Raw genomic sequence first — 42197 nt, forward strand, 5'->3', positions numbered from 1 at the left:
TTCCGGCCCGGCACGGCCCAGCAGCGGGCGGTTGGTCTTCCGGCACGGCAGCGGGGAGCCGCCAGGCTGAGAGCCGCAGGTCCGGTAATGGACGAGGCCGGCGGGACGCACGGGCGGCCCGGCGGGCGGCGACCGTCCGAAGGCCCCCGGCGATGTTCCGCAGCGGGCGGGCCGTCTTCCGGCACGGCAGCGGGGAGCCGCCAGGCTGAGAGCCGCAGGTCCGGTAATGGACGAGGCCAGCGGCACGACAGCGGCGGACCGAAGGCCCCGGCTGCGTTCCGGCGCCGCAGCGTGCAGCCCGGGCCACAGCGCCCCGGGCCGACGGGACGCGCACACGGCACTGCCCCGCGCCGGGGAACCGGGGCGGGGCAGTGACGCTGTCGGAGTGCGCGGGACCGGCCGGTGGCCGGGCCGTCGTCAGCCGGGGATCAGGCCGTCGTCGCGGAGCAGCTTCCGTACGTCATCGAGGGTCGCGTCGGGCGCCGGGAGAATCAGCTCGGACGGCTCCAGGGAGTCGTCCGGCAGAGGCTCGCCGAGCTCGCGGATTCTCTCCAGGAGCGCGTGGAGCGTGCGCCGGAAGCCGGGGCCGTCGCCGCTCTGTATCTCGGCGAGCAGTTCGTCGTCCAGCCTGTTGAGCTCGGCGAGGTGGCTCTCCGCCACGTTCACCTGGCCCTCCCCCATGATCCGTACGATCATGACGAGTCCCTACTGCTTGTCGAACTTCGGGGTGTTCTGCTGCGGAGCGGCGTCCTGCCGGCCGTCGCCGCCCTCGATGGCCTGCTGCGACGCGGAGGAGCCGCCGGCGAGCTCGGCCTTCATGCGCTGCAGCTCCAGCTCCACATCCGTACCACCGGAGATGCGGTCCAGCTCGGCGGCGATGTCGTCCTTCGCCATGCCGGTCGGGTCGTCGAGCGCGCCGGAGGCGAGGAGTTCGTCGATCGCGCCGGCCCGGGCCTGGAGCTGCGCGGTCTTGTCCTCGGCCCGCTGGATCGCCTGGCCGACGTCGCCCATCTCCTCGGAGATGCCGGAGAAGGCCTCGCCGATCCGGGTCTGTGCCTGGGCGGCCGTGTAGGTGGCCTTGATGGTCTCCTTCTTCGTACGGAAGGCGTCGACCTTGGCCTGCAGACGCTGGGCAGCGAGGGTGAGCTTCTCCTCCTCGCCCTGCAGCGTCTGGTGCTGCGTCTCCAGGTCCGTGACCTGCTGCTGGAGCGCGGCACGGCGGGAGAGCGCCTCGCGCGCCAGGTCCTCCCGGCCGAGCGCCAGCGCCTTGCGGCCCTGGTCCTCCAGCTTGGTGGACTGTCCCTGGAGCTGGTTCAGCTGCAGTTCCAGGCGCTTGCGGGAGGTCGCCACATCGGCGACTCCGCGGCGCACCTTCTGCAACAGCTCCAGTTGCTTCTGGTAGGAGTAATCGAGGGTCTCGCGCGGATCCTCGGCCCTGTCGAGGGCCTTGTTTGCCTTCGCGCGGAAGATCATCCCCATACGCTTCATGACACCGCTCATGGGCTTCGCGCGCCCCCTTCTGACGGACTAAAGCTCCAGCACTCCAACAGAACCCACAGTACGGGCCCTGCATCCATTACCGCACTGTTCAAGCGCGGATGCGCTCATCCCCAAGGACGACTGCTTCCCGGTCCGATCCGGCGCAAGGAGTAGGTGGCCATCAGGGAAACCTCGGGCAACGTCCGCTCTGTCCGGCTTGTCACCGGCTTCTGTCCCCTACAGACGCACGGCGTTGCGGGATCGTTCCCCACCGGCGTTGGGTCCATGCCCCGCACCCCGTACCCTTGGGCTTTGTGTTCCGTAGCCGTGCCAAGGAAGAGAAGGCCCCCACCGACAAGGTGACGGCGGACCTCTCCAAGCAGCCCCGCAGCCCCGAGGCCCCGAAGGGCCGCCCCACGCCCAAGCGCAGTGAGGCCCAGTCCCAGCGCCGCCGTGCCTCCACGGCGCCGGCCGACCGCAAGGAGGCCATGAAGCGCCAGCGGGAAGCCCGCCGCGCCGATATGGCCAAGCAACGCGAGGCCCTCGCGAGTGGTGACGAGCGGTATCTGCCTGTCCGTGACAAGGGGCCGGTGCGCCGCTTCGTCCGCGACTTCGTCGACTCCCGCTTCTGCATCGCCGAGTTCTTCCTGCCGCTCGCGGTGGTCATCCTGGTGCTCAGCATGGTCCGCGTGGGCCAGCTCCAGAACATCTCGCTGCTGCTCTGGCTCGGCGTGATCGTGCTGATCATCATCGACTCGATCGGCCTGGTGTTCCGACTCCGCAAGCAGCTCGCCGAGCGCTTCCCGGACGAGCCCAGGCGCGGCGCCGTCGCGTACGGCCTGATGCGGACGCTCCAGATGCGCCGGCTGCGTCTGCCCAAGCCTCAGGTCAAGCGCGGAGAGCGGCCCTGAGCACGGTCGGTTTCGAGGGAGGGGCGACCGCCTGGCTGAACGGCCTCGGCGGTCTGCGGAACATCGTGCGGCAGGAACTGGTCGCACGGCAGCTGGACGAGCAGATAGCCGGCCGTTTCCCGGTGGGACAGCGGCTGCGGATCCTCGACGTCGGCATGGGCCAGGGCACCCAGGCCCTGCGTCTCGCGCGGGCCGGGCACTCGGTGACCGGTCTGGAGTCCGACGCCGAGATGATCGCCATCGCACGGCAGTCGCTCGCTACCGAGCCCGAGGGCATCCGTGAGCGGTTCCGTCTGATCGAGGGCGACGGCCGCGAGACCGGGGCGCATTTCCTGCCCGGCGCCTTCGACGTGGTGCTCTGCCACGGGGTGCTGATGTACGTGCAGGAGCCCGACGCGATGCTCGCGGGGCTCGCCCGGGTGCTGGCACCCGGCGGACTGCTCTCCCTGCTGGTGCGCAACGCCGACGCGCTGGCCATGCGCCCGGGGCTGGCGGGAGACTTTCCGGCCGCGCTGGCCGCCTTCGGCTCGGACACCTACACCAACCGGCTGGGGCTGCCCGGACGGGCCGACCGGCTCGACGCGCTTACCGCGACGCTGGCCGGGATCGCGGCGCCGCTGCACGCCTGGTACGGCGTGCGGGTCTTCACCGACGGCGCGGACAACGACGCGGAACTGCCGGCCGCCGAGGACCTGGAGCGGCTGCTGGCCGCGGAGGACCGGGCCGGGCGGACCGAACCGTACAAGCGGGTCGCGGCGCTGCTGCACCTGTGCGGCGTACGCGGCTGAGCGGCTGACCGGCTGAGGGACGGCGGCGGTGCGGTCAAGCGACCGCGCCGTGCGGCCGGGAGACCGCGAGGCCTCGCCCCGCCCCACCCGCGGCCCGACACCGCCGAGCCGCACACCCCCGCGCCCCGGCCCGACACCGCCGAGCCGCACGCGCACACCCACGCCGCCCCGCCCCACCCGCGGCCCGACACCGCCGCCCGGTCCCGCGACGCGCGTCAGCCGGTGTCAGGCGCGGGCCACAGCTCAGGTCCGGAGGCCGTTTTCGCGTCCCCCCTCCCGTGACCACCGCAGAGACCACCGGCCCCATGACCGGTAAGCCCGCCCGGAGTTCGGCCGGAACGTCCGGCGACAAGCCCCCCGTGAAGCTTCCCGCCCGCCAGACCTGGCGGGCGCTGTACACCCACTTCCGCCCGCACCGCTGGACCGTCGCGCTCGGGGCGTCGTTCGCGCTCGTCGGCACGGTCAGCGGGCTGGCCCAGCCGCTCGCGGCCAAGACACTGGTCGACCGGCTCGGCGAGGACGAGTCCATCACCGCGATCCTGTTGCTGCTCACCGCCCTGGTGGTCGTCGGCACCGCGATCGAGGCGGTCGGCGCGTACATCCTGGAACGCACCGCCGAGTCCGTGGTGCTGGCCGCCCGCCGCACCCTGATCTGGCGGCTGCTGCGGCTGAGGCTCCCGGAGGTGGAGCGCACGCAGCCCGGCGATCTGATGTCCCGGGTCACCTCGGACACCACCCTGCTGCGCGCCGTGACCACGCAGTCGATCGTCTCGGCGGCGACCGGCGGACTCGCCTTCGTCGCCACGATCGTGATGATGGGCGTGATGGACGCGGTGCTGCTCGGCGTCACCCTCGGGGTCATCGTGCTGATCGGCGGCTGCGTGGCCCTGGTGATGCCGAAGATCGCGCAGGCGACACGGCGTTCGCAGGAAGCGGTCGGCGAGATCTCGACCGTGCTGGAGCGAGCCTTCGGGGCCTTTCGCACACTGAAGGCCTCCGGCGCCGAGGAGCGCGAGACGGAGATCGTGGCGAAGGCGGCGCGAGAGGCGTGGCGGCACGGCATCCGGTCCGCGAAGTGGCAGTCGGTGGCGTGGTCGTCGGTGGGTCTCGCGGTGCAGGTGTCGTTCCTCGCGGTGCTCGGCATCGGCGGGGCGCGGGTCGCCTCGGGCGCGATCTCGGTGTCGACGCTGGTGGCGTTCCTGCTGTTCCTCTTCTATCTGATCGACCCGGTGTCCCGGCTGGTGGAGGCGGCCTCCCAGTACCAGGTGGGATCGGCGGCCATCGCGAGGATCGTGGAGGCGGAGCGGCTGGAGACGGAGGAGCTGGGGAAGGCGCCGGGGGCCTCGGCCCCCGCTCCCACGGGCCCGGCGACCGTCGTCTTCGAGGATGTGACCTTCCGGTACCGCGACGAGCTCCCCCACGTCCATCACGGCGTCTCCTTCGCCGTGCCGGGCGCGGGCATGACCGCGTTCGTCGGCCCGTCGGGCGCCGGGAAGACGACCGTCTTCGGCCTGATCGAGCGGTTCTACGAGCCGACCGGCGGCCGCGTCCTCCTCGACGGACGGGATGTACGGGACTGGCCGCTGACGGAGCTGCGCGCCTCGATCGGCTATGTCGAGCAGGACGCCCCGGTGCTGGCCGGGACACTGCGGGAGAACCTGGTCTTCGCGGCGCCCGACGCCACCGAGGAGCAGATCCAGGAGGTGCTCGTACGGGCCCGGCTGGACACGCTCGTACGGCGGCTTCCCGACGGGCTGGAGACGCTCGTCGGCCACCGCGGCTCCCAGCTGTCGGGCGGCGAGCGGCAGCGGGTGGCGATCGCGCGTGCCCTGCTGCGCCGGCCGCGGCTGCTTCTCCTCGACGAGGCGACCTCGCAACTGGACGCGGTCAACGAGATGGCGCTGCGGGACGTGGTCACCGAGGTGTCCCGCGAGGTCACGGTGCTGGTGGTGGCCCACCGGCTGTCCACCGTGACGCTGGCGGACCGGATCGTGGTGATGGACGCCGGCAGAGTACGGGCGGTGGGCACGCACGCTGAGCTCGTGGCGGGCGATCCGCTGTACGGCGAACTGGCCGCGACCCAGTTCCTGGCGTCGGCTCCCGGAGCCCCCTGATCGGCGGCGTACAGCGAGCCGCCCGTAGCGGCAAAAGGGATACTCCGGACATGGATGTCTCTCCTCGCCGTCCCCGGCCCGCGCGCCGGCTGATGTTCCTGCTGACCGTCGTCGTGTGTGCGGCGGCGGCCGGCGGCTGTATGGCCGCGTCGTCCTCGGAGCCGGAGACCACCACGCGTGCGATCAAGCAACGGGACGGGAGCGACCTGCAGAGCGACTACCAGTCGGTGATCAAGGATTCACTGCCGTCGGTCGTTCAGATCCAGGCGGGAGACAGCCTGGGCTCCGGCATCGTGTACGACACCAAGGGCCATGTGGTCACCAACGCCCATGTGGTGGGCGACGCGAAGTCGCTTCGGGTCACCATCGCGACGGGCGAGCAGGCGCTGGCGGCGAAGCTCGTCTCGTCCTATCCGCAGCAGGACCTGGCCGTGATCAAGCTGGACCCGGTGCCGGAGGGCCTGAAGCCGGCCACGTTCGGCGACTCGTCCAAGGTGGAGGTCGGTCACATCGTGCTGGCCATGGGCTCGCCGCTCGGTCTGTCGAGCAGTGTCACCCAGGGCATCGTCTCGGCGGTCGGGCGCACGGTCAGCGAGAGCGGTGCGGACGGGGGCACGGTCGCGACGCTCGCCAACATGGTGCAGACGTCGGCGGCGATCAACCCGGGCAACAGTGGGGGCGCGCTGGTAAACCTGGACAGCGAGGTGATCGGCATCCCGACGCTGGCGGCCGTCGACCCGCAGCTGGGCGAGGGGGCGGCCCCGGGCATCGGTTTCGCGATCCCCGCCTCCATGGTGAAGACGGTCGCGGACCAGATCATCGCCGGCGGCAGGGTGACCGACTCCGGCCGCGCGGCGCTGGGCATCACGGCCCGGACGGTGCTCGACGACAACTACGAGCCCTCGGGCGCGGCGGTGGTGGAGCTCACGAAAGGCGGAGCCGCGCAGCAGGCGGGCCTGCGCGTCGGGGACATCATCACCAAGGTGGGCTCGACCGAGATCACGACGGTGACATCCCTGGCCGAGGCGCTGGCCCCGATGAAGCCGGGCGACAAGGTGGTGGTGGGGTACCTGCGGGACGGTGACTCCCGCACGGCACCGGTCACGCTGGGGGAGGTCTAGGTCCCACCACGGGCGCCCCCCGCGGTGCGGGAGGCGCCCTCGGCGGCATCAGGGCCGCCGGCGGTCAGTCGTTCGCGTGGAGGCTCATCGGCCCGTAGATCTTGGTGGTGTCCTCCGAGAGCACCACTTGGTCCGCGCCGCCGTCCCGGAGTTCCTTCCAGTACTCACCGATCCACGACTCCGCGTCCCCCTGCGTCGTGAACTCCTCCGGCTGCACCGCCGGCTGGACCTCCGTCCCGTCGGACTTCTCGAACCGCCACGTCCACGCCATGTCCGCCTCCCAGGGCACATCAGTGATCTCTATCCTGCCCGCAGCGTAGCCGGGCGCGCACGCCCCGCGGTGACGCGGGAGGATCGGATGCGTGGAACTGACTCTGCTCGGCACCGGCGCGCCCGCCGGACTCCCCCGGCCCGACTGCCCGTGCGCCGCGTGCGCCACCGCGCGCGGGTCTCGCGCGCGGGCCGCCACCGCGCTGCTCGTGGACGGGGCCCTGCTGCTCGACCTCACCCCGGGCGCCGCGCTCGCCGCCGCGCGGGCGGGGCATTCGCTCGTCGGCGTACGGCAGGTGCTGCTCACGCACCCCCACGACGGGCCGGCCGTCGACCTGCCCGCCGGGCTGCCCACGGCCGGGCGGGTTCCCGACGGCCGGGAGCTGACGTTGATCAGCGGGCACCGGGTGCGTGCCGTGCCGATGGACCACCCCGGCACGGGGTACGAGGTGACCTCGCCCGAGGGCGAACGCCTGCTGTATCTGCCGCCCTCCGGCGGGCCCGCCGGACTCGCCGAGGGACTCGCCGCGTACGAGATGGTCGTCGCCGATGTCGTCGGGCGCCCCGACGCCATCGCCCGGCTGCGCGCCTCCGGGGCGATCGGCGCGACGACCGACGTCATCGCGGTCCACATCGACCACGACGTGCCCGGCGGTCCCGAACTGGACCGCCGGCTCGCCGCCGCGGGCACCCGTACCGTGCCCGACGGGACGACGCTGATCGTCGGCGAGTACCACGCGGTGCCGGACCTGCCCCGCCGCACGCTGGTGACCGGCGGTGCGCGCTCGGGGAAGTCGGTCGAGGCCGAGCGCAGGCTGGAGACGTTCCCGGACGTGGTGTACGTGGCGACGGGCGGGACCCGCGAGGGGGACACGGAGTGGGCGTCGAGAGTCGCCCTGCACCGGGACCGCCGCCCGGGAGCCTGGCGTACGGCGGAGACCTGCGAACTGGCGCCCCTGCTGAGGGAGGAGGGTCCGCCGCTGCTGATCGACTGTCTGTCGCTCTGGCTGACCGACGCGATGGACCGGGTCGGCGCGTGGGACGACGAGACCTGGCGGGACGGCGGTGAGCGGGCGCTCGGCGAACGGGTCGCCGAACTCATCGCCGCCGTACGGGAAACGCCCCGGACCGTCGTGGCGGTGACGAACGAGGTGGGCTCCGGTGTCGTCCCCGCCACCCCGGCCGGCCGCCGGTTCCGCGACGAACTGGGTCGTCTCAACGCCGCCTTCGCCGCCGAGTGCGAACATCTGCTGCTCGTCGTCGCAGGCCAGGCCCTGGTGCTCCGCAGCTGACGCCCGCGCACGGGAGACCTGCCGGACCGGAACCGGCGGGGGCCCCGGAACCGAACCGGTGGGGGCCCCGGCCCGCCGCCGACGCGGCGCCGGGGGTCTGTACTGTTCGGCGAATGAGCAGGCTGAATCTCGATGACTTCTCCGACCTGGTCGAGCGACCCGACAGCGGCATGCGGCGCGAGGCCGAGGAACGCAGGGAGCGGCTGATCGTCCCGCCCGGCGCTCTGGGCCGGCTCGACGAGCTGGGCGAGTGGCTCTCCGCGGCGCAGGGCTCCGTCCCGGTCAAGGCCGTCGCGCAGCCGCGCGTGGTGCTGTTCGCGGGTGATCACGGGGTCGCCGAACTGGGCGTCTCCGGACGGGAGTCCGGGTCGGCGCACCGGCTGGTGCGTGCCGTGCTGGACGGCGCGAGCCCGGTCGCGGTGCTGGCACGCGGGGCCGGGGTCCCGGTGCGGATCGTGGACGCGGGCCTGGACTGCGACCCGGAGCTGCTGCCCGAGGACGTCGTACGCCACCGGGTGCGGCGCGGCAGCGGGCGTATCGACGTCGAGGACGCGCTGACGGCGGAGGAGGCCGAGCAGGCCGTCCGGCTGGGCATGGCGATCGCCGACGAGGAGGCCGACTCCGGCACCGATCTGGTGGTGCTGGGCGATCTGAGCGTCGGCGGCACCACACCCGCCGCGACGCTGATCGCCGCGCTGTGCGGCACGGACGCCTCCGTGGTCACCGGCCGGGGCGGCGCGGGGATCGACGATCTGGCCTGGATGCGCAAGTGTGCGGCGGTCCGTGACGCGCTGCGGCGCGCCCGGCCGGTGCTCGGCGACCAGGTGGAGCTGCTGGCGGCGGTGGGCGGTGCGGATCTGGCCGCGACCACCGGGTTCCTGCTGCAGAGCGCGGTGCGCCGGATGCCGGTGATCCTCGACGGCGTCGTGTCGGCGGCCTGTGCGCTGGTGGGTCAGCGCGCGGCGTTCCGCGCCCCGGACTGGTGGCTCGCCGGCCAGGTGAGCGGTGAACCGGCACAGAGCAAGGCGCTGGACCGGATGGCTCTCACCCCGCTGCTCGACCAGGGCGTCACGGTGGGGGAAGGAACCGGGGCACTGCTCGCACTCCCCCTCGTCCGGGCCGCTGCCGCGCTCGCGGCCGAACTGCCCGAGCGTACGGAGCCGGTGGGGAGCGACACGGACTGACGCGTCGGTACGGCTGCCCCGGCCGGGCGGCCGCACCTCGCCCACCATGACCCGCGATGCCCCATATCATCGCGTTTCATGGGAGAGGTCCGTTTGTCCGAGGTTCGTTTGTCCGGCGACGAGGCGAACCGCAGTACGAGCCGGGGCACCGACCGCTCCCGGCGGAGCGCGTCGTTCGCGGTCTGGTACCTGCGGGCGGTGGCCTTCGTCAATGTGCTGGGCGCCGTCTGGGTCTCGCTCGGGCAGGACGTCCGCCGGCACAACGTCGACGACTACTTCACGCCCTATCTGCTGACCGCGGGCTTCGCGTCCGGCGCGTTCACGCTGTTCCTGGCGGTCACCATGCGCCGCCGCAAGCGGGCCTCGTGGATTCTCAACCTCGCCCTGGCGGGCTCCTTCCTGCTGCTCCTCGCGATGGCCGTCGCCGTCGACGCGGGCATCCGGCAACATGCGCAGAACTGGGTCTCGCTCGCCCTCACGGCCGGCTTCGTCCTCGCGCTGCTGCTCGGCCGCAGGGAGTTCTACGCGAAGGGCGACCGCACCAACCCGCGTCTCGCCGCGGCCGTCGCGGCCGGCGGGCTCCTCGCCACCTCGCTGCTGGCGGCCGCCCTCGTCACCGTCACCAACACCGCGGGCGGCGGGTCCACCTTCCCGGAGCGCTGGCGCTACGGCACCATGCGGCTGGTCTCGCTGGCCGCCGACGACGCCCGGTTCCCGGAGATCGCCACGCCCGGCTGGGTCGACGTCACCGTCAACGTACTGTCCACGCTGCTGCTGCTCGCCGTGCTGTACGCGGCGTTCCGCTCCCGCCGTGCCGTCGACCCGCTGACCGCAGAGGACGAGGAACGGCTGCGCGCCCTGCTGGAGCGCCACGGCGACCGGGACTCGCTGGGCTACTTCTCCCTGCGCCGCGAGAAGAGCGTGGTCTGGTCCCCCACCGGGAAGGCGGCCGTCGCCTACCGGGTCGTCGGCGGGGTCTCCCTCGCGTCCGGCGACCCGATCGGGGACCCGGAGGCCTGGCCGGGCGCGATCGCCCCCTGGCTCGCCGAGGCACGTGAACACGGCTGGATCCCGGCCGTGATGGGGGCGAGCGAGGAGGCCGGGACCATCTACGCCCGGCATGGCCTGGACGCCCTGGAGCTCGGCGACGAGGCGATCGTGGAGACCGCCGACTTTACCCTCGACGGCCGCGCGATGCGGACGGTCCGCCAGGCGTACAACCGGGTCGGGCGCGCCGGGTACTCCGTGCGGATCCGCCGCCACGAGGAGATCCCCGCCGAGGAGATGGACATCCTGCTCGCCCGCGCGGACGACTGGCGCGACGGCGCCACCGAACGGGGCTTCTCGATGGCGCTCGGCCGGCTCGGCGACGCGGGGGACGGGCGGTGCGTGATGCTCGAATGCACCGACGGCCGGGGCGAGTTGCGCGCGGTCCTCAGCTTCGTGCCGTGGGGCCCGAAGGGACTCTCCCTCGATCTGATGCGGCGCGACCGGGACTGCGAGAACGGCCTGATGGAGTTCATGGTCATCGAACTCCTCCGATGTGCGGGCGACATCGGGATCACCCAGGTCTCGCTGAACTTCGCGATGTTCCGGTCCGTCTTCGAGCGCGGCGCGAAGCTCGGCGCGGGACCGGTGCTGCGCCTGTGGCGCTCGCTGCTGAGTTTCTTCTCCCGCTGGTGGCAGATCGAGTCGCTGTACCGGGCGAACGCCAAGTACCGGCCCATCTGGGAACCGCGCTTCCTGCTCTTCGAGAAGAGCGCCGACCTCCTGCGCATCGGCATCGCCGCGGCCCGCGCCGAAGGCTTTCTGGAGGTACCCGGGCTGCCCCGGTGGATGCCCCGCAGCCATCTCGGAACCGGGCGTTGAGGGCGGTCCGGGCGTTCGCACGCCGCGAGTGGGGGCCGCTGTACGCGACGGTCCGGGCTGCGCTCGTCACCCGGAAGTGGCGGGCGGTCGCGCTGACCCTGGGGGCGGCGTGCCTCACGGCGGTCCTCCATCTGGCGCAGCAGCACTCCTGGGGCTACGGCCCGGTCCGCACGATCGGTTTCGTCCGGGCGGAGGACCCTCTGTGGGTGGCGCTGCTGCGAACTCCCCTGTCGTTGTTCGTGCCCGCGCCGGACCTTCCGGTGTGGGGCGCGCTCGGCCAGATCCTCCTGGTCTTCGGGGCGGCGGAGATCTGTCTGGGCCGGCGGCGGACGCTGGTCGTCGCATACGTCTCCACCCTGGCCGGTACCACGTACGCGCGCATCGGCACCGCGCTCGGACCCGATCACATCCTCGGGCTGCCCGCCTCCGACGCCGAGGTCGTCGACACCGGCCCCTCGGCCGCGGTCGTCGGGCTCGCGGTCGTCGTCTGTCTACGTTACGGGGCCCGGTTCACAGCGGCTCTGGTGGTCCTCGTGATGGTCGCCGAGGTGCTGGTCGAGAACAATCTCGCGGGCAAGGAGCATCTGGCCGCGATCGCCGTCGTCCTGGTGCTGTGCGCGCTCTCGGCACTGCGCCGGCGGCGGGCCCGTCAGCGCTCGGTGATGGCGGGCCGGTCGGGAGCGCCGCCGATGAGGTCCTGAAACTTCCGGCGGGGCCGGTCCCAGCGGCGGTCGTGGCGGAACGAGCGCAGTGTGGCCTTGGCGCGCGCCTTCGGCCGCTTACGGTAGAAGCGGCGGGCCCACGGCGAGGCGGGTCTCGCCAGACGGATCGCGCCGAAGAGGGCCACGAACGGCACCAGGACACTGATGACGGCCATCCGCGCCTTGCCCTTGAACAGGGTGATGAGGACCAGCCCGAAGTTGATCACCAGCGTGGTGATCAGCGACAGCCGGTCCTGGCGTTCGTCGGCGCTCACGTCGTTGACGCCGAGCGGTGAGAAACCGCTGAGGATCAGTACGGCCAGGGACGCGACGAGGACGACCACTTCCACGCTCTGGCGGCCCTGCTCGCTCCAGTACACGTCGTCGAGGTGGAGGATCAGCGCGAACTCGTCGAGCACCAGCCCCGCGCCCATGCCGAAGACGACCGCCCAGATGTAGGCGCCCGGACCGTACCGGCTGCTGCCGACGGCGCCGAAGCCGCCGATCACCATGAGGACGACGCCGGGCACCACATGGTGGATGTGCATGCCGCCCGGCCGGACGTTGCGGAACGGCCCCTTCCCCGCCCTGATCATCCGCGTGACCATCCGGGTGATCAGAAAGGTCAGGATGAAGGAGGCCAGGGCGAGGAACATGGGCAGCTTCCCCGGCTCGACGATGTTGCGGTAAAACCAGTGACCCATGCCACCCGCTCCCGATTTGTGCGATATGCGCAATTTACCGTCTGTCGGGCCGGGCTACCCTTCGCCGGTGAACGATCTGGCCGGCCCGCGCTTCGCCCTCGGCACCCTGACCGTGTTCCCGGTGCGCGTCACCCGCTGGGACCGGGAAGCCGCCCGCGCCGGGATGCTCTGGGCACCGGGGGCGGGCCTCGCCGTGGGCCTGTCCGCCGCTGCGGCCGGCGGGCTGCTGTCCCTGCTCGGCTCGGGGCCGCTGCTCGCCGCGGTCGCCACCGTCGCCGTCCCCGCGGTCCTCACCCGCGGACTGCATCTGGACGGGCTGGCCGACACCGCGGACGGCCTCGGCAGCGGCAAACCGGCGGACGACGCGCTGCGCATCATGAAGCAGTCCGACATCGGGCCGTTCGGGGTCATCACGCTGCTGTTCGTCCTGCTGGCACAGGTCGCCGCCGTGTCCGCGCTGTACGGCGAGGGCTGGGCGTACGGCGCGCTCGGCGCGGCCGTGTCCGCCGTCACCGCCCGTCTCGCCCTCACCCTCGCCGCCCGCACCGGCGTACCGGCGGCCCGCCCCGGGGGCCTGGGCGCGGCGGTCGCCGGGGTGGTGCCCGTACGCGGCGCGCTGGCTCTGGCGGCGGTGGTCACCGCGGTGTGCGCGGCGGTGGGTGCGGTGTTCGGCGCGACGGGAGCGCTGCGTCACGCGCTCGGCGTCCTGGCCGGGCTCGCGGGCGCCGAGCTGCTGCTGCGTCACTGCGTGCGCCGGTTCGGCGGGGTGACGGGTGATGTGTTCGGGGCGCTCGCGGAGACGGCGGCGACGGTGACGCTGGTCGTGCTGGTGCTCGGCTGACGCGGCCGGGCACCACGGTCTCACCGGATTCGGCGGGGGCGGGCCGGGCACCACGGCTCAGCGGGCGCGGGTCTCAGCAGGCGCGGCGCCAGACGCCCAGTTCGTACTTCTTCAGCATGGAGCTGAGCCTCAGCCGTCGTGCGTCCGGGCAGAAGTCACGGGTCGGCAGTTCGTACTCGACGTGGAAGACCGCCTTGCCCGCCCGTACGAACGGGGTCAGCAGGTCGCACTCGTCGTGCTCCGCGCACTGTTCGTTGACCGCGAAGTCGAAGTCCCCCACCAGTTCGGGGATCTGGTCGAGGTCGTTCTTCAGGCCGACGGCGAGTCCGCGGTCGTGGGCGAGACGGGCGATCAGACGGTTGTAGCGCAGCTGGTCGGTTGCGGTGAGGGGGAAGCCGGTGGCGTTGGCGTACGCGTCCATGTTGTCCGGCTCGACCGCGTCGAAGCCCTTCTCCCTGCACATGTCGATGCGTTCGGCCATCAGGGGTCCGAGGACGTCCGTACGGCGGATGTCGAGCCAGCGCTCACCCTCCCAGCCGTTGCCGCGGCCGAGTACGGACTTCGGGAATCGGCCGGCGTCGGGGCGGAAGTCCTCCCAGGCGCCGGTCGAGAGGTAGCAGATGACCTTCCGGCCGCGGCGGTGCAGGTCGGCGACCGTGGAGCGAGGGTGGTCGAAGCCGTCGATGTCGTACACCGGTACGTCCACGGCCGGGTCGAGCCGTCCGCTGAGCTGCCACTGCCAGGCGAGTCCCGGCTCCGGCCGCCAGTGCCCGCCGGAGGGGCGGTCGTCCGGGGTGTCCGGGGAGCTGGTGCAGCCGGCCAGGACGAGCAGCAGCATCAGGACGACCAGGGGAGCGCGTCTCACCGGGCCGGCTCCAGCGCGTACGGAAGGGTCCCCCAGGGGTGGGCGCCCGTGCCGGGGACGACGCAGTGCACCGCCGCGCCCGCGCGGGCCCCTGGCGGCGCGCCGTACACCAGATGGCAGAAGCGCTCGGGCGGGTGGCCCTCCGTCCAGGCCGGGACGTCGAGGGCGCGGTAGGCGTCCCACGGGCCTTCGAAGGTGACGAGGAGATCGGCGAGCGCGGCGTAGCCCGGGTCGGGGTGCACGCCGTGGTTGAGGGCGAGGGAGGCCGAGCCCGCCGCGCGGGCGGCCACGGCCAGGCGACGGTAGTGGGGCAACGCGCCCGGGTCCGCGGACACCTGGTCGAGGAACGCGCCGTCGGCGCCGTACCAGTCACGGTGGCGCAGCAGGTCCCGGACGACCTCGGCGTGCGGGCGGCGGGCGTAGTCGGTGTCGGCGTAACCGAGGACCCGCACCCCTGCCTCCCGCAGCCGCAGCGCGGCGGAGGCGAAGGCCGCGTCGGGCGCGTCGCCGGGCCCGCACGCCGGGTTGAGCACCACGCCGTACAGCCGCGGCGCCGCGGCGACCAAGGCGTCCCAGGCGCCGGGCTGTTCGGCGGGATGCTCGTAGTACGGCACCAGCAGCGTCTTCACAGCACCTCGTCCCTCATACGCGGTGGGCGGTCGCCCGCCCCAGCAGAACACAGACCAGCCCGGCCAGGAGCGCCGCCGTGCCACCGGCGACACCGAGGCCCACGACCTGCGGGCTGCCGAGGCCGGCGAGGAGCGCGACCGTCTGGGCCGCGGCGGCAGCGCAGCACACCGCGGCCGCCGCGACGACGGCCCCGAACGACTGCATCAGCAGCCCCGTCCACAGCACGGTGCCGATGAGCAGCAGGGTGCTGAGGCGGGCGCCGGACAGCGCCGGTGCGTCGGGCCACAGCAGGGTCACGACGAGGGCGAGGACGAACAGCACGGCCAGGAACGCGGCGAGGCACTCGGCGAGGACGGCCGCTGCGCGCCGCCGGAAGGCGTGCGCCGTGGTGCTGGCGCGCAGTCCGGCGACGGCCCGGCCGCGGAAGCGGTGCAGAAGCCATTCGGCCGGCCCCATGCTGAGGGTCAGCGCGACGGCGGAGGGTGCGGCGACGACGGCGCCGGGGCCCTCGGCGAGGACGTCCCCGAGCGCGGTGTACAGGACGAGCACTCCGGTTCCGAGCCCGAAGAGTCCGTACGGCACGGACGCGCCGAGGCGCGGTCCGACGGGCCGCGCGGGCCGCTCGACGGCCCGTCGCACGGGCGCGGGCAAGGCCGCTCCGGCGCCGGGCATGACGAGGACGTCGGCACCCGGACCGGTGTTCCCGGCCACCGGCCCGGCGGCACCAACGGTGGTCCGGGCGCGCGCCGCCCGCCACCACGGCCCGGGGTCGCCGCCACGGGCCCCCGGTCGCGGGCGGCGCAGCCGCGGCACGCCGGTCCACGTACGCGGGCCGCCCCCGCGGGAAGCCGGTGTACGCGGTGTGCGGGCCACGGCGACGGCCGCCAGACAGATCGCCGCCGCCAGGGAACACAGCAGCAGCGCGGTACGCAGTACGACCGGCAGGTCCGCACGCATCGCCCACACCGCACCCGCGGTCATCGGCGACAGCGCGTACAGCAGGGCCCGTTCACGGCCGAGGACCAGCAGCACCGTCGCCGCCGACAGATACAGCGCCTGCGCGGCGGCGAAGGCCGCCGCCTGCCACTGGCCCGGCGACGCCGTCGCCACCGCCGCGCCCAGCAGCGCTCCCGCCGGGGCACCGAGCATCAGGGACCGTGCGGCCGCGCCCCGGTCCCCGAGACCGAGCCAGGAGTAGGCCCGGTGCGAGAGCGCCTGGTTCCACACCCAGCCGGTCAGCGCACCGGCCAGCAGCGGTGCCAGGCTCGCTCCCCGCAGCAGCGGCGCGCCCAGGACGTAGGCAAGGCCCGGCAGCGCGAAGACCAGACCGCGCAGCAGACAGCCGAGCAGGCCCGCGTACCAGACGCCGGCCGCTTCCCGGGGAGGTTCGGGGAAGCTGCGCGGCACCCGGTCGTAGAGCTCCTCGGCGATCGCGAAGGAGTCCGGACGGCCGTAGGTGAGGCGGATGTGATCATCCGTCATGCCGTCGGACTCGAGGACGGCGGCGATCTCGTCCGGGTGCACGGCCCCGGCGATGACCTCCGCGAACCGTTCGGCCAGGTCGTCGAGCGGGTCCGCCGCGCGCGGGCCCTGCCTGCGGGGCAGCGGCAGCGGCAGTGTGTCGGTGTGCCGGCCGGGCCCCTGCCACAGCGGCCCGCTCATCCGAGGGCCCGCCGGGCGCCGACCGGTTCGGGGACAGCCGACTGTTCGCCCGCTCCTGCCAGCTCGCGGTAGATACGGCGGAAGCCGTCCACCGAGCGGCGCAGCGTGAACCGGTCGACGACCCGCTGGCGCGCCTGCCGTCCGAGCTCGGCGCGCCGTGCCGCGTCGCGCAGCAGCCCGAGCGTCGCGTCCGCCATCACCGCGGGCTCGCGCGGCGGTACGACGATCCCGGTGTCCCCGACGGCCTCCCGCACCCCGCCGACGTCCGTCGACACCGTGGCGCGCCCGCACGACATCGCCTCGATGAGCGAGAAGGGGAACCCTTCACTGATGCTGGAAAGCAAAACGACGCTGCCGGCCGCGTAGGCGCGGGCCACATCGGTGACCCGGCCCTCCCAGGAGATGCCGTCCACGACGCCCAGTTCGGCGGCGAGCTTCTCCAGCCGGGTGCGGTACGCCTCACCGCCCGCGGGCACGCCGCCGAACAACCGCAGCCGTACGTCCGGGAGTTCTGCGCGCACCATGGCGTAGGCCCGGATGAGCGTCTCCAGGTCCTTGATGGGGTCGATCCGCCCGGCCCAGGAGATGGTGGGCACCTCGGGCTCGGGGCCGCCCTGCGGAAAGGCGTGCGGGTCGACGCCGTTGTAGACGGTGCGGATGCGGTCCGCGGGCGCACCGCCCCGCTCCTCCCACCGCCGGTTGTACTGGTTGCACGGGGTGATCAGGTCCGCCCGCCGGTACCCGAGGGTGTTGAGCTCCCGGTAGAAGCCGAGCATCAGGGCCTTCACGGGGGCGCGTTGGGCCTGGACGCGGTAGCCGAGGTAGCGCTCGCGCAGATAGATGCCGTGCTCGGTGAGCAGGAACGGCACCCCCTCGTACCGCTGGGCGGCCAGCGCCGGCAGGGTGGCCAGGCCCGCGCTGACCGCGTGCGCGACACAGTCGCCGGGTATCCGGACCGAGAGCGGCCGCAGCGCGTGTTCCAGCAGGTCGGTGGCGGTCAGGGCGTCGTGCACGGTCGGCCGGGCCGCGGATATCTCCAGATGCGGCATGGTCCAGATCCACATCAGCGAGCGCAGGGCGGACTCCGAACGCAGGGCGGCCGAGAGCCGGCCCGCCCGGGCGTACGCGGTCAGCTCGTCGAGGCTCTCGCCGAGGTCGCAGCCCGCGGAGGGGTCGAGCACCGAGAGCAGAAAGCGTTCGTGGACATCGGTGAAACGGCGGCGGTCGCGGCCGATGAGCCGCCGTCCGCGGGGCAGCGGCCCCCACAGCGGGAAGGCCGAGTGCCGGTAGACATTGGGCGGCAGTTCCCAGGTGACCGGCTCACGGCCGGTGCCGGTGAGGGCGACGACCCGGAAGTCGACCTCGGGCATGCCGCGCACGAGCTGGTCGCACCAGGTGGACACACCCCCGTGCACGTGCGGATAGGTTCCTTCGGTGAGCATGGTGACATGTCGGCCGCGGCTCGGCATGCGTGTGTCCCCCCAGTACTGCGGTCGTTCGGGTGTGGCCGTGGTCCTGCGTCGGGCGGCCGCCGGTCGGTCCGGGCGGCCGCCCGTGGTGGATGGCTCGCGGATCAGACGGTCGGCAGCTTCAGCGTGACGCCCGACTGGAGCGCCTCGGGCGCGGTCCAGGCGGAGCGCGTCCCCGCGTACGCGGCGCCGAACACTCCTGTCCCCAGCAGGAGTTGCTTGCGCGTGCCCTCGGGCGCGGTGATCGGCGCGGTCACCCCGGACGGCGCCTTGACGGTCACGGTGTCCCCGATGCGGTACGCGGTGACCTTTCCGTCGGCGACGGCCTTGTCCCAGGCGGCCCGGCGTGTCAGCTCCACGCCGACGTCGCGCTGACGCGGGTTCACCAGCGGGGCGTTGTCCGCGTACAGGGCGCGGTAGTCGGTGAGGATCTTGTCGATGACCGGGTACAGCAGGCGCTCCTCGGCCAGGTTCGACTGGTGGACGTAGTGCGGCCGCGGGTCGCCGGCGACGACATGGCCGAGTGCGATGCGCGCCTCCTGCGGCACGATGTGGTCCGCGTAGCCGGTCGCCGTGTCCAGCGGGTCGGCCAGGCAGGTGGAGGCGGGGTTGGTCTCGCAGACGCCGCTGCCGCCGTCGGCCTTCGATGCGTAGATCCAGTTGTACTCGTCGGCCATCTCGGCGGCCGTGCCGACGTTGTAGTACACGTTCATCGGGTGGCGCGGCACGGTGAGCGCGGATCCGACCGGACGCTGCGACGGCTCGCGGGAGTTGTCGCCGGCGATCCACTTGACGCCGTTGTCGGCGAGCGCCCCGGCGAGGTTGGGGTTGTCCTGGTCCTGCTGCGGCAGGGTCTTCAGCCCGGAGTGCTCACCCGTGACCAGCTCGGTGCGGTCGTAGGAGATGCCCTTGCGGGTTGCCCAGGTGTTGTTGTCGCGGATCTGCGCGGAGATCTCGGCGCGGCTCATCCACCGGATCCTGCCCGCGGCGTCCTTGGAGCACTGCCAGGGCACCACCGAGACGTCCTGCACGCAGCCGAGGAACGGGTGCGTGTAGGTGTGGTTGATCCAGCGGTACTGGGCACGGTCCGCGAGCAGTTGGGCGGTGAGCGCGTCGGCGCCGCCGTTCTCCGTCTTCCACTCCTCGCCGGCGCCCGCGTTGTAGACCATGTCGAGGGTGAAGCCGCTGGAGCGCTGCCACTGCGCGGCGTACTGCGCGTCGGCGGCGGTCATCCGGATGTCCGGGGTCTGCTCGCCCTCGCCGGTGCAGTCGATGTCGCCGGGGGTGCAGTTGCGCTCGGTGTCCCAGCGGGAGTCGGGCGCGAAGACGTCGTCGACGTGGACGGAGAAGTAGCTGCGGCTCTGTCCGAGGTGGATGCCCTGGGTCAGCCAGTCGACCATGCCGCGGGCGAGCGCGCGGTACTGCTTCTGGTAGCGGTTGTAGGCGAAGGTCACCACCAGTTCGCGCCGGCCGTCGTGGGCGTACTCGCCGAGGAGGCTGCCGCGTGCGCCGTCGTCGCCGACAGCGGTGTCGAGATAGCTGGTGTAGCCCTCGCGCGGCTTGCCGGCCGCGCCGTAACTCTCCGGCACGAGCGGGGAGTTGTCCTCGAAGGTGAGCGGTCCGTCGAGGTAGCCGAAGGGTCCGGTGGAGCGTCCGGCCGCGGTGACGGAGGTCTGCGCACCGTCCAGGACGCCGACCCACCCGCCGTTGTCGGTGTACTCGAGACCGACCCCCGGGTGGGACCAGGTGTAGGCGTCGATCTGGCGGATGCCGAAGGTCGTCTCGTACGCGAAGAGCGCGGCGTTCTCCGCGGCTCCGGCGGTGGTGGTTGCCCCGAACGGGTCTTCGTCGGGGACGACGACGCCCTGGAACCTGGCGCGCGGCCGGCCGCTGACGGTGTCGCTGAGGAACGCGGAGTTGACGGTGGGCCGGTTCGGGTCGTCCAGGCGCAGCGTGCGGTAGGGCACGCCGGTGGCCTTCAGCTCCGAGACGATGGCCTCGACGGCGCCGCCCCCGTCGTCCACGACGAGTACCGTCAGATCGATCCGCGGCACCGGTGCCGCGACGGCCCCCGCCGCCGGAAGTGCTGTCACCAGCAGGCCGGCCGTGAGCAGCGCCGCGGCGGCTCTGCTTGCGCGCAGTCCTGTAGTGGCCATGTTTCTCCCCCCTCGCACGGTCGTCCGCCCATCCGAATACGCGGAGAACCTGTGGAGATGATGCAAAGGAACCCCGCGCTCCCTTGCCTGAATGCAGCGAGTGTGGCTGAGGTCTCGAAGCCTTGGGCCCAAACGTGAAACAGACGCCACGGATGAGTGAACTACTGCCGCCGTGGGCGATACATGTGACCGCGCGTAGGCTCTTGTCGGGGTTGGGATGTCGACCCGTCCCTCTCTACGGCCGCTACGGCTCTGGATCTCAACGGAAGCGAGAAATCACCACCGTGACTGCTCTCACTCTCAGCACTGCCGGCGCTGCGACGCTGCGCGCCGACGCGCTCGTCGTCGGTGTCGCGAAGGGCGCCAAGGGCCCGGTCGTCGCGCCGGGCGCCGAGGCCGTGGACAAGGCGTTCGACGGAAAGCTCGCCGCCGTCCTGGAGACCCTCGGCGCCACCGGTGCCGAGGGCGAGGTGACCAAGCTCCCCGCGCCGTCCGGCCTCAAGACGCCGGTCGTCCTCGCGGTCGGGCTCGGCCCCGTTCCGGAGAAGGACGAGTCGTTCCCCGCCGAGTCGCTGCGCCGCGCGGCCGGCACCGCCTCCCGCGCCCTGTCGGGCTCGAAGAAGGCCGCCTTCGCCCTGCCCGTCGAGGCGTCGGAGGACGCCGAGGCCGTCGCCGAGGGCGCCCTGCTGGGCGCGTACGCCTTCACCGCCTACCAGGGCGGCGACAGCGACTCCAAGGACGGGAGGAACGGCGCGAAGCAGCCGCTCGCCGAGATCACCCTGCTCGGCGCCAAGCCGCGCGACAAGGCGTTCAAGGCCGCGGCCGAGCGTGCGATCGCGCTCACCGAGGAGATCAACCGCGCCCGCGACCTGGTCAACACCCCGCCGAACGACCTCACCCCCGAGGCCTTCGCCGCCGTCGCCACGGCGGCCGGCAAGGAGAACGGCGTCAAGGTCCAGGTCCTCGACGAGAAGGCGCTCGTCAAGGGCGGCTTCGGCGGCATCCTCGGCGTCGGCCAGGGTTCGCAGAACCCGCCCCGCCTGGTGAGGCTCTCCTACACCCACTCCAAGGCGGCCAAGACGCTCGCCCTGGTCGGCAAGGGCATCACCTACGACTCGGGCGGCATCTCGCTCAAGCCGGCCGGCCACAACGAGACGATGAAGTGCGACATGAGCGGCGCCGCCGCGGTGTTCGCCGCCGTCGTCGCGGCCGCCCGTCTGAACCTCGCCGTCAACATCACCGCCTACCTCGCCCTCGCGGAGAACATGCCGTCGGGCTCGGCCACCCGTCCCGGTGATGTGCTGCGCATGTACAGCGGCAAGACGGTCGAGGTGCTCAACACCGACGCCGAGGGCCGTCTGGTGCTCGCCGACGCGCTGTGGAAGGCCTCCGAGGAGAAGCCGGACGCCATCGTGGACGTCGCGACCCTCACCGGCGCGATGGTGCTCGCCCTCGGCAACCGCACCTTCGGGATCATGTCCAACGACGACGCCTTCCGTACCTCGATCCACGAGATCGCGGAGGAGGTCGGCGAGCAGTCCTGGCCGATGCCGATGCCCGCCGAGCTCCGCAAGGGCATGGACTCCCCGACCGCCGACATCGCCAACATGGGCGAGCGGATGGGCGGCGGCCTGGTCGCCGGTCTGTTCCTGAAGGAGTTCGTCGGCGAGGGCATCACCTGGGCCCACCTCGACATCGCGGGCCCGGCCTTCCACGAGGGCGCGCCGTACGGCTACACCCCGAAGGGCGGCACGGGCTCCTCGGTGCGCACGCTGGTGAAGCTGGCGGAGCGCGTCGCCGCCGGTGACCTCGGCTGACGTGACCTGACGCGACGGACGCCGGCGGGGCTCCCCGGAGCTCCACCGGCGTCCGCGGCTGTGTGCCCGGCAGGGGGCCCGCCGGTGTGCCCGCCGTAACACGGCCCCGGGTCCCGCCTTGCGGCAACAAGTGCGAAGATGGGTTCTCGGCAGGACAGGGCCCCATCAAGGGCCGAAGAATCAAGCGGCCACACACCAGCCGACCGGCCGGTCGTCCCCGGGAAGGGGAGACCCGGCGACCGGCACACATGCATGGAGGACGTGACGTGGCGAACGACGCCAGCACCGTTTTCGACCTAGTGATCCTCGGCGGTGGCAGTGGCGGTTACGCCGCGGCCCTGCGTGGGGCTCAGCTGGGCCTGGACGTCGCCCTGATCGAGAAGGACAAGCTCGGCGGCACCTGCCTGCACCGTGGCTGCATCCCCACCAAGGCTCTGCTGCACGCCGGTGAGATCGCCGACCAGGCTCGCGAGAGCGAGCAGTACGGCGTCAAGGCCACCTTCGAGGGCATCGACGTCCCGGCCGTGCACAAGTACAAGGACGACGTGGTCAGCGGACTCTACAAGGGTCTGCAGGGCCTCATCGCCTCCCGCAAGGTCACCTACATCGAGGGTGAGGGCAAGCTGTCCTCCCCCACCTCCGTCGACGTGAACGGCCAGCGTGTCCAGGGCCGCCACATCCTCCTCGCGACCGGCTCCGTGCCGAAGTCGCTGCCGGGTCTGGAGATCGACGGCAACCGCATCATCTCCTCCGACCACGCGCTGGTCCTGGACCGGGTCCCGCAGTCCGCGATCGTGCTCGGCGGCGGCGTGATCGGCGTGGAGTTCGCCTCCGCGTGGAAGTCCTTCGGTTCCGACGTCACCGTCATCGAGGGCCTCAAGCACCTCGTTCCGGTCGAGGACGAGAACAGCTCCAAGCTTCTTGAGCGCGCGTTCCGCAAGCGCGGCATCAAGTTCAACCTGGGCACCTTCTTCGAGAAGGCGGAGTACACCCAGGACGGCGTCCGCGTGACGCTCGCGGACGGCAAGACGTTCGACGCCGAGGTGCTGCTGGTCGCGGTCGGCCGCGGCCCGGTCTCCGCCGGTCTCGGGTACGAGGAGCAGGGCGTCGCGATGGACCGCGGCTTCGTCCTCGTCGACGAGTACATGCAGACGAACGTCCCGACGATCTCCGCGGTCGGTGACCTGGTCCCGACCCTCCAGCTCGCGCACGTCGGCTTCGCCGAGGGCATCCTGGTGGCGGAGCGTCTGGCCGGTCTGAAGACCGTTCCGGTCGACTACGACGGTGTGCCCCGGGTGACGTACTGCCACCCCGAGGTCGCGTCCGTCGGCATCACCGAGGCCAAGGCCAAGGAGATCTACGGCGCGGACAAGGTCGTCGCCCTGAAGTACAACCTGGCGGGCAACGGCAAGAGCAAGATCCTCAAGACCGCGGGCGAGATCAAGCTCGTCCAGGTCAAGGACGGTGCCGTGGTCGGCGTCCACATGGTCGGTGACCGTATGGGCGAGCAGGTCGGCGAGGCGCAGCTGATCTACAACTGGGAGGCTCTGCCGGCGGAGGTCGCGCAGCTCATCCACGCCCACCCGACGCAGAACGAGGCGATGGGCGAGGCGCACCTGGCGCTCGCGGGCAAGCCGCTGCACTCGCATGACTGAGCCGTCCGAGCTGTCTGTGCTGCCCGAGCCGTCCGTGCGGTCCGCGGACCCCGGGCGCGACGACCACTTCCGCACGTCCCCTCGCTCGGCGCTCCGCGCGAGCTGGGGATACCCCATCGTAAGGAGCAACTGAAACCATGTCGGTTTCCGTAACCCTTCCGGCGCTCGGTGAGAGCGTCACCGAGGGCACCGTCACCCGCTGGCTGAAGGCCGAGGGCGAGCGAGTCGAGGCCGACGAGCCGCTGCTCGAGGTGTCGACCGACAAGGTCGACACCGAGATCCCTGCCCCCGCCTCCGGCGTCCTGGCGTCCATCAAGGTCGCCGAGGACGAGACCGTCGAGGTCGGAGCCGAGCTCGCCGTCATCGACGACGGCTCCGGCGCCCCCGCCGCCGCCGAGGCCCCCGCGGCCGAGGAGAAGCAGGCCGAGGCCCCGGCTCCCGAGCCGGAGCAGCCCGCGGAGGCCGCCCCGTCCACCGAGACCTCCGCCCCCGCCCCGGCGCCGAGCGCCGAGGCCGCGTCCGGCGGTGGCTCGGCCGAGGGCACCGACGTGGTCCTCCCGGCGCTCGGTGAGAGCGTCACCGAGGGCACCGTCACCCGCTGGCTCAAGGAGGTCGGCGAGTCCGTCGAGGCCGACGAGCCGCTGCTCGAGGTCTCCACGGACAAGGTCGACACCGAGATCCCCGCCCCGGCCTCCGGTGTGCTGCTGGAGATCACCGTCGCCGAGGACGAGACCGCCGAGGTCGGCGCCAAGCTCGCCGTCATCGGTGCTCCCGGTGCCGCCCCGCAGGCCGCCGCCCCGGCGCAGCCCGCCCCGGCCCAGGAAGCCCCGAAGCAGGAAGCCCCGAAGCAGGAGGCTCCGAAGCAGGAAGCCGCGCCGGCACCGGCGGCCCCCGCCGCTCCGGCGCAGCCCGCCCCGGCCCAGGAGGCTCCGAAGCAGGAGGCTCCGGCTCCGGCCGCGCCCGCCCAGGCCGCTCCGGCTCCGGCCGCGCCCGCCCAGGCCGCTCCGGCTCCCGTCACCCCGGCTCCGGCTGCTCCCGCCGCCGGTGCCCCGAGCGACGCCTACGTGACCCCGCTGGTCCGTAAGCTCGCCGCCGAGAACGGCGTGGACCTGTCCGCGGTCAAGGGCACCGGGGTCGGTGGCCGTATCCGCAAGCAGGACGTCGTCGCCGCCGCGGAGGCCGCCAAGGCAGCAGCCCCGGCGCCGGCCGCCGCCGCTCCGGCCGCCTCCCGGGCGCCGAAGCTGGAGACGTCCCCGCTGCGCGGTCAGACCGTCAAGATGACCCGCATGCGCAAGGTCATCGGCGACAACATGATGAAGGCGCTGCACGGCCAGGCCCAGCTGACCTCGGTCGTCGAGGTCGACATCACCAAGCTGATGAAGCTGCGCGCCCAGGCCAAGGACTCCTTCGCCGCCCGCGAGGGCGTCAAGCTGTCCCCGATGCCGTTCTTCGTCAAGGCCGCGGCCCAGGCGCTGAAGGCCCACCCGGTCGTCAACGCCCGGATCAACGAGGACGAAGGCACCATCACGTACTTCGACTCGGAGAACATCGGCATCGCCGTGGACTCCGAGCGGGGCCTGATGACCCCGGTCATCAAGGGTGCGGGTGACCTGAACCTCGCCGGTATCGCCAAGCGGACCGCGGAGCTCGCGGGCGCCGTGCGCGCCAGCAAGATCACCCCGGACGACCTGGCCGGTGCCACGTTCACCATCAGCAACACCGGTTCGCGCGGTGCGCTGTTCGACACGATCATCGTGCCGCCGAACCAGGTCGCCATCCTGGGCATCGGCGCCACCGTCAAGCGCCCGGTGGTCATCAACCACCCGGACCTCGGCGAGACGATCGCGATCCGCGACATGACCTACGTCGCGCTCTCCTACGACCACCGTCTGGTGGACGGCGCGGACGCCGCCCGCTACCTGACGACGGTCAAGGCGATCCTGGAGGCCGGCGAGTTCGAGGTCGAGCTCGGTCTCTGACGCGAGCCCGCGCAGGCCGGCGCAGGTCAGCAGTGACGCACGGCGCCCCGCCCGGAGAGATCCGGGCGGGGCGCCGTCGCGTTGTCCTGGGGTGCGGTCAGAGGGCGCCGCGTTTGACGGCGCTCACGAAGGACGCCCAGCGGGCGTGCGCGAAGACGAGGGCCGGGCCGTCGGGGTTCTTGCTGTCCCGGACGGGGGTGACGTGGGTGAAGCCGTCGGCGACCTCGACACATGCCCCGCCCTCCCCGTTGCTGTAGGACGACGTCCGCCATATGGCTGTGCTCAGATCGGGGCTCATGGTGTCGTGTAGTCCTTCGCAGCCGAAGCGATCAGGGAGAGGGACGCCTTCGGCGACAGCGCGGCGGCCCGGACGAGATCGTATGACTTCTGGAACTTGGTCACCAGCGCCGGCTCATCGATGAGTTGGCCGCTGTGCGCGCTCTCGGTGTAGACGACCGCAGGGGAGTCGGCGAAGGTCATGACGATGGCCGTGCCGTGCACCAGCGGGGGCGGTCCGGACGCGAACGGCAGCACCTGCACCATCACCCGGTGATGGTCACGGGCCTGCTCGACGAGCTGCTCCAGCTGTTCACGCATCACGGACGGCTCGTCCACCACCACCCGCAGGGCGGCCTCGTGGACGATGGCCCAGAGCTCCGGACCCGAAGGATCGTCCAGGCGGCGCGCCCGTTCCAGCCGTACGGCGACGTGCCGCTCCACCACCTCGTCGGCGGCGAAGGGCTGCGTGGCTCGGGTGATGCCGCGGGCGTACGCCTCGGTCTGGAGCAGACCCGGGATCAGCAGCGGGGCGTACTCACTGATCGTCAGAGCCTCCTTCTCCAGCTCCGCGGCGTCGGCGAAGTACTCGGGGTGCTTCGACTCCTGCGCCAGCCGGCACAGCCGCTGAAGGTGCTCCCCCGACCCCAGCACCCCGTCCAGCAACCGCGACATGTCCTGCTGCGGGCGCCGCTTCGCGGCCTCGAACTGGCCGATGTACGCGCCCGAACAGAAGACCCGCTCCCCCAACTGCTCCCGGGACAGCCGGTTCTCCTCGCGCAAGCGGCGAAGTTCCGCTCCGTAGAAGCTCCTTGGCGAGACGTACGGGTCCACATCCTTGGCCTGCGTCATGGCGAAAAGCGTAGCGAGGGGCCGTCACCGTACGCGTGCGTTCCATGACAATGCGTCCGTACGGGGGAGCGCGGAGGTTCCGCTCCGGTAACCTCGGCCCCGGCCACCCACGAGGAGTTTCCATGACCCCGCCCGTCGTCCACTCGCTGCGCGAACAGATCCGCGAGCACATCGTGGAGGGGATCGTCAGCGGGCGCTGGAAGCCGGGCGAGCGCATCGTCGAGCGGCGGATCGCGACCGAGCTGGAGGTCTCCCAGACGCCGGTCCGTGAGGCGCTGCGGGAGCTGGAGAGTCTGCGGCTGATCGAGTCCGCGCCGAACAAGGGCGTACGGGTCCGCAATCTCACAGCCGCGGACCTGGAGGAGAGCTACCCCGTACGGGCGGGCCTGGAGCAGATCGCGGCCGAGCTCGCCGCGGACCGGCTGGCCGACGACTGCTCGCGGCTGGAGCCGCATGTGGCCGGACTGTACGCGGCGGACCGGGCGGCCGACTCGGCGGCGCAGGTGCGGCACACGGTCGCCTTCCACCGTGAGCTGGTGCGGGCGGCGGGCAACGGCGTCCTGCTGCACACCTGGGAGGGGCTCGGCATCGAGGTGTTCACGGCGCTGTCGATCCGCTGGCTGGGGACGGTCCAGAAGTCCTACGCCGAGGAGCACGAGGCGCTCGTGGCGGCCTTCAAGCGCCGCGATCCGGAGATCGGGCCGCTCGTGAAGGCCCACGTGCTGGGCTGCGCACCGCGCGCGTAACCCTGCCAGGCCGCCTGAATGTCAGGAATATCACCTTCCTGGGCGGCACAGCGTGCCCACTTTTGCGGCACCGGATGCCTATTTGGCCGGAAGCTTTGATCGATCATCGATCAGAGACTTACAGTTCACTTCGGGTCCACCGACCTATGGCCCCGTCCTGCCAGACAAGGCCCCCTTTCTCCACCCCCCTCCTGTCCGGAAGGCGGCGATCATGTCCGACCCCGTAGGCAAGCTTCCGAGCGAGCTCGACCAGCTCCCGGACCGCGACGCCGAGGAGACCGCCGAGTGGGCGGCCTCCCTCGACGCCGTCACCGAGCACGCCGGCCCCCACCGGGCCGCGTACCTGATGCGCCGCACCCTCCAGCACGCCGAGACGGCCGGGGTTCCCGTGCCGCGGCTGCTGGAGACGGACTACGTCAACACCATCCCCACCTCCGCCGAGCCCGCCTTCGACGGTGACGAGGAGCTGGAAGCCCGGATCACCGCCTGGAACCGCTGGAACGCGGCCGCCATGGTGACCCGGGGCTCCCGCCACGGCGTCGGCGGCCACATCGCCACCTTCGCCTCCGCGGCCTGGCTCTACGAGACCGGCTTCAACCACTTCTTCCGCGGCAAGGAAGGTGACGGAAGCGGCGACCAGCTCTACATCCAGGGTCACGCCTCCCCCGGCATCTACGCCCGCGCCTTTCTCGACGGCCGGCTGTCCGAGCAGCAGCTCGACCTCTTCCGCCAGGAGTCCGGCGGCAACGGCCTGCCGTCGTACCCCCACCCGCGGCGCCTGCCGTGGCTGTGGGAGTTCCCCACCGTCTCCATGGGCCTCGGCCCGCTCTCCGCGATCTACCAGGCGCGCTTCAACCGCTACCTGCACAACCGCGGTATCAAGGACACGGCGAACTCGCACGTGTGGGCGTTCCTCGGCGACGGCGAGATGGACGAGCCCGAGTCGACGGCGGCCCTCGCGCTCGCGTCCCGTGAGCGTCTCGACAACCTGACCTTCGTCATCAACTGCAACCTCCAGCGCCTCGACGGACCGGTCCGCGCCAACTTCAAGATCGTGCAGGAGCTGGAGGCCCAGTTCCGCGGCGCCGGCTGGAACGTCGTCAAGTCGCTGTGGGGCTCCGCCTGGGACGAGCTGTTCGCCCTCGACACCACGGGTGCGCTCGTGCGCCGTCTGCGCGAGGTGCCGGACGCGCAGTTCCAGACGTACGCCACCCGTGACGTGGCCTACATCCGCGAGCACTTCTTCGGCGCCGAGCCCGCCCTCGTCGAGCTGGCGAAGCTGATCACCGATGACAAGATCGCCGAACTCTTCTTCACCTCCCGCGGCGGCCACGAGTCCCGCAAGGTGTACGCGGCGTACCGCGCGGCCGTCGAGCACAAGGGCGCGCCGACCGTGATCCTGGCGCAGACGGTCAAGGGCTACACGCTCGGCAAGGGCTTCGAGTCCAAGAACGCCAACCACCAGATGAAGAAGCTGACGACGGACGAGTTCAAGGGCATGCGGGACCTGCTCGGTCTCCCCATCCCGGACAGCGCGTTCGCCGACGGCCTGGTGCCCTACGGCCACCCCGGCGCCGACTCCCCCGAGGTCCGCTACCTCCAGGAGCGCCGCGCGGCCCTCGGCGGCCCCGCCCCGGCCCGCCGGGTGCGCGCCGTGGCACTGCCCGCCCCCGAGGAGCGCGGCTTCAAGGCGCTCGAAAAGGGCTCCGGCAAGCAGGAGATGGCCACCACCATGGCCTTCGTCCGGCTGGTCAAGGACCTCATGCGGGACAAGGAGACCGGCAGGCGCTGGGTCCCGATCGTCCCCGACGAGGCCCGCACCTTCGGCATGGAGTCGCTCTTCCCGTCCGCCGGCATCTACTCGCCGATGGGCCAGACGTACGAGCCGGTCGACCGCGACCAGCTGATGTACTACAAGGAGGCCAAGGACGGCCAGATCCTCAACGAGGGGATCACCGAGGCCGGGTCCATGGCCGACTTCATCGCCGCCGCCACGTCGTACGCGACGCACGGCGAGCCGATGATCCCGTTCTACATCTTCTACTCGATGTTCGGCTGGCAGCGCACGGCCGACCAGATGTGGCAGCTCGCCGACCAGCTGGGCAAGGGCTTCATCGTGGGCGCCACCGCGGGCCGTACGACGCTGACCGGTGAGGGCCTCCAGCACGCGGACGGCCACTCGCACCTGATCGCGTCCACGAACCCGGCGTCGCTCAACTACGACCCGGCGTTCGCGTACGAGATCTCGGTGATCGTCAAGGACGGTCTGCGCCGGATGTACGGGGACGAGCCCGAGAACGTCTTCTACTACCTGACGGTCTACAACGAGCCCAAGGTGCAGCCCGCGATGCCCGAGGGCGTCGAGGAAGGCATTCTGCGCGGTCTCTACCGCTTCAAGGAGGGCGTGCCCGCCTCCGCGGACGCGCCGCGGCTCCAGCTGCTGGCCTCCGGCACGGCGATCCACTGGGCCCTGGAGGCGCAGGGCCTGCTCGCCGCCGACTGGGGCGTCACGGCCGACGTGTGGTCCGCGACGTCGTGGGGCGAGCTGCGCCGGGACGCGCTGGAGGCCGACGAGGCCCTGCTCCGCGGCGAGCAGCGCACCCCGTACGTCACCCAGGCGCTGGAAGGCGCTCCGGGCCCGGTCCTCGCCGTCAGCGACTGGATGCGTCAGGTCCCGGACCAGATCAGCCAGTGGGTCGAGCAGGACTGGTCCTCGCTCGGCACGGACGGCTTCGGCCTCTCGGACACCCGCGAGGCGGCCCGCCGACACTTCGGCGTGGACGCGCAGTCGATCACCGTCGCGGCGCTGGCCCAGCTCGCCAAGCGCGGCGAGGTACCGGCGTCCGCCGTGAAGGAGGCGCGGGAGCGCTACGGCCTGTAGGCCCCTGCGCGTCCCTGCGTGTGCGCGCGAAGACCCCGGCGGTGCCACCCCCGCCGGGGTCTTCGCCTGTCCGCACGGGTGATGCTTGACCCTGACACCGTGTGAAGGCGTGCAGTGGGAGGCGTCATGTTCACCATCGGAGACTTCGCCAGGCACGGCCGTGTGTCGGCCCGCATGCTGCGTCACTACGACGCGATCGGGCTGCTGCGTCCCGCCCACACCGACCTGTACAGCGGCTACCGCTACTACACGGCCGCCCAGCTCGCCCGCCTCAACCGTGTCATCGCCCTCAAGGATCTCGGCTTCACCCTGCAACAGGTGCGGGAGATCCTGGAGGACAAGGTGGGCACGGAGGAACTGCGCGGGATGCTCGTGCTGCGGCGGGCGGAGCTGGAGGAGGCGATGGCCGCGGCGGCCGCACGGCTGGCGCAGGTCGAGGCGAGGCTCCGGTCGATCGAGAGCGAGGGTTTCATGCCCACCGACGACGTCATCGTGAAGAGCATTCCCGCCGTGCGGCTGGCCGAGCTGACCGCCACCGCCGCGAGCTACGGACCCGAGGACATCGGGCCGGTCATCTCTCCCCTGTACGAGGAGCTGTTCCGCCGTGTCGAGGCGTCCGGCGTGACGCCGACCGGACCCGGCATCGCCTACTACGAGGACGCGCCGGAGGGGAACGGCGCCGTGCTCGTGCACGCGGGTGTCACGGTCTCCGAGGCCCACCGGCCGGACCTGGACTTCGCGATCGTGGAGCTGCCGGCCGTCGAACGGGCGGCGACCATCGTGCACCGCGGCTCGATGCAGGGCGTCCTGCCGACCGCGCAGACACTGGCCCGCTGGATCGAGTCGGGGGGCCACGTCTCGGCCGGCTACGCCCGTGAAGTGTCCCTGGAATGCCCGCCCGGCGACTTCGACAAGTGGGTGACGGAACTCCAGGAGCCGCTCGCCTGAGCTGGGCCATGATGGGGGCATGCGTGCTGCCCGGCTGATCAAGATGGTGCTGCTCCTCCAGGCAAGACCCTCCATGACCGGCGCCGAGCTGGCACAGGAACTGGAGGTCTCGGAGCGGACCATCACCCGTGACGCACTCGCGCTCTCGGAGGCCGGGGTGCCGGTCTACGCGGACCGCGGACGGGCCGGCGGGTACCGGCTGATCGGCGGCTACCGCACCCGGCTGACGGGCCTCGGCCGCAGCGAGGCCGAGGCCCTGTTCCTCTCCGGGCTGCCGGGCGCGCTCCGGGACATGGGCCTGGACGACGCGGCGTCGGCGGCCCGGCTGAAGGTGTCCGCGGCGCTGCTGCCCTCGGTGAGCAACGCCTCCGAGAGCGCCGCGCAGCGCTTCCACCTCGACGCCCCCGGCTGGTACCAGGAGCCCCGGACGCCGGAGCTGCTGCCGGCGATCGCGGAGGCGGTCTGGGAGGACCGCCGCGTCCGGGCGGCGTACCGTCGTCAGGATGCCGAGGTGGAGCGGGAGTTGGAGCCGTACGGCCTCGTGCTGAAGGCGGGTGTCTGGTACCTCTGCGCCCGCGCGGACGGCACGTTCCGGGTGTACCGGATCGACCGGTTCTCCTCGGTGGAGGGGGACGGCTCGTTCTTCGAACGCGACGAGGACTTCGATCTGCCCGGGTTCTGGGAGAAGCGCGCGGCGCAGTTCGCGCGCTCCATCCTGCGGGCGGAGGTGGTGCTCCGGGTGACGGAACGCGGCGCCGCGCGTCTGCCGTACCTCACCGACCGCGCGGCGGCCACCGAGGCCCTGTCCTCGGCCGGCCCCCCGGACCCGGAGGGCCGCCTCACCCTCACCCTGCCGGTGGAGAGCCACCAGGTGGCTTTCGGCCAGCTGTTCGCACTGGGCCCGGAGGTGGAGATCCTGGAACCGCCGGAGCTGCGGAAGCAGTTCGCGGACATGGCGGAACGGACGGCGCGGCTGTACGGGTAGGGGGTGCCCGGCGGGCCCGGCCCGGCAGGGGGGTGCGCCACGCGCCCCGCACATGGCGCTCCCAGTCGGGTCCTAGCGGTAGTCCTCCAGCGACGGCTTGCCGCCCGACTGCTGCGCCAGCATGTAGCCCCACACGTCCGGCCGGCTCCCGTCCGCGTCCGTGAAGCCGTACTCCCTCGCCAGCTTCCCGCTGTCCAGCGACATCCCGTTCCAGCGCGCCCTCTCCGGGTCCGCCGCCAGCGCCGCCACTCCGCGGCCGAGGTACAGCGGCGACTCCGACAGCGCCCAGTGTTCCTGCTTGTCGATCCCGTCCCGCCAGGTCTCCTCGGTGAGGCCGAAGATGTCGAGCATCTCCTCGGAACGGATGAAGCCGGGCGTGACCGCCACGGCCGAGCACCCGACGCTCTTCAGCTCCTCGCCCAGGATGAAGGCCATCCGGATCGGCGTGTTCTTCGCCAGGTCGTAGTAGAAGTTCTCCCGGAAGCCCTTGTTCGTCTCGGCCGTGCCGTCGGTCACCTCGACGACCAGGCCGCCGGGCTCGCGCACCAGCAGGGGCAGCGCGATGCTGCTGGTGATGATGTGGCTGCGGGCACCGAGGTCCAGCATCCGCAGCCCGCGGTCCAGATCGACGTCCCACATCCTGGTGTTGAAGTCGAGCAGGAAGTTCCCGCCCCAGACGTCGTTCACCAGGATGTCGAGACGCCCGTGGTCGCGGTCGATGCGCTCGGTCAACGCCCGTACCTGGTCCGCCTCCAGGTGGTCGGTCGGCACCGCGATGCCCGTACCACCCGCGGCGGACACCAGTTCCGCCGTCTGCTCGATGGTCTCGCCGGCCCGGCCCACCTCGCTGACGTGCGTGCGCGTGGTCCGGCCGGTCACGTACACCGTCGCCCCGGCGGCGCCGAGCTGCACGGCGATGGCGCGGCCACCGCCGCGTGTGGCCCCCGCGACCAGGGCGATCTTCCCGGCGAGTGTCTTCTGGGTCGTCATACGCCGACCGTCGCACGGATACCAGACATCTTCTGTCCGCCATTCAAAAGAGTCGGCATTTCGCGGCTCCGCGTGCGCAGCCCTCCGCCAACCACGATGCTGGACCCGTGATGGACGAGACGGAGTTCTGGGAGATCGTCGACAGCACCCGCGAAGCCGCCGAGGGTGACCCCGAGGACCATGCCGATCTGCTGGTCGAGCGGCTGCTTCAGCTCGACCCCGACTCCGTGCTGGATTTCGCCCGGCACTTCGAGGCCCGCTACAACCGCGCCTACACCTGGGACCTGTGGGGCGCGGCGGCCGTGCTCCTCGGCGGCGCCAGCGACGACGCGTTCGACTACTTCCGCTGCTGGCTCATCGGCCAGGGCCGGGAGGTCTTCGAAGGCGCGGTGCACGACCCGGACGAGCTCGCCGAGCTGCTGGACGAATTCGACGAGGACATCGACGGGGACGGTGAGGAGCTCGGATACGCGGCGGACGAAGCGTACGAGCAGCTCACCGGTGTCGTCGCACCGGACCTGGGGATCCCGCCGCAGACCGCGGAGCCCGCGGGCACGCCCTTCGACTTCGACGACGACTCCGCGCTGGCCCAGCGGTTTCCCAGGCTGTGGGAGCGCTTCGGCGGCCTGTGAGAAGCGCCTGCGGGCAGCGCGCACCGACGTCCTCGCCGGGGGAGCGACCGTCCTCAGCCGAGGGATCGGCCCATCATGACGTCGTCGGCATAGCGGCCGTCCAGCCAGAACTCCCCCGGCAGCACGCCCTCGACCACGAACCCCTCGGCTTCGTACAGCGCCCGGGCCGGCTTGTTGTGCCCGAGCACCCGCAGCGTGATGCGCACCGCGCCCTGCCCGCGTGCCAGGTCGCACGCCGCACGCACCAGGGCCCGCCCGGTCCCCCGGCCGCGGGCCCGGGCCGCCACCGCGAGGCCCTGTATCTGGCGCACATGCTGGTTGCAGGCGAGCGGCGTGGGCGGGACGAGGCGGATGTAGCCGATGAGCGTGCCGTCGGCGTCCTCGGCGACGAGGAAGTCGCCGGGCCGGTGCTGGGCGTCGAAGAACGGTGCGTACGGAGGCATGGGTCTCGGCGTCACGGCGTGCAGCGTCGACCAGGTGTCCCGGTCGAGCCGGGCGAGTGCCTCCTCGTCGGTGGGCAGCGCGGGGCGTATGTGCGACTCGGGCATGGAGGCAACTGTGTCACGGGGGTCGGCCGGGGCAGGATGAGGCCATGCGGATCGCGGTCACCGGCTCCACCGGACTCATCGGTACGGCACTTGTGCGCTCACTGCGCTCGGACGGGCACGAGGTGGTGCGCCTCGTACGGCGGCCCGCGCGGAGCGGGGACGAGGTCGAATGGGACCCGCACCGGCAGTACGTCGACGCGGCGGGACTGGTCGGCTGCGAGGGCGTGGTGCATCTCGCCGGAGCCGGGGTCGGCGCGCGCCGCTGGACCGACGCGTACCGCAAGGAGATCCACGACAGCCGGGTGCTGGGCACGGCCGCGGTCGCGGAGGCCCTCGCCTCGCTGGACACCCCGCCGCGGGTGTTCGTCTGCGGCAGTGCGGTCGGCTTCTACGGCGACACCGGGGACCGCGCGGTGGACGAGGAGGCCCCGCCGGGGGACGGTTTTCTGCCGAATCTGTGCGTGGAGTGGGAGGAGGCGGCGGCCCCGGCCGCCGAGGCCGGCGTACGGACCGCCTTCGCCCGGACCGGTCTGGTGGTCTCCCGCAAGGGCGGGGCGTGGGGACGGCTGTTCCCGCTGTTCAAGGCGGGCCTCGGCGGCCGGCTCGGCGACGGCCGACAGTACTGGAGCTTCATCTCGCTGCACGACGAGGTCGCGGCGCTGCGGCACATCCTGGACACGGAGTCCCTGTCGGGTCCGGTGAACCTCACGTCCCCGCACCCGGTCACCAACCGGGAGGTGACCGCGGCCATGGGGCGTGGGCTGAACCGGCCGACGGTCTTCACGGTGCCGTCGGCCGCGCTGAAGATCGCGCTGGGCGACATGGCGGGTGACGTGCTGGGCAGCCAGCGGGTGCTGCCGCGACGGCTGCTGGACTCAAGTTTCACGTTCGCGTTCCCCGGCATCGACGAGGCGGTCGGCGCGGCCCTGCGGTAACTGCTCGTCACGCGACCGGAGTCCGGGCGTGGGGGCTGCGGTGGTGGACCGTCGAGCCCCCGGCGTCCTGGGCTCCGGTGTTGGTGGAGGTGGTGGCCCGTCGCGACCCCCGGCGTCCGGGCGCGGGGCCCGGCGCGCGGTCTCGGCGGGCGCGCGCCCCCCGCGCTACGGTGCCCCGCCGCATGCGCGAGCCGCGGTTCGGCCACCGCTGCCTACTCTCGACCGAACTCGGGTATCCCGGGAGCCTGATGGGGGCATGAGCCTCCCACCAGCCGCGCCGACCTCGGGGAGGGGCACGTGCTCATCAGCACCGCTCACCATGCGGACGTCATCATTGTCGGGGCCGGCACAGCCGGTCTCTCGGCGGCTCATCAGCTCATCGCGGCAGGCCTCAGCGTCACTGTGCTGGAGGCCGCCGCCAGGCCGGGCGGCCGCATGGCCACCGAGGAGATCGACGGCTTCCGGCTCGACCGCGCCGGCCAGCTGCTCAACACCTCGTACCCCGAGCTGCATCGCACGGCCGGCCTCGGGGAGGTGGTCCTGCGGCCGTTCGCACCGGGTGTCCTCGTGCACAGCGGAGGGCGGCTTCAGCGGACCGGGGAGACGGTCCACCGGGCGTCGGAGCCGGGGAGCGCGGGACGGGGGTCGCTGCGGGCGGTACGAGGCGGGGCTGCCCAGGGGGCCCGGGGCGCGGCGTGGGGGCCGCCGCACGCCCTCCGGGGCATAGGGGGCGCATTCACGGTCGCACGCGCCCTCGCCGGCGCCCCCAGGCCGCTGGACGAGGCCCGGCTCGGCGCGTCCCTCGCCCGGCTGGCGGGCACGTCCGTGGCGCGCCTGATGACCCGTCCGGAACTGCCCACGGCCCGGTCGCTGGCCGCGCGCGGCCTCCCCACCCGTACGGTCCAGGGCTTCCTGCGCCCGCTGCTGTCCGCGCTGCTCTGCGACCCGGAGCTGACGACGTCGAGCCGCTGCGCCGACCTGGCGCTGCGGGGTTTCGCCCGGGGCCGGATGTGCGTCCCGGAGGGCGGCGCGGCGACTCTGCCCGAGCGACTGGCCGCCGCGCTGCCGCCGGGCACGGTGCTCACGGGCGTGCGGGTCAAGGACGCGTCCATCAACAGGGTGAGCACCGAGGAGTACGGCGAACTCACCTGCCGCGCGCTGATGCTGGCGACGGGGGCGCGGGAGGCGGCCGAACTGCTGCCGGGTCTGCGGGTGCCGGCGTTCCATCCGGTGACGGTGCTGCACCACACCGCGCCGAGCGCACCGCCCACCGGGTCGGCGCTGGTCCTCGACGCGGAGCGGGAGGGCCCCGTCTCGCACACGGCGGTGATGAGCGAGGTCGACCCGACCCGGGCGCCGCGGGGCCGGGTGCTGATCTCCTCGACGGTGCTGGGCACGCCGCCGCCGTATCTGGACCGGCAGGTCCGCACGCACCTGGCGAAGCTGTACGGGACGCCGACGGCGGACTGGTCACTGCTGGCGGTCCACCACAACCCGGAGGCGGTCCCGGCGATGCCACCACCGCACGACGTCCGCCGCCCGGTACGCCTGCTGGCGGGCCTGTACGTGTGCGGGGACCACCGGGACACGAGCACGGTGCAGGGGGCGCTGCACTCGGGCCGAAGGGCGGCCGAGGCGGTGCTGCGGGACATGGGCGTGCGCCCGGCGGAACGGGCCCCGCTCCGCGAGGCGGCGTAGCGCCCGAACCCGCGGAGTCCAGCCCGTCCGGCGATGGAGGAGGCGACGCGCGGCCTCGTGGCGGGGCTCCGCCCCGAACCCCGCGCCTCAAAGGCCGGCGAGGCTGGATCTGCCCGCACACCAGGGTCAACCCCGGCCCGTCGCGCGATCGAGGACACGGCCGCAGGACGTGCGGGCACACACCGACGCGCGGCAGGATCTGCCCGCACACCCCGCGCAGCGGCGTCGGGCGCGAGCCGCCGGGGGCTACCCCAGTGCCGAGACCCGGTCCCGATAGCCCCGTACCGGCGCCGCGTCCCGATACGGCTCCAGCCGCCGTTCGAAGTCGCGTACGTACTCCACCGCCCGAGCCGACCGCATCTCCGACGCCTGGAGCGCCGCCTCCGCTCCCAGCGCGCACGCCTGGTCCAGTTCGCCCAGGCCCAGTCGTGCCGATGCCAGCACCACTCGGCAGAACAGGCGGCTGCGCGCGAATCCCGGGGCGCGGAGCTGGAGTGAGCGTTCCGCGTGCTGGATCGCCGGGCGGTACTGCTGGAGGTCCCGGTGGCAGTGGCCCATCTCATCGGCCAGCTGCGCTTCGTCGAAGGTGCGCGCCCAGTGCGGTACCTCGTCGCCCGGCCGGGCCGTCTCCAGCGCCCGTTCCGCCCGGACCAGCGCCGCCGTGCACGCGCGCACCTCGCCCAGGACCCCGTGCCCCCGTGCCTCGACCGAGTGCAGCATCGCCTGCACCAGCGGCGGCGCCGACGACCCCATGCCCTGCTGGGCGACCCGGGTGAGCTGCACGGCCTCGCGCCCGTGGCCGAGGTAGACCGCCTGGCGGCTCATGGTGACCAGCACATAGGAGCCGTACGCCCGGTCCCCCGCCGCCTGGGCGAGCCGCAGCGCCTGGACGAAGTAGCGCTGGGCCAGTCCGTGCGCCGCGATGTCGTACGAGGTCCAGCCGGCCAGCCGGGTCAGATCCGCGACCGCGGCGAACAGGCGCCGCCCGATGGTCTCGCCGTACGAGCCGCGCAGCATCGGCTCGGCCTCGTGCTCCAGGTAGCGCACCAGTGCCTGACGGGCGTGCCCGCCGCCGTACGCGTGGTCGAGCGTGCGGAACAGCTCGCCCACCGAGCGCAGCGCCGCGATGTCGCCGCCGGACACCCGCTGGCCGGGCCCGCGGTCGACGGCGCCGCGCTGCCTGGGTACGGCGGACGTCCCGCCCTGGACGGGCACTCTGGCGCCCGACCCCTCGTCCCGTCCCACGCGCTCGTCGGCCCGCCCGATCAGCCAGTCCCGGCTCGGCACGACCAGCCCCGCCGGGGTGAACGCGATCTTCCGCAGTTCGGCGTGGCTGCCGGAGTCCTTGCGCCACAGGCCGCCGACGATGTCCACGGCCTCCTCGGGGGTCGACGCGAACTCCAGGCCCGCGTACACCGGCGCACAGGCGTCCAGACCCAGGTCCTGGGCGGACAGCCGCCGCCCGAGGCGGCGGGTGAACACCTCGGCGATGAGCGCGGGCGTCGTCCCGCGCGGCTGCTGACCACGGAGCCAGCGCGTCACGGACGTCTTGTCGTAGCGCAGGTCCAGGCCGTGCTCGAGTCCCAGCTGGTCCACCCTGCGGGCAAGTCCTGCGTTGGAGAATCCGGCTTCTGCGATGAGCGCGGCGAGCTGGCGGTTGGGGATGCGCTGCGATGGTCGTTCCGTCATCAGCTGTGCGGTCTCCTGCCTTCGGGGCCGGTCGCCAGCCCTCATGGAACGGCGCGAATTTAGCGGCCCATCTCGCCCGGACCGCCACCTTCGCCCCACATTCATCCGATCGTGTGAGGATTGGCGTCGGTGCTGACAGGCGCTGACGGGAGGCACCCCCGGACCGCGTTCCCGCGAGCCGCCGTACAGTGGCTGGGGCGCGAATATGTGCACGATGAAGGTTCTAGGGAGGCACTGCCGTGAGTGAGCTGCGGTTCGTCCGGCTGGGGTTCGGCGAGGATGCCGTCGAGTACCAGGAGGCATGGCAGAAGCAGCGCGAGGTCCATGCCGCCCGGTTCCAGGACGAGGTCCCGGACACCTGTCTGCTGCTGGAGCACCCGCCCGTGTACACGGCGGGGCGGCGCACGGCCGACAGCGAGCGCCCCCTGGACGGCACGCCCGTGGTCGACGTCGACCGCGGCGGCAAGATCACCTGGCACGGCCCCGGCCAGCTGGTGGGCTATCCGATCCTGAAGCTGCCGCGTCCCGTCGACGTCGTCGCGCATGTGCGCCGGCTGGAGGACGCGCTGATCCGGGCGTGCGCGGAGTTCGGCGTGGAGACCAGCCGCGTCGAGGGCCGCAGCGGTGTGTGGGTGCTCGGCGACCCGGTGGAGCAGCGCCCCTCGCTCGGCGGGCTGTCGCTCGACTTCGACCCCCGGCTCGAGGACGAGGAGTTCGACCCGCGGCTGAACGGGCCCGAGTACGCCCCGTCCAACGCCGGCCAGCGCCGCGAGGACCGCAAGCTCGCCGCCATCGGCATCCGTATCGCCAAGGGCGTCTCGATGCACGGCTTCGCGCTCAATGTGAACCCGGACAACACCTGGTTCGACCGGATCGTGCCGTGCGGCATCCGGGACGCCGGAGTCACCTCGCTGGCCAACGAACTCGGCCGGGATGTGACCATGGAGGAGGTGCTCCCCGTGGTGGAGAAGCACCTGCGGGCCGTGCTGGAGAACGCGGAGCCGCGGCCGAGGATCGTGGACGCCGCCCCGGACGTGACCGTGGAAGCCGCCGTATAGGGAATGCACCCCTGGGTCCGCGGGTTGGCCGGACGTAGGGCCGAACAATTGACGGGCGTACCCTGGTGTGCGCCGCAGAATCGAATGCCGCGCGATCGCAGAAAGGGGCGCCGACGTGTCCGCTGTCGCACCCGACGGACGCAAGATGCTGCGCCTGGAGGTCCGGAACAGCCAGACCCCCATCGAGCGCAAGCCCGAGTGGATCAAGACCCGGGCGAAGATGGGCCCCGAGTACACGCAGATGCAGAAACTCGTCAAGAGCGAGGGACTGCACACCGTGTGCCAGGAGGCGGGCTGTCCCAACATCTACGAATGCTGGGAGGACCGCGAGGCCACCTTCCTCATCGGTGGCGACCAGTGCACCCGGCGCTGTGACTTCTGCCAGATCGACACGGGCAAGCCGCAGGCACTCGACCGTGACGAGCCGCGGCGGGTGGGCGAGTCCGTCGTCACGATGGACCTGAACTACGCCACCATCACCGGCGTCGCCCGCGACGACCTGGAGGACGGCGGCGCCTGGCTGTACGCGGAGACCGTGCGCCAGATCCACGCGATGACCGCGGAGCGCGAGGGCGGCCACACCAAGGTCGAGCTGCTCATCCCCGACTTCAACGCGGTGCCCGAGCAGCTGGCCGAGGTCTTCTCCTCGCGCCCCGAGGTGCTCGCGCACAACGTCGAGACCGTCCCGCGGATCTTCAAGCGGATCCGCCCCGGTTTCCGTTACGAGCGCTCCCTGGAGGTGATCACCCGCGCCCGCGAGGCGGGGCTGGTCACCAAGTCGAACCTCATCCTGGGCATGGGCGAGACCCGCGAGGAGGTCAGCGAGGCACTGCGGCACCTGCACGAGGCCGGGTGCGAGCTGATCACCATCACGCAGTACCTCCGCCCCTCCGTGCGTCACCACCCGGTCGAGCGCTGGGTGAAGCCGCACGAGTTCGTGGAGCTGAAGGACGAGGCCGAGGAGATCGGTTTCTCCGGCGTCATGTCGGGTCCGCTGGTGCGCTCGTCGTACCGCGCGGGCCGGCTGTTCGGACAGGCCATGGAGCGCCGGACCGCTGTCGCCGCCGGAAAGACGGGCTGACGGTCGGACCCCCGGGGTGACGCCCGGACTGTGTGAAATCGGGCACAAGCAACTACCGCCGGGTAACGGCGCGTTGGACGCGGCTCGTACGCTCCCCGCAGGTCGGGGCGGCGTACGGGCCGCGCCCGTGTCCTCGGGCGGGGCGTAAACGTTTCATCGGTGTTTGACCCGTCAGTCATGCGCTGGTAACACCAATCAGTGACTCTGGCTTTACGCACCGCACTCGGCGCTCCCCGGACAGCTTCCGCATCCGGTCAGGGCGAGTCGCCCACCGCACCCGCGCCGAGCACACCCGCACTCCGCCGTCACCCACCCCGAGGGGGACCGTCACCATGCAGGCCGCGCCAGTACGCCCCGTACGCGCAACCGCCATCCCGTCCGTCACCGACGCCTTGCGCGCCATGGAGTCACTGCTCCTCGGCAGCGGGCAGCGCACCGCCCGGCGCAACGCCTGGACATCGGTCCTGGAGGACCGCCGCCGGGCCAAGGACCGCGTCGAGGCCCAGCACGTGCTGGAGGCCGTGGCCGGACGCACTTCCTAGGCCACGTAAACTTCCGTGTATGGCGAGGAAGGCAAACTCTGACAGCGGCGATGCCGCTGAGAACCCCGGGCGGCTCAAGCAGATCGCCCTGACGTACAAGATGACCCGGAAGGCCAACCCGAAGATCGGTCTGATCCTCGCGGGTGTGGGAATCGTCACCTTCGGCGCCCTCCTCGCGATCGGTTACCTGATCGGTCATCCCATCTATCTCGGGATCCTGGGCTTGCTGCTCGCCTTCCTCGCGATGGCGATCATCTTCGGGCGCCGGGCCGAGAGGGCGGCGTTCGGACAGATGGAGGGCCAGCCGGGTGCGGCGGCCGCCGTCCTGCAGAACGTGGGCCGCGGCTGGACGACGACGCCGGCGGTCGCGATGAACCGCAGCCAGGACGTCGTCCACCGGGCGGTCGGCAAGGCCGGCATCGTGCTGGTGGCCGAGGGCAACCCGAACCGGCTGAAGTCGCTGCTCGCGGCCGAGAAGAAGCGGATGGCGCGCATCGTGATCGACGTGCCGGTGCACGACATCGTGGTGGGCGACGGCGAGGGCCAGGTGCCGCTGAAGAAGCTGCGCACCACGATGCTGAAGCTCCCCCGCGTACTGACCGGACCGCAGGTCACGGCCGCCAATGACCGGCTGCGGGCGCTGGGCGACCTGATGAGCAACATGCCGCTGCCGAAGGGGCCGATGCCCAAGGGCATGCGGATGCCGCGCGGCGGCAAGATGCGCTGACGCGCACACGCGCGACGAGCACGCGGAAGGGGCTCGCGCAGCAGCCGGGCCGCCTCCTCCACCGCCGGCCGGTCCTGGTCGAGCCAATCGACGGTGTCGGTC

Annotated in this window: 37 protein-coding genes; 23 read left to right on the plus strand and 14 right to left on the minus strand. The window is 72.2% G+C overall.

Annotated features, from left to right (window positions below; all coding sequences use genetic code 11):
* Nucleotides 1-417: 417 nt before the first annotated feature.
* Nucleotides 418-696, minus strand: coding sequence for a PspA-associated protein PspAA (gene pspAA / locus ABTX78_RS30055; protein ID WP_352209923.1), 279 nt, complete (start codon nt 694-696; stop codon nt 418-420).
* Nucleotides 697-705: 9 nt separating this feature from the next.
* Nucleotides 706-1500 carry a PspA/IM30 family protein gene (locus tag ABTX78_RS30060; protein WP_352209924.1) on the minus strand — a complete coding sequence of 265 codons (795 nt, stop codon included), beginning with the start codon at nt 1498-1500 and terminating at the stop codon, nt 706-708.
* 293 nt (nt 1501-1793) lie between these two features.
* On the opposite strand from ABTX78_RS30060, the gene ABTX78_RS30065 reads away from it, so the two are divergent.
* The 4 genes from ABTX78_RS30065 to ABTX78_RS30080 all read left to right on the plus strand — a co-directional run bounded on the left by ABTX78_RS30065 (nt 1794) and on the right by ABTX78_RS30080 (nt 6413).
* The gene (locus tag ABTX78_RS30065) at nt 1794-2390 is read left to right on the plus strand and encodes a DUF3043 domain-containing protein (RefSeq protein ID WP_352209925.1); all 597 of its coding nucleotides are present in this window, start codon (nt 1794-1796) and stop codon (nt 2388-2390) included.
* A 65-nt stretch (nt 2391-2455) separates the two neighbouring features.
* Nucleotides 2456-3178, plus strand: a complete 723-nt coding sequence (locus ABTX78_RS30070; protein ID WP_352209926.1) for a methyltransferase domain-containing protein — start codon at nt 2456-2458, stop codon at nt 3176-3178.
* Between the two features lie 305 nt (nt 3179-3483).
* Entirely contained in the window at nt 3484-5292 is a 1809-nt protein-coding gene (locus tag ABTX78_RS30075; RefSeq protein WP_352209927.1) for an ABC transporter ATP-binding protein, read from the plus strand.
* Between the two features lie 50 nt (nt 5293-5342).
* Complete coding sequence (locus tag ABTX78_RS30080) at nt 5343-6413, plus strand: S1C family serine protease (RefSeq protein WP_352209928.1); 1071 nt, start codon at nt 5343-5345, stop codon at nt 6411-6413.
* 64 nt (nt 6414-6477) lie between these two features.
* On the opposite strand, the gene ABTX78_RS30085 is transcribed toward ABTX78_RS30080, so the two are convergent.
* Entirely contained in the window at nt 6478-6684 is a 207-nt protein-coding gene (locus ABTX78_RS30085; protein ID WP_352209929.1) for a hypothetical protein, read from the minus strand.
* A gap of 91 nt (nt 6685-6775) precedes the next feature.
* Here ABTX78_RS30085 and ABTX78_RS30090 point away from each other — a divergent pair, with 91 nt between their 5' ends.
* The 4 genes from ABTX78_RS30090 (at nt 6776) to ABTX78_RS30105 (ending at nt 11729) form a co-directional block, all read left to right on the plus strand.
* The gene (locus tag ABTX78_RS30090; RefSeq protein WP_352209930.1) at nt 6776-7975 is read left to right on the plus strand and encodes a bifunctional adenosylcobinamide kinase/adenosylcobinamide-phosphate guanylyltransferase; all 1200 of its coding nucleotides are present in this window, start codon (nt 6776-6778) and stop codon (nt 7973-7975) included.
* A 113-nt stretch (nt 7976-8088) separates the two neighbouring features.
* The gene (cobT, locus tag ABTX78_RS30095; protein WP_352209931.1) at nt 8089-9159 is read left to right on the plus strand and encodes a nicotinate-nucleotide--dimethylbenzimidazole phosphoribosyltransferase; all 1071 of its coding nucleotides are present in this window, start codon (nt 8089-8091) and stop codon (nt 9157-9159) included.
* Between the two features lie 78 nt (nt 9160-9237).
* Complete coding sequence (locus ABTX78_RS30100; RefSeq protein ID WP_352209932.1) at nt 9238-11028, plus strand: phosphatidylglycerol lysyltransferase domain-containing protein; 1791 nt, start codon at nt 9238-9240, stop codon at nt 11026-11028.
* Entirely contained in the window at nt 11025-11729 is a 705-nt protein-coding gene (locus ABTX78_RS30105; RefSeq protein ID WP_352209933.1) for a hypothetical protein, read from the plus strand. Before ABTX78_RS30100 ends, ABTX78_RS30105 begins: the two co-directional genes overlap by 4 nt.
* Here ABTX78_RS30105 and ABTX78_RS30110 read toward each other — a convergent pair.
* Complete coding sequence (locus ABTX78_RS30110) at nt 11678-12433, minus strand: hypothetical protein (protein ID WP_352209934.1); 756 nt, start codon at nt 12431-12433, stop codon at nt 11678-11680. The two genes, ABTX78_RS30105 and ABTX78_RS30110, sit on opposite strands and share 52 nt — an antisense overlap.
* Before the next feature lie 25 nt (nt 12434-12458).
* Here ABTX78_RS30110 and ABTX78_RS30115 point away from each other — a divergent pair, with 25 nt between their 5' ends.
* Nucleotides 12459-13274, plus strand: a complete 816-nt coding sequence (locus ABTX78_RS30115) for an adenosylcobinamide-GDP ribazoletransferase (protein ID WP_352209935.1) — start codon at nt 12459-12461, stop codon at nt 13272-13274.
* A 73-nt stretch (nt 13275-13347) separates the two neighbouring features.
* Here ABTX78_RS30115 and ABTX78_RS30120 read toward each other — a convergent pair whose 3' ends face one another.
* The 5 genes from ABTX78_RS30120 to ABTX78_RS30140 form a co-directional block, all read right to left on the minus strand.
* The gene (locus ABTX78_RS30120; RefSeq protein ID WP_502994004.1) at nt 13348-14112 is read right to left on the minus strand and encodes an endo alpha-1,4 polygalactosaminidase; all 765 of its coding nucleotides are present in this window, start codon (nt 14110-14112) and stop codon (nt 13348-13350) included.
* A 23-nt stretch (nt 14113-14135) separates the two neighbouring features.
* On the minus strand, nt 14136-14768 hold the full coding sequence (locus ABTX78_RS30125; RefSeq protein ID WP_352209937.1) for a spherulation-specific family 4 protein: 633 nt from the start codon (nt 14766-14768) through the stop codon (nt 14136-14138).
* Nucleotides 14769-14781: 13 nt separating this feature from the next.
* Entirely contained in the window at nt 14782-16431 is a 1650-nt protein-coding gene (locus tag ABTX78_RS30130) for a hypothetical protein (protein WP_352209938.1), read from the minus strand.
* Entirely contained in the window at nt 16428-17900 is a 1473-nt protein-coding gene (gene pelF, locus ABTX78_RS30135; protein ID WP_352209939.1) for a GT4 family glycosyltransferase PelF, read from the minus strand. Before pelF ends, ABTX78_RS30130 begins: the two co-directional genes overlap by 4 nt.
* Nucleotides 17901-18004: 104 nt before the next feature.
* Nucleotides 18005-20056: a hypothetical protein gene (locus tag ABTX78_RS30140; protein ID WP_352209940.1), complete on the minus strand. Its 2052-nt coding sequence runs from the start codon at nt 20054-20056 to the stop codon at nt 18005-18007.
* Between the two features lie 284 nt (nt 20057-20340).
* Between ABTX78_RS30140 and ABTX78_RS30145 the strand changes: the two genes are divergently transcribed.
* The 3 genes from ABTX78_RS30145 (at nt 20341) to sucB (ending at nt 25507) form a co-directional block, all read left to right on the plus strand.
* A complete protein-coding gene (locus ABTX78_RS30145) occupies nt 20341-21873 on the plus strand; it encodes a leucyl aminopeptidase (protein ID WP_352209941.1) in 1533 nt (510 codons plus the stop codon).
* Nucleotides 21874-22139: 266 nt separating this feature from the next.
* Nucleotides 22140-23528, plus strand: coding sequence for a dihydrolipoyl dehydrogenase (gene lpdA / locus ABTX78_RS30150; protein WP_352209942.1), 1389 nt, complete (start codon nt 22140-22142; stop codon nt 23526-23528).
* Nucleotides 23529-23665: 137 nt separating this feature from the next.
* The gene (gene sucB / locus ABTX78_RS30155; RefSeq protein WP_352209943.1) at nt 23666-25507 is read left to right on the plus strand and encodes a 2-oxoglutarate dehydrogenase, E2 component, dihydrolipoamide succinyltransferase; all 1842 of its coding nucleotides are present in this window, start codon (nt 23666-23668) and stop codon (nt 25505-25507) included.
* 97 nt (nt 25508-25604) lie between these two features.
* On the opposite strand, the gene ABTX78_RS30160 is transcribed toward sucB, so the two are convergent.
* Both ABTX78_RS30160 and ABTX78_RS30165 read right to left on the minus strand, forming a co-directional pair.
* A complete protein-coding gene (locus tag ABTX78_RS30160) occupies nt 25605-25805 on the minus strand; it encodes a DUF397 domain-containing protein (RefSeq protein WP_313946769.1) in 201 nt (66 codons plus the stop codon).
* Entirely contained in the window at nt 25802-26635 is an 834-nt protein-coding gene (locus ABTX78_RS30165; protein WP_352209944.1) for a helix-turn-helix domain-containing protein, read from the minus strand. Before ABTX78_RS30165 ends, ABTX78_RS30160 begins: the two co-directional genes overlap by 4 nt.
* A 122-nt stretch (nt 26636-26757) precedes the next feature.
* Here ABTX78_RS30165 and ABTX78_RS30170 point away from each other — a divergent pair, with 122 nt between their 5' ends.
* The 4 genes from ABTX78_RS30170 to ABTX78_RS30185 all read left to right on the plus strand — a co-directional run bounded on the left by ABTX78_RS30170 (nt 26758) and on the right by ABTX78_RS30185 (nt 32195).
* Nucleotides 26758-27381: a GntR family transcriptional regulator gene (locus tag ABTX78_RS30170; protein ID WP_352209945.1), complete on the plus strand. Its 624-nt coding sequence runs from the start codon at nt 26758-26760 to the stop codon at nt 27379-27381.
* Nucleotides 27382-27592: 211 nt separating this feature from the next.
* Nucleotides 27593-30262: a pyruvate dehydrogenase (acetyl-transferring), homodimeric type gene (aceE, locus tag ABTX78_RS30175; protein ID WP_352209946.1), complete on the plus strand. Its 2670-nt coding sequence runs from the start codon at nt 27593-27595 to the stop codon at nt 30260-30262.
* Nucleotides 30263-30388: 126 nt separating this feature from the next.
* Nucleotides 30389-31210, plus strand: coding sequence for a MerR family transcriptional regulator (locus tag ABTX78_RS30180; protein ID WP_352209947.1), 822 nt, complete (start codon nt 30389-30391; stop codon nt 31208-31210).
* 19 nt (nt 31211-31229) lie between these two features.
* Nucleotides 31230-32195 (plus strand): helix-turn-helix transcriptional regulator, encoded by a 966-nt coding sequence (locus tag ABTX78_RS30185; RefSeq protein WP_352209948.1) that lies wholly within the window; start codon nt 31230-31232, stop codon nt 32193-32195.
* Nucleotides 32196-32267: 72 nt separating this feature from the next.
* Here the strand turns inward: ABTX78_RS30185 and ABTX78_RS30190 are convergent, their stop codons facing one another.
* Nucleotides 32268-33185: an SDR family oxidoreductase gene (locus tag ABTX78_RS30190; RefSeq protein WP_352209949.1), complete on the minus strand. Its 918-nt coding sequence runs from the start codon at nt 33183-33185 to the stop codon at nt 32268-32270.
* Nucleotides 33186-33295: 110 nt separating this feature from the next.
* Between ABTX78_RS30190 and ABTX78_RS30195 the strand changes: the two genes are divergently transcribed.
* Nucleotides 33296-33817, plus strand: a complete 522-nt coding sequence (locus ABTX78_RS30195; protein WP_352209960.1) for a DUF4240 domain-containing protein — start codon at nt 33296-33298, stop codon at nt 33815-33817.
* A gap of 53 nt (nt 33818-33870) precedes the next feature.
* Here ABTX78_RS30195 and ABTX78_RS30200 read toward each other — a convergent pair whose 3' ends face one another.
* Nucleotides 33871-34365 (minus strand): GNAT family N-acetyltransferase, encoded by a 495-nt coding sequence (locus ABTX78_RS30200; RefSeq protein WP_352209950.1) that lies wholly within the window; start codon nt 34363-34365, stop codon nt 33871-33873.
* A 44-nt stretch (nt 34366-34409) separates the two neighbouring features.
* Here ABTX78_RS30200 and ABTX78_RS30205 point away from each other — a divergent pair, with 44 nt between their 5' ends.
* Together ABTX78_RS30205 and ABTX78_RS30210 are read left to right on the plus strand one after the other, a co-directional pair.
* Nucleotides 34410-35300 carry a TIGR01777 family oxidoreductase gene (locus tag ABTX78_RS30205; RefSeq protein ID WP_352209951.1) on the plus strand — a complete coding sequence of 297 codons (891 nt, stop codon included), beginning with the start codon at nt 34410-34412 and terminating at the stop codon, nt 35298-35300.
* 297 nt (nt 35301-35597) lie between these two features.
* Nucleotides 35598-36998 (plus strand): NAD(P)/FAD-dependent oxidoreductase, encoded by a 1401-nt coding sequence (locus ABTX78_RS30210; protein ID WP_352209952.1) that lies wholly within the window; start codon nt 35598-35600, stop codon nt 36996-36998.
* A 246-nt stretch (nt 36999-37244) separates the two neighbouring features.
* Here ABTX78_RS30210 and ABTX78_RS30215 read toward each other — a convergent pair whose 3' ends face one another.
* A complete protein-coding gene (locus tag ABTX78_RS30215) occupies nt 37245-38687 on the minus strand; it encodes an NsdA family TPR-like regulatory protein (RefSeq protein WP_352209953.1) in 1443 nt (480 codons plus the stop codon).
* A 239-nt stretch (nt 38688-38926) separates the two neighbouring features.
* Here ABTX78_RS30215 and lipB point away from each other — a divergent pair, with 239 nt between their 5' ends.
* From lipB to ABTX78_RS30235, 4 genes are all read left to right on the plus strand, one after another.
* Entirely contained in the window at nt 38927-39745 is an 819-nt protein-coding gene (gene lipB, locus ABTX78_RS30220) for a lipoyl(octanoyl) transferase LipB (RefSeq protein ID WP_352209954.1), read from the plus strand.
* 115 nt (nt 39746-39860) lie between these two features.
* Nucleotides 39861-40826, plus strand: a complete 966-nt coding sequence (gene lipA / locus ABTX78_RS30225) for a lipoyl synthase (RefSeq protein WP_352209955.1) — start codon at nt 39861-39863, stop codon at nt 40824-40826.
* Between the two features lie 332 nt (nt 40827-41158).
* Nucleotides 41159-41368 (plus strand): SCO2195 family GlnR-regulated protein, encoded by a 210-nt coding sequence (locus ABTX78_RS30230; RefSeq protein ID WP_327684647.1) that lies wholly within the window; start codon nt 41159-41161, stop codon nt 41366-41368.
* 19 nt (nt 41369-41387) lie between these two features.
* Nucleotides 41388-42095, plus strand: coding sequence for a DUF4191 domain-containing protein (locus tag ABTX78_RS30235; protein WP_352209956.1), 708 nt, complete (start codon nt 41388-41390; stop codon nt 42093-42095).
* Nucleotides 42096-42197: the final 102 nt, after the last annotated feature.

It is taken from the genome of Streptomyces sp. NPDC096193, assembly GCF_040302905.1.
Classification (GTDB): Bacteria; Actinomycetota; Actinomycetes; order Streptomycetales; family Streptomycetaceae; genus Streptomyces.

Excerpts from the sequence above, each read along its gene's own strand:
- ABTX78_RS30195 (WP_352209960.1), top strand. The coding sequence starts at position 33,296 with ATGGACGAGACGGAGTTCTGGGAGATCGTCGACAGCACCCGCGAAGCC.
- ABTX78_RS30180 (WP_352209947.1), top strand. The coding sequence starts at position 30,389 with ATGTTCACCATCGGAGACTTCGCCAGGCACGGCCGTGTGTCGGCCCGC.
- ABTX78_RS30200 (WP_352209950.1), bottom strand. The coding sequence starts at position 34,365 with ATGCCCGAGTCGCACATACGCCCCGCGCTGCCCACCGACGAGGAGGCA.
- ABTX78_RS30205 (WP_352209951.1), top strand. The coding sequence starts at position 34,410 with ATGCGGATCGCGGTCACCGGCTCCACCGGACTCATCGGTACGGCACTT.
- ABTX78_RS30080 (WP_352209928.1), top strand. The coding sequence starts at position 5,343 with ATGGATGTCTCTCCTCGCCGTCCCCGGCCCGCGCGCCGGCTGATGTTC.
- ABTX78_RS30060 (WP_352209924.1), bottom strand. The coding sequence starts at position 1,500 with ATGAGCGGTGTCATGAAGCGTATGGGGATGATCTTCCGCGCGAAGGCA.
- ABTX78_RS30190 (WP_352209949.1), bottom strand. The coding sequence starts at position 33,185 with ATGACGACCCAGAAGACACTCGCCGGGAAGATCGCCCTGGTCGCGGGG.
- pelF (WP_352209939.1), bottom strand. The coding sequence starts at position 17,900 with ATGCCGAGCCGCGGCCGACATGTCACCATGCTCACCGAAGGAACCTAT.
- ABTX78_RS30235 (WP_352209956.1), top strand. The coding sequence starts at position 41,388 with ATGGCGAGGAAGGCAAACTCTGACAGCGGCGATGCCGCTGAGAACCCC.
- ABTX78_RS30085 (WP_352209929.1), bottom strand. The coding sequence starts at position 6,684 with ATGGCGTGGACGTGGCGGTTCGAGAAGTCCGACGGGACGGAGGTCCAG.
- ABTX78_RS30140 (WP_352209940.1), bottom strand. The coding sequence starts at position 20,056 with ATGGCCACTACAGGACTGCGCGCAAGCAGAGCCGCCGCGGCGCTGCTC.
- ABTX78_RS30230 (WP_327684647.1), top strand. The coding sequence starts at position 41,159 with ATGCAGGCCGCGCCAGTACGCCCCGTACGCGCAACCGCCATCCCGTCC.
- cobT (WP_352209931.1), top strand. The coding sequence starts at position 8,089 with ATGAGCAGGCTGAATCTCGATGACTTCTCCGACCTGGTCGAGCGACCC.
- ABTX78_RS30100 (WP_352209932.1), top strand. The coding sequence starts at position 9,238 with ATGGGAGAGGTCCGTTTGTCCGAGGTTCGTTTGTCCGGCGACGAGGCG.
- sucB (WP_352209943.1), top strand. The coding sequence starts at position 23,666 with ATGTCGGTTTCCGTAACCCTTCCGGCGCTCGGTGAGAGCGTCACCGAG.
- pspAA (WP_352209923.1), bottom strand. The coding sequence starts at position 696 with ATGATCGTACGGATCATGGGGGAGGGCCAGGTGAACGTGGCGGAGAGC.
- ABTX78_RS30185 (WP_352209948.1), top strand. The coding sequence starts at position 31,230 with ATGCGTGCTGCCCGGCTGATCAAGATGGTGCTGCTCCTCCAGGCAAGA.
- ABTX78_RS30110 (WP_352209934.1), bottom strand. The coding sequence starts at position 12,433 with ATGGGTCACTGGTTTTACCGCAACATCGTCGAGCCGGGGAAGCTGCCC.
- ABTX78_RS30215 (WP_352209953.1), bottom strand. The coding sequence starts at position 38,687 with ATGACGGAACGACCATCGCAGCGCATCCCCAACCGCCAGCTCGCCGCG.
- ABTX78_RS30165 (WP_352209944.1), bottom strand. The coding sequence starts at position 26,635 with ATGACGCAGGCCAAGGATGTGGACCCGTACGTCTCGCCAAGGAGCTTC.
- ABTX78_RS30130 (WP_352209938.1), bottom strand. The coding sequence starts at position 16,431 with ATGAGCGGGCCGCTGTGGCAGGGGCCCGGCCGGCACACCGACACACTG.
- ABTX78_RS30075 (WP_352209927.1), top strand. The coding sequence starts at position 3,484 with ATGACCGGTAAGCCCGCCCGGAGTTCGGCCGGAACGTCCGGCGACAAG.
- aceE (WP_352209946.1), top strand. The coding sequence starts at position 27,593 with ATGTCCGACCCCGTAGGCAAGCTTCCGAGCGAGCTCGACCAGCTCCCG.
- ABTX78_RS30160 (WP_313946769.1), bottom strand. The coding sequence starts at position 25,805 with ATGAGCCCCGATCTGAGCACAGCCATATGGCGGACGTCGTCCTACAGC.
- ABTX78_RS30170 (WP_352209945.1), top strand. The coding sequence starts at position 26,758 with ATGACCCCGCCCGTCGTCCACTCGCTGCGCGAACAGATCCGCGAGCAC.
- ABTX78_RS30115 (WP_352209935.1), top strand. The coding sequence starts at position 12,459 with ATGCGCAATTTACCGTCTGTCGGGCCGGGCTACCCTTCGCCGGTGAAC.
- ABTX78_RS30120 (WP_502994004.1), bottom strand. The coding sequence starts at position 14,112 with ATGCTGCTGCTCGTCCTGGCCGGCTGCACCAGCTCCCCGGACACCCCG.